38 protein-coding genes and 2 rRNA genes (1 of these 40 only partly in view) are annotated in these 46052 nt (G+C 55.7%); 20 read left to right on the top strand and 20 right to left on the bottom strand.

What is annotated here, in order from left to right:
* The 3 genes from RZ35_RS10655 to RZ35_RS10645 form a co-directional block, all read left to right on the top strand.
* Window positions 1-1615 (top strand): 23S ribosomal RNA (locus RZ35_RS10655); the annotation flags it as partial.
* A gap of 106 nt (window positions 1616-1721) precedes the next feature.
* A 5S ribosomal RNA gene (gene rrf / locus RZ35_RS10650) occupies window positions 1722-1837 on the top strand.
* Window positions 1838-2044: 207 nt separating this feature from the next.
* Window positions 2045-3343 carry an MFS family transporter gene (locus RZ35_RS10645; protein ID WP_051625553.1) on the top strand — a complete coding sequence of 433 codons (1299 nt, stop codon included), beginning with the start codon at window positions 2045-2047 and terminating at the stop codon, window positions 3341-3343.
* Window positions 3344-3748: 405 nt separating this feature from the next.
* Here the strand turns inward: RZ35_RS10645 and pssA are convergent, their stop codons facing one another.
* The 3 genes from pssA to trxC form a co-directional block, all read right to left on the bottom strand.
* Window positions 3749-5104 carry a CDP-diacylglycerol--serine O-phosphatidyltransferase gene (pssA, locus tag RZ35_RS10640; RefSeq protein ID WP_026743287.1) on the bottom strand — a complete coding sequence of 452 codons (1356 nt, stop codon included), beginning with the start codon at window positions 5102-5104 and terminating at the stop codon, window positions 3749-3751.
* A 354-nt stretch (window positions 5105-5458) separates the two neighbouring features.
* Complete coding sequence (locus RZ35_RS10635) at window positions 5459-6151, bottom strand: tRNA-uridine aminocarboxypropyltransferase (RefSeq protein ID WP_026743286.1); 693 nt, start codon at window positions 6149-6151, stop codon at window positions 5459-5461.
* Window positions 6152-6234: 83 nt separating this feature from the next.
* Window positions 6235-6654 (bottom strand): thioredoxin TrxC, encoded by a 420-nt coding sequence (gene trxC / locus RZ35_RS10630; protein ID WP_026743285.1) that lies wholly within the window; start codon window positions 6652-6654, stop codon window positions 6235-6237.
* 245 nt (window positions 6655-6899) lie between these two features.
* On the opposite strand from trxC, the gene RZ35_RS10625 reads away from it, so the two are divergent.
* Window positions 6900-7991 (top strand): tRNA/rRNA methyltransferase, encoded by a 1092-nt coding sequence (locus RZ35_RS10625; protein ID WP_026743284.1) that lies wholly within the window; start codon window positions 6900-6902, stop codon window positions 7989-7991.
* A gap of 148 nt (window positions 7992-8139) precedes the next feature.
* Here RZ35_RS10625 and RZ35_RS10620 read toward each other — a convergent pair whose 3' ends face one another.
* From RZ35_RS10620 to proV, 8 genes are all read right to left on the bottom strand, one after another.
* Window positions 8140-9420: a glycoside hydrolase family 68 protein gene (locus RZ35_RS10620; RefSeq protein ID WP_051625551.1), complete on the bottom strand. Its 1281-nt coding sequence runs from the start codon at window positions 9418-9420 to the stop codon at window positions 8140-8142.
* Between the two features lie 427 nt (window positions 9421-9847).
* Window positions 9848-11383, bottom strand: a complete 1536-nt coding sequence (emrB, locus tag RZ35_RS10615) for a multidrug efflux MFS transporter permease subunit EmrB (RefSeq protein ID WP_026743282.1) — start codon at window positions 11381-11383, stop codon at window positions 9848-9850.
* A 17-nt stretch (window positions 11384-11400) separates the two neighbouring features.
* A complete protein-coding gene (gene emrA / locus RZ35_RS10610; protein ID WP_026743281.1) occupies window positions 11401-12573 on the bottom strand; it encodes a multidrug efflux MFS transporter periplasmic adaptor subunit EmrA in 1173 nt (390 codons plus the stop codon).
* Window positions 12574-12803: 230 nt separating this feature from the next.
* Window positions 12804-13319 (bottom strand): transcriptional repressor MprA, encoded by a 516-nt coding sequence (mprA, locus tag RZ35_RS10605; RefSeq protein WP_026743280.1) that lies wholly within the window; start codon window positions 13317-13319, stop codon window positions 12804-12806.
* Between the two features lie 246 nt (window positions 13320-13565).
* Window positions 13566-14750, bottom strand: a complete 1185-nt coding sequence (locus RZ35_RS10600; RefSeq protein ID WP_026743279.1) for an MFS transporter — start codon at window positions 14748-14750, stop codon at window positions 13566-13568.
* A 242-nt stretch (window positions 14751-14992) separates the two neighbouring features.
* Window positions 14993-15988, bottom strand: coding sequence for a glycine betaine/L-proline ABC transporter substrate-binding protein ProX (gene proX, locus RZ35_RS10595; protein WP_026743278.1), 996 nt, complete (start codon window positions 15986-15988; stop codon window positions 14993-14995).
* 93 nt (window positions 15989-16081) lie between these two features.
* The gene (gene proW, locus RZ35_RS10590) at window positions 16082-17224 is read right to left on the bottom strand and encodes a glycine betaine/L-proline ABC transporter permease ProW (RefSeq protein WP_026743277.1); all 1143 of its coding nucleotides are present in this window, start codon (window positions 17222-17224) and stop codon (window positions 16082-16084) included.
* Complete coding sequence (proV, locus tag RZ35_RS10585) at window positions 17217-18419, bottom strand: glycine betaine/L-proline ABC transporter ATP-binding protein ProV (protein WP_026743276.1); 1203 nt, start codon at window positions 18417-18419, stop codon at window positions 17217-17219. The genes proW and proV overlap by 8 nt, the downstream gene beginning before the upstream one ends.
* A 1271-nt stretch (window positions 18420-19690) precedes the next feature.
* Here proV and RZ35_RS10580 point away from each other — a divergent pair.
* Together RZ35_RS10580 and RZ35_RS10575 are read left to right on the top strand one after the other, a co-directional pair.
* Entirely contained in the window at window positions 19691-21487 is a 1797-nt protein-coding gene (locus tag RZ35_RS10580) for a glycoside hydrolase family 13 protein (RefSeq protein WP_026743275.1), read from the top strand.
* Between the two features lie 858 nt (window positions 21488-22345).
* On the top strand, window positions 22346-24154 hold the full coding sequence (locus RZ35_RS10575) for a glycoside hydrolase family 13 protein (protein ID WP_026743274.1): 1809 nt from the start codon (window positions 22346-22348) through the stop codon (window positions 24152-24154).
* A 117-nt stretch (window positions 24155-24271) separates the two neighbouring features.
* Here the strand turns inward: RZ35_RS10575 and RZ35_RS10570 are convergent, their stop codons facing one another.
* Window positions 24272-25750 (bottom strand): NCS1 family nucleobase:cation symporter-1, encoded by a 1479-nt coding sequence (locus tag RZ35_RS10570; protein ID WP_026743273.1) that lies wholly within the window; start codon window positions 25748-25750, stop codon window positions 24272-24274.
* Window positions 25751-25904: 154 nt separating this feature from the next.
* On the opposite strand from RZ35_RS10570, the gene RZ35_RS10565 reads away from it, so the two are divergent.
* From RZ35_RS10565 to puuE, 3 genes are all read left to right on the top strand, one after another.
* The gene (locus RZ35_RS10565) at window positions 25905-26630 is read left to right on the top strand and encodes a GntR family transcriptional regulator (RefSeq protein WP_026743272.1); all 726 of its coding nucleotides are present in this window, start codon (window positions 25905-25907) and stop codon (window positions 26628-26630) included.
* On the top strand, window positions 26627-27364 hold the full coding sequence (locus RZ35_RS10560) for an aspartate/glutamate racemase family protein (protein WP_026743271.1): 738 nt from the start codon (window positions 26627-26629) through the stop codon (window positions 27362-27364). Before RZ35_RS10565 ends, RZ35_RS10560 begins: the two co-directional genes overlap by 4 nt.
* Before the next feature lie 41 nt (window positions 27365-27405).
* A complete protein-coding gene (puuE, locus tag RZ35_RS10555) occupies window positions 27406-28356 on the top strand; it encodes an allantoinase PuuE (RefSeq protein ID WP_051625550.1) in 951 nt (316 codons plus the stop codon).
* A 77-nt stretch (window positions 28357-28433) separates the two neighbouring features.
* On the opposite strand, the gene hpxZ is transcribed toward puuE, so the two are convergent.
* The 4 genes from hpxZ to RZ35_RS10535 form a co-directional block, all read right to left on the bottom strand.
* Window positions 28434-28820 carry an oxalurate catabolism protein HpxZ gene (hpxZ, locus tag RZ35_RS10550; RefSeq protein WP_036153194.1) on the bottom strand — a complete coding sequence of 129 codons (387 nt, stop codon included), beginning with the start codon at window positions 28818-28820 and terminating at the stop codon, window positions 28434-28436.
* Between the two features lie 17 nt (window positions 28821-28837).
* Window positions 28838-30244 carry an AtzE family amidohydrolase gene (locus RZ35_RS10545; protein WP_036153191.1) on the bottom strand — a complete coding sequence of 469 codons (1407 nt, stop codon included), beginning with the start codon at window positions 30242-30244 and terminating at the stop codon, window positions 28838-28840.
* Entirely contained in the window at window positions 30241-30438 is a 198-nt protein-coding gene (gene hpxX / locus RZ35_RS10540) for an oxalurate catabolism protein HpxX (RefSeq protein WP_099049265.1), read from the bottom strand. Before hpxX ends, RZ35_RS10545 begins: the two co-directional genes overlap by 4 nt.
* Window positions 30439-30480: 42 nt before the next feature.
* Entirely contained in the window at window positions 30481-32067 is a 1587-nt protein-coding gene (locus tag RZ35_RS10535; protein WP_026743266.1) for a gamma-glutamyltransferase family protein, read from the bottom strand.
* Window positions 32068-32287: 220 nt separating this feature from the next.
* Between RZ35_RS10535 and RZ35_RS10530 the strand changes: the two genes are divergently transcribed.
* The 7 genes from RZ35_RS10530 (at window position 32288) to hpxK (ending at window position 39057) form a co-directional block, all read left to right on the top strand.
* The gene (locus tag RZ35_RS10530) at window positions 32288-33127 is read left to right on the top strand and encodes a MurR/RpiR family transcriptional regulator (protein WP_026743265.1); all 840 of its coding nucleotides are present in this window, start codon (window positions 32288-32290) and stop codon (window positions 33125-33127) included.
* A 500-nt stretch (window positions 33128-33627) separates the two neighbouring features.
* Window positions 33628-34419, top strand: a complete 792-nt coding sequence (locus RZ35_RS10525) for a transporter substrate-binding domain-containing protein (protein ID WP_099049264.1) — start codon at window positions 33628-33630, stop codon at window positions 34417-34419.
* Window position 34420: 1 nt separating this feature from the next.
* Window positions 34421-35089, top strand: coding sequence for an amino acid ABC transporter permease (locus tag RZ35_RS10520; protein ID WP_026743263.1), 669 nt, complete (start codon window positions 34421-34423; stop codon window positions 35087-35089).
* A complete protein-coding gene (locus RZ35_RS10515; RefSeq protein WP_327062231.1) occupies window positions 35089-35742 on the top strand; it encodes an amino acid ABC transporter permease in 654 nt (217 codons plus the stop codon). The genes RZ35_RS10520 and RZ35_RS10515 overlap by 1 nt, the downstream gene beginning before the upstream one ends.
* Entirely contained in the window at window positions 35723-36466 is a 744-nt protein-coding gene (locus RZ35_RS10510; protein ID WP_026743261.1) for an amino acid ABC transporter ATP-binding protein, read from the top strand. Before RZ35_RS10515 ends, RZ35_RS10510 begins: the two co-directional genes overlap by 20 nt.
* Window positions 36467-36547: 81 nt before the next feature.
* Entirely contained in the window at window positions 36548-37792 is a 1245-nt protein-coding gene (locus RZ35_RS10505) for a pyridoxal-phosphate-dependent aminotransferase family protein (protein WP_026743260.1), read from the top strand.
* Complete coding sequence (hpxK, locus tag RZ35_RS10500) at window positions 37789-39057, top strand: allantoate amidohydrolase (RefSeq protein WP_026743259.1); 1269 nt, start codon at window positions 37789-37791, stop codon at window positions 39055-39057. Before RZ35_RS10505 ends, hpxK begins: the two co-directional genes overlap by 4 nt.
* Before the next feature lie 261 nt (window positions 39058-39318).
* Here the strand turns inward: hpxK and RZ35_RS10495 are convergent, their stop codons facing one another.
* Window positions 39319-40086: an amidohydrolase gene (locus tag RZ35_RS10495; RefSeq protein WP_026743258.1), complete on the bottom strand. Its 768-nt coding sequence runs from the start codon at window positions 40084-40086 to the stop codon at window positions 39319-39321.
* Complete coding sequence (locus RZ35_RS10490; RefSeq protein ID WP_026743257.1) at window positions 40074-41231, bottom strand: pyridoxal phosphate-dependent aminotransferase; 1158 nt, start codon at window positions 41229-41231, stop codon at window positions 40074-40076. The genes RZ35_RS10495 and RZ35_RS10490 overlap by 13 nt, the downstream gene beginning before the upstream one ends.
* Before the next feature lie 287 nt (window positions 41232-41518).
* Between RZ35_RS10490 and RZ35_RS16955 the strand changes: the two genes are divergently transcribed.
* Window positions 41519-42595: a glycoside hydrolase family 19 protein gene (locus RZ35_RS16955; RefSeq protein ID WP_051625549.1), complete on the top strand. Its 1077-nt coding sequence runs from the start codon at window positions 41519-41521 to the stop codon at window positions 42593-42595.
* A gap of 100 nt (window positions 42596-42695) precedes the next feature.
* Here RZ35_RS16955 and RZ35_RS10480 read toward each other — a convergent pair whose 3' ends face one another.
* A complete protein-coding gene (locus tag RZ35_RS10480; RefSeq protein ID WP_139171522.1) occupies window positions 42696-43127 on the bottom strand; it encodes a hypothetical protein in 432 nt (143 codons plus the stop codon).
* Between the two features lie 465 nt (window positions 43128-43592).
* Between RZ35_RS10480 and RZ35_RS10475 the strand changes: the two genes are divergently transcribed.
* The 3 genes from RZ35_RS10475 (at window position 43593) to RZ35_RS10465 (ending at window position 45432) form a co-directional block, all read left to right on the top strand.
* A complete protein-coding gene (locus RZ35_RS10475) occupies window positions 43593-44207 on the top strand; it encodes a methylthioribulose 1-phosphate dehydratase (RefSeq protein WP_026743255.1) in 615 nt (204 codons plus the stop codon).
* Entirely contained in the window at window positions 44204-44893 is a 690-nt protein-coding gene (gene mtnC, locus RZ35_RS10470) for an acireductone synthase (RefSeq protein ID WP_026743254.1), read from the top strand. The genes RZ35_RS10475 and mtnC overlap by 4 nt, the downstream gene beginning before the upstream one ends.
* Complete coding sequence (locus RZ35_RS10465) at window positions 44890-45432, top strand: 1,2-dihydroxy-3-keto-5-methylthiopentene dioxygenase (protein ID WP_026743253.1); 543 nt, start codon at window positions 44890-44892, stop codon at window positions 45430-45432. Before mtnC ends, RZ35_RS10465 begins: the two co-directional genes overlap by 4 nt.
* 56 nt (window positions 45433-45488) lie before the next feature.
* On the opposite strand, the gene mtnA is transcribed toward RZ35_RS10465, so the two are convergent.
* Window positions 45489-46052: the 3' portion of an S-methyl-5-thioribose-1-phosphate isomerase gene (gene mtnA / locus RZ35_RS10460; protein WP_026743252.1), read on the bottom strand. The gene runs 468 nt beyond the window's last position; the window shows 564 of its 1032 coding nt (coding positions 469-1032); its start codon lies beyond the right edge, outside the window; the stop codon is at window positions 45489-45491.

The following is a 46052-nucleotide window of genomic DNA, read 5'->3' as shown; positions in this document are numbered from 1 at the left end:
CACGCCGGAAGACCAAGGGTTCCTGTCCAACGTTAATCGGGGCAGGGNGAGNCGACCCCTAAGGCGAGGCCGAAAGGCGTAGTCGATGGGAAACAGGTTAATATTCCTGTACTTGGTGNTACTGCGAAGGGGGGACGGAGAAGGCTAGGTTATCCGGGNGACGGTTGTCCCGGTTTAAGCGTGNAGGTGGATGTTTTTGGTAAATCCGGAACATCATTAACACTGAGGCGTGATGACGAGTCACTACGGTGATGAAGTGACCGATGCCAAGCTTCCAGGAAAAGCCTCTAAGCTCCAGGTAACACGAAATCGTACCCCAAACCGACACAGGTGGTCAGGTAGAGAATACCAAGGCGCTTGAGAGAACTCGGGTGAAGGAACTAGGCAAAATGGTGCCGTAACTTCGGGAGAAGGCACGCTGGCGTTGGTGAAGGGACTTGCTCCCGGAGCTGATACCAGTCGCAGATACCAGCTGGCTGCAACTGTTTAATAAAAACACAGCACTGTGCAAACACGAAAGTGGACGTATACGGTGTGACGCCTGCCCGGTGCCGGAAGGTTAATTGATGGGGTCAGCCGCAAGGCGAAGCTCTTGATCGAAGCCCCGGTAAACGGCGGCCGTAACTATAACGGTCCTAAGGTAGCGAAATTCCTTGTCGGGTAAGTTCCGACCTGCACGAATGGCGTAATGATGGCCAGGCTGTCTCCACCCGAGACTCAGTGAAATTGAACTCGCTGTGAAGATGCAGTGTACCCGCGGCAAGACGGAAAGACCCCGTGAACCTTTACTATAGCTTGACACTGAACCTTGAGCCTTGATGTGTAGGATAGGTGGGAGGCTTTGAAGTGTGGACGCCAGTCTGCATGGAGCCAACCTTGAAATACCACCCTTTAATGTTTGATGTTCTAACGTGGGCCCCTGACCGGGGTTGCGGACAGTGTCTGGTGGGTAGTTTGACTGGGGCGGTCTCCTCCCAAAGAGTAACGGAGGAGCACGAAGGTTAGCTAATCCTGGTCGGACATCAGGAGGTTAGTGCAAAGGCATAAGCTAGCTTGACTGCGAGAGTGACGGCTCGAGCAGGTGCGAAAGCAGGTCTTAGTGATCCGGTGGTTCTGAATGGAAGGGCCATCGCTCAACGGATAAAAGGTACTCCGGGGATAACAGGCTGATACCGCCCAAGAGTTCATATCGACGGCGGTGTTTGGCACCTCGATGTCGGCTCATCACATCCTGGGGCTGAAGNAGGTCCCAAGGGTACGGCTGTTCGCCGTTTAAAGTGGTACGCGAGCTGGGTTTAGAACGTCGTGAGACAGTTCGGTCCCTATCTGCCGTGGGCGTTGGAAGATTGAGGGGGGTTGCTCCTAGTACGAGAGGACCGGAGTGAACGCACCACTGGTGTTCGGGTTGTCATGCCAATGGCATTGCCCGGTAGCTAAGTGCGGAAGAGATAACCGCTGAAAGCATCTAAGCGGGAAACTTGCCCCAAGATGAGTCTTCCCTGGGACTTTAAGTCCCCTGAAGGGCCGTTGAAGACGACGACGTAGATAGGCTGGATGTGTAAGCGTAGCGATACGTTGAGCTAACCAGTACTAATGACCCGAGAGGCTTAACCTTACAACACCGAAGGNGTTTTTAGAGAGACGAGATTCAGCTTGTTCAAAGATTGGTTCTGGTGGTTGCACGGGAAGAGAGTGTAACGGCTGGAATGAAACAGAATTTGCCTGGCGGCGATAGCGCGGTGGTCCCACCTGACCCCATGCCGAACTCAGCAGTGAAACGCCGTAGCGCCGATGGTAGTGTGGGGTCTCCCCATGCGAGAGTAGGGAACTGCCAGGCATCAAATAAACGGAAAGCCTCTGGATAATACCAGAGGCTTTTTCGTATCTGAATNCCTCAAATCACCCATAATTTTAACTTATTTGACCATCGTAATTAACGATAAATCATTAAGTGTATACATTATTCTTTGCCTGCAAACAGGATCCTGTTTTACTGTATATATGTTGGATAGTTATGTCCTACGAACAGGAGAGAAAAAAACGTATGACGGGAAATATAAATTTAAAAACATTAACGCCCGGAGAAAATGATTCTCGACAGAGGATCAAGGCAATTGTGGGAGCATCATCGGGAAACTTGGTAGAGTGGTTTGATTTCTACGTATATTCGTTCTGCTCTTTATATTTTGCTCACATCTTTTTCCCTTCTGAAAATCCGACTACACAGCTTCTACATACCGCGGGTGTATTCGCTGCGGGCTTCCTGATGCGTCCAATCGGGGGATGGTTGTTTGGATTCATAGCCGACAAGTACGGACGCAAAACGTCAATGCTTATCTCCGTCTGCATGATGTGCTTCGGGTCTTTGGTTATCGCCTGTCTGCCCGGTTATGACACTATCGGCACCTGGGCACCTATACTGCTCCTGTTTGCTCGTCTCTTTCAGGGATTGTCTGTTGGCGGGGAATATGGCACTAGCGCCACCTATATGAGCGAAGTTGCAATTGAAGGACGGAAGGGGTTTTTCGCGTCGTTCCAATACGTCACGTTGATCGGCGGTCAGCTACTGGCCCTGTTAGTGGTTGTCATATTGCAACACACAATGCCTTCTGAGAGCTTGTATGCTTGGGGATGGCGTATTCCATTCTTCATTGGTGCAATTCTGGCTGTTGTTGCCTTATTTTTACGCCGCTCGCTTAATGAAACCTCGGATAAAGCGTCGCGCTCACATAAGGACGCAGGCTCTTTGCGTGGACTATGGAATAATCGCAAAGCGTTCTTGATGGTCTTGGGATTTACGGCGGGCGGGTCTCTGGGGTTCTATACATTTACCACCTACATGCAGAAGTATCTCGTCAATACTTCTGGTATGGCACCTGAACTGGCGAGCGGTCTGATGACGGTGGCGCTTTTTGTATTCATGCTGTTGCAGCCTCTGTTCGGACATTTGTCCGACAAGATTGGACGTCGCAACTCCATGCTGTGCTTTGGTGCATTAATGGCGTTGTTGACGGTGCCTATTCTGACCCTTCTGCAGAGCGTGACCAACCCGATAATTGCCTTTGTGTTAGTTCTTCTTTCGCTGATTATCGTCAGTTTTTATACGGCAATCAGCGGGATTTTGAAGGCAGAAATGTTTCCTCCAGAAGTCAGAGCAATGGGCGTAGGGTTGTCCTATGCGGTAGCTAACGCACTGTTTGGAGGTTCCGCTGAATATGTGGCGCTTTCACTGAAATCATTGGGATCGGAAAACGCCTTTTTCTGGTATGTTTCGGCCATGGGCGCGATCTCATTCCTGGTCTCTCTGGGACTGCATCGCAAAGGGCAAGGCAAGACACTTTAACGCAGCGCGAGCCAAATGCGTCATAAGGCCTATAAACGAACATATAGGCCCTGTGTCCTGCGTCTTTCGGGCGCGGGACTTACCTACTCCTATTCAAGGTAGATAGATCTGCGAGCGATATCCTTGTCGATTTTAGGTGACAGGCATACCTATATTTGGGGCGCTGTAGCTGAATACTCTCTATTTATAAGGTAGCTAGCTGCGAAATAATAAAGCAGACGTTTCCTGAAAACAGGATTAATTAATGGGTTGCGTCAAAGTTTGTTAGCCGAGTTAATACATTCACATTACTCCGCTTGGAAACTTTGGCGCAACGGCTAAAAGTAAAGTACTTAATCAGATCAGTGAGAGAGATGAATAAAATTGATCGCTCATCGGCTGTCATCGAATATTTCATAAAAGACATCACAGAATACGGCTAATGAGCTTATCTATTCTCNCCCTGCGTACACGGCGAATGAGCTTGCGAACTTTGACCGGATATTGTGCGATACTTTCCAGCTGCTGATAGCTGCTCAAAATATGTGTGTTTTCACGAATACAAGTCAGTTCTTTAATTCGCTGTTCCAACAACTGTTTTTGAGGATCGTGGATCAAAATAGCATTCTCGAGATCCAGTCGCCAGGCGCGAGGATTAAGATTATTGCCGGTCAATAGCTGCCATTTATTGTCTACCCACAGTCCTTTTAAGTGGAAACTATTATCGCCATCTTTCCATAGACGTACGACTAATTGCCCATTGTCGATATATTTTTGCAATCGACTGAGGAAACGGCGGAGGTTGATTTCATACAGGTAGGGAAGCGCGCCTATAATTTTGAATGGCTCTGTTTCCGGGATATAAAAATCATTAGCTGTCTTATCGCCAATAATAATTTCGATCTTTTTTCCATTACGCAGTAGGCTGACAACGTTTCTGACCAGCGGTGCAGGTAGATTAAAATAAGGTGTGCACATCACCAAATGTTGTTCAGTACAGCACATCAAATGATGAATGGTTTTATTTAATGGACTCTGTTTCCCTAATCCCACCAACGGCGTTATGGCTAGCTGATTATTATTACTTGGTACGTTTGGTAGGCGATAATTGAGGGTGCGTAGCATCTGACGGAATCGACGAATCGCATTTTTGATTTCAGCGGTCTTAGGTCTGTCTTTCATATCAAGACGCTGTATCGCCGATGCCGCCAGTAGCCTCTGTATGTAACCCGCCATCGAATCTGCCAGCGTCTTATTATCAATCAGCTGATATCGGTCATAACGGTATTTATCGTGTTGCTGTAAATAGACGTCATTCAGGCTGGCGCCGCTGTACAAGACGACATCATCGATAATAAAGCCTTTCAGATGGAGTACGCCCAGGGCTTCGCGTGTATTAACCGGAACCCCATAAACGGGAAACTCGATACCTTCACAACGCTCCTTCATTGCGTGATACCAGTCTGCATTGGTATTCGCTGCCGCAGCGCCAATACGACCGCGCTGTGCGCGGTGCCAGTCCACTAATACGCGAATATCCAACTCAGGGCGCTGGCGTTTCGCTTGGTAAAGTGCGGATAAAATCGTCTCACCGCCGTCATCGTGCTCTAGATACAGAGATACGATATAGATGCGTTGTTCTGCCTGGAGAATCCGTTCGACAAGCGTGCGACGGAATTCCTCTGGGCGATGGAGTGTTTGCACGGCGTCGGCTGACTGAGGAATTTTGGGCAGTTGTGCAAGGTGTTGTTGGTATTTAGTTCGCTTTAGTTTTGACAACATCACAGTGCGATTCTTCTCTTATCATGGTATGACCGGGCTGGTCATGGTGAACGTTAAATATGGCCGAATCGGGCAATAATAACATCACTTTCCCGCTGTTGTGAGCAGGTTTTGTCTTTTAGTCAGGACTCTTGACCTTAACGATGACTCGATTCGACATGGTACTCAAAAGGCTATTCGGTTCATATAATGTCTTTCCCCCGCCATACTGTCTAAGACATATTGGCTTAAAACGGATGCCGTTCTGCCTCGCCCGTGAATAAGTTCACGTCTGTTGCCTTAACCACTGAACACGTGAAAAATCAGCCTATTCCGATGCAAAAACATGTGACGTGTATATCCAAAGTGAGGGGATTAACGTGTGTTTTCGCTTCTGTCTGCTGGATGGTGAGGTTTTCCCGCGAGGTAACTTTTTCTGAAGTGTTCAAAGTGATGATTCAATGTTTGCGCCGCCACGTTATCCCCAGCCTGCTCCAAGAGCGCCACGGCGATCTCGGCAGTACACTGCTGACCCGCTAAACTCGCTTCACGCAATTGATAGCGAGATAAGGCCTCAATACTAAGCGACAAAATGGGCAGGCTATCCAGGTAGGGGCTTTTACGGAACATCTTGCGGGCTTCTGGCCAAGTGCCATCCAGCATAATAAAAAGTGGAGTTTTACCCGTATCAGGCAACTGGTGAAACACCTTTCGTTCCTTTTTTTCTTCTTCGGCCAGAAAAACCACATAAGGTTGATAGTGCGATGATTGAATAGCCGCTAAAAGCGCTGGATTGGGCATTGTGCGTGACCATTGAAAAGCTAATGTGTTCGGCAGAATATCCGCGATGAGGCGACCCGTATTGCTGGGTTTCATGGGTTCCGTATCGAACATGATCAGGCAAAAGCGGCTTCGTGCTTGCTGTGGAACGATGGTGTGACACAAGCAACGAATGGTGGGAAGCAGGCATCGTTGACACCGAACAACGCGACTTCCTCGAGCGTTAAACGGGCGAGNGGCGAGCGCTAAGCGCTGTTCGCGCAATTGAAGGACGGCGTTTTGTGTCATAGTGCCCCGCAAAAAGACGCCATTCTAATCGAGCCACGGCGGGACCAGAAGCCCCGCATAGTGAAATTGTCCTGCAAGCGGCGTCAGAGTGACTCTTCCAGCCAGCTTTCGAAAGGCGCTTTCGGCATGGCGCCATTGAGCATATCAACCATCTGCCCATTCTTGAAAATCATAATCGTCGGGATGGTGCGAATACGAAAACGCTCGCTCAGTTCGGGTTCGGCTTCTGTATTCACTTTCACAAAGCGAATTTTGCCGCCGTTTTCTTCTGCTACGCTGCTATAAACGGGCGCGAAATTAACGCACGGACCACACCATGGCGCCCAAAAATCAATGACGACGGGAAGATCGTCTTGAAGTATTTTATCGAGGGTTTTTGTCGTGGCGTTAATCACTTCTCCTTTGAATAGCGTCTCCCCGCAGCGTCCGCAGGTGGCGTTATCTTCAATGCGCGTTTCCGCTAGGCGGTTGGTAGTGTGGCATGATGCACAAACCGTATTCATAACAAGGCCTCAATAATCAAAGGACTAACATGGGTCAGTGAGATGTTGAAGGACACCGCCGCGAGTGCAACTGAAGACCAGCAAGCGGCGATTGTGAGTGTGACTTAAGTATCGTGACCGGAACCTTAAGGAACAACGTGGTTTACTCAATGGCTACAATAGTTCCTGACTTTTATGTGCCGGTCGGTAGCTAAGCGAGGGGACATAAGGTACTCTTCGCGGCGAGCGCGTAGGTGGAGAAAAAGATGAGCGATTCATTCAGTGGGAAAGGCGGCAAGGTCCGCGTTATGTACGTCCGCAGTAACGATGAGGACGATAAAAAGGATAAGAATTCACGTCCGTCGGACTCGCGACGCAATAATAGCAGCGACAATCGCGATAAAAAACCGCGCGATAAACGCGGCCCCGCGTCGCGGGATGGCGGCGGTCGTGACGAGGGTTCTAAGTGGCGTGGAGAGAAGCGTCAGGAAGAGCGCCCCGCTCGTCGAGAAACGACAGGTGATTACGACTCGCCCTGGAAAACGGTTTCACGTAGCCCAGATGCCGTTCCCGACCATGGCGGTATTGTCGGTAAAAGTCAGTTAGATCCTGCGCAGCTGCGCCGTCAGCGAGCTGAAGAAACTCGCGTATATGGTGAAAACGCCTGTCAGGCTCTCTTCAAGAGCCGTCCCGAATCGATCGTACGAGCCTGGTTTCTGCAAGAAGTCACTCCGCGTTTTCGCGATGCGCTGCGTTGGATGGCGGCAAACCGTAAGGCATACCACGTTGTCGATGATGAAGAGCTGACCAAAGCGTCCGGTACCGATCATCATGGCGGTGTCTGCTTCCTGATCAAGAAGCGCCGTGGCACCGAGGTAAAAGATTACCTGAGTGAAGCTGGCGAGAAAGACTGTGTTTTGGCGTTGGAAGAAGTGGGTAACCCGCATAACCTTGGTGGGATCATCCGTAGCTGCGCGCATTTCGGCGTGCGTGGCGTTCTAGTCCGTGACGCAGCGATACTGGAATCCGGCGCGGCAGTGCGTACGGCAGAAGGTGGCGCGGAACACGTAAAAGCCATCAGTACCGACCTGTTGACCGATGCGTTGGATGAGTTTCGACGTGCCGGCTACACCATCGTGACCACGTCCAGTCATAAAGGGACACCGCTTTCTGGCGCTAAATTACCTGCGAAATCGGTCATCGTTTTAGGTGAAGAGGGCGATGGTTTGACTGACGGAGCCTGGGAAAAAGGCGGCATGAAAGTTTCTATCGACGGGACTGGAAAGGTCGAAAGCCTGAATATTTCCGTAGCGACCGGTATTCTGCTGGCAGAATGGTGGCGCCAGAATCAAGGCTGACCGGTGACATCCGGTTTTTAAGCGTGATATAGTAAAGGCCAGTCAGTGTCAGCTGACTGGCCTTCTTCATTTGGCACCCTCGCCGGGCATGGCTAGGTGCCGGTCAACATTGAAGTGCTGAGTATGGCCCACATGAGTGGGTCATTCTTTACAGCGTTTTCACATCCAGTTCCGGCGGAATGTAGCCGTAATCCAGTTCTTCAACCACAAAGCTACGAGAACCAACGAATTTGATCTTCACGGTCGGCGCTTCAGTCCCACCGATACGGTACTCCATACCTGTTGTTTCAACGTCAGTAGGAATGCTATCGATGAAGGACGTTACCAGGCCGTTAGGCATGACATAGTGCGAGTATGTCTGGTAAGGCTGGCTGGACGGGTTACCTAACACCAGACCAGAACTGTTCATCGGCTGATATTGGCCGAACAGCTCGTTGCCCACAAAACCGTAAACACCATCCGGACCGGTCAAACCATCAGCATAGGTATACGTGTGGCTGATCGTCATCAGGTAGTACTTGTCGTCCTGGAATACGAAGTGAGGACGTTCAGTTTGATCGTTGACGCCAACAGCAGTAACCAGCGGCGGTAACAGTTCCCATTGATCGCCATCTTCATCCAGCGCAACAGCAATACCGATACAACCGGTCTGGTAGCGTGCGCCACCCACTTCTTCGTAACCTGGCGGTACATCGCCCAGTTCGTCATCACCGACGACATGAGAACCTCGTACACCCGCAACGTTACCTTCGAACAGCATGTACAGCTTGCCGTTTTTCGGGTCACGGAACGGCCATGGATCACGGAAGGCCCAGTACTGGTTTTGTTCTTCAGTCTGGTAAATCGCGCCATCGGCGTCGAACAGGCTGAACACTTTGTTGAAACCGACCATTTCTACACCGGTAGACGTCGTCACAACGCGGCCACGTACTTTGGAGACGGTCGAACCAGGGGTTACCGCAGTGTAGTAGAATGCGATATCGCCTTGTTCATTCAGCAGGATGGGCGAGCCGGCCCATTCGCGAGTGGTAGGTGAAACGCCTTCAGCCATCATGCGGCCACCGAAGGTCCAATCTTTGCTATTGCGAGAGAACCAGTAGCAGATCTTTGCACGACCATGACGGTCATTCCAGTCTAGAGTAATGTTGTAGTTGCCGTTTTCATCCAGGTAATCCGGGTTGTCTTCCTGACGATCCGCGGTAAGGGTGAAAATGACTGACCAACCATCGACTGACACAGTGTGACCGTTAATATCACGCAGCGGCATGGTATCCCAGATGAATACGTCTTCGCTCATGGTTTTAAAGTCGGCACTGACCACAGGCTGAGTCGTTGTGGGATCGTCAAACGTGACTTTCAACGCATCGGCACGAGTCCAGATTGTCGGTTTGTAAGCGGGGGTGGCTTTCAGCTCTTTACGAATGGCCATGAATGTATCTCCTATGAAAGTGATTTATTTAACTGTACATCTGTACAGTGCTGATACTATATACAGTATATTTATAGCATTCAATGGTGATTTGATAATTTTAACTAATTCGGGGTTATTGTTTTAATGTGGCAATTTTGTGGTTTATTATTTCAATTGTTGGTTTAAAAATGCGTTTTATTGTGGTTTTGTTCTGATGGTGTTTCGTTTTTGCGCATTTTGAAGTTTTAAGCCACGAAGGCGCGAAGTTGTTATAAAGAAGAAAATGCCGTAGGTGAAGGACATCTGAATGATGGCGTGACGTCAGAATTGAGGGTGAAAGCGTTCAGTAAAACCTGATGGAGAGCCTAGAACCGTATCCCCTTCGTCCATAGACAAAAAAGCCGTCCTCAAAGAGGACGGCACGGTGATAAGACGTCGCGGTGATTTAGTGGGCGCCGCCTCCGCTTCCAGAACTGGCAAAGGGCGGTCGAGCGAACCACACCAAAACAATCAGCGCTATAAATATTGCCGCCGCCGCCCAAAAAATTTCATTTGCAGCAATGATCAGCCCTTGCCCGGTGATCTGCTGGGCGAGATAAGAAGATACTTGCTGCTGGGTAAGCCCCAAGGCCTCCATTTGCTGATAGAACTGCTGTGCAATAGGGTTATAAGGTGAGATAGATTCCGTCAACTGTGCGTGATGCAGCGCTTCGCGTCGTTCCCAAAGCGTGGTTGTCAGCGATGTGCCTATGGAGCCAGCAAGGGTACGCGAGAAGTTGAACAAACTGGATGCCGCAGCCAGCCTCTCTGGTCCGAGTCCCGAAAGAGTAATCGTCGTCAGAGGCATGAAGAAGCATGCGACGGCAAATCCCTGCACGAACTGCGGCCACGCAGAGGCGGCGAAGTCCATTGAGGGTTCGAAGGTATAGGTCCGCCAATAGAAGCAGACGGCGTACATCACAAAACTGAAGCTGACCAGATAGCGCATGTCCAGGCGCGGCGCGAAGCGCCCAATAATAGGCGAAAGCAGCACTGGCATCAGTCCTACGGGGGCTGATGCCAATCCTGCCCAGGTGGCGGTGTAACCATAGACTTCCTGCAACAGCTGCGGCATAAGAACGATGGCGCCGAAATAGAACATAAACGCCAGGCTGGTGCACAGGCAGCCAATGGTGAAGTTGCGGGATTTGAATAAGGATAGGTCGACTACCGGATTATCGTCCGTCAGCTCCCATACGACCAGGAACACGAGTGCTATCACCGCGACGACGCAAAGCGTGATGATCTCTGTCGAGTTAAACCAGTCCAACTCCTTCCCGCGGTCGAGCATCATTTGCAGGCAACCCACTCCCAAGACCAGCAATACAAGTCCGATGGTATCGATTGGCCTGATCGTAACCGCAGTCTCACGTCCGCGCAGCAGCTGCAATGTCAGCAGGACCACCAGAGCGCCCAGCGGAATGTTGATGAAGAAAATCCATCCCCAATGATAGTTGTCGCTGATCCAGCCGCCGAGTATCGGACCGAAAATCGGTGCGACGACGACGGTCATCGACCATAGCGACAGTGCGATACTGCGTTTCGCTGGAGGATAGTTGTTCAACAGAAGGCTTTGCGAAAGCGGGATGATAGGGCCCGCGACCAGCCCTTGCAGGACGCGGAAGAAGATCAACATTTCAAGACTGTTGGAGATCCCGCACAGCCAGGACATAAGTGCAAACAGTCCCGTAGCCCAGACGAAAAGGCGCACTTCTCCAAAGCGTTTCGCCAGCCAGCCGGTAATTGGAATGGAAATGGCGTTCGCTACCCCGAAAGAGGTGATCACCCAGGTGCCCTGAGAGTTGGATGAACCCAGATTGCCGGCAATCGTCGGGATCGCCACATTGGCGATGGTGGAGTCCAGTACCTGCATGAAGGTGGCCAGCGCGAGCGCGATGGTCAACAAAGCCAGCTGTATTCCCTCTAGCGGTTTCTTCTGCACGTGTTTATCCCCCATAATCAGCCTGCGTTAGCATGGATAATCTCGTCGATGAGCTGATTGACCGGCGCCATGTCCAGTTCCAGCGCATTGCTTTGGTAGGCGGGTTCGCTACGCGGTATGTCAGATAAAACCTTGCCGTCCGCTTTGGCGGTATCGACATTGACCAGCATTGACAGACCGATGCGCAGGGGATGATCCGCCAATTCTTGCGGATCGAGCTCAATGCGAACGGGAAGGCGCTGGACGACTTTAATCCAGTTGCCGGTGGCATTCTGAGCGGGTAGGAGGGAAAAAGCGCTGCCGGTTCCCATATCAAGACCGACGACCTTGCCTTTATACACCACATCGTCTCCGTACAGATCGCTGACGATGGTGGCAGGCTGACCGATACGCATATTGGCCAGCTGCGTTTCCTTGAAATTGGCGTCTACCCACAGGCCTTTCGCGGGCACGACCACCATCAGAGCCGATGTCGAAGCAATACGGGCGCCGACTTGCACGCTGCGGCGCGACACATAACCGTCTACCGGGCTTACGATGTGCGTACGCTGCAAGGCCAGCCAGGCGTCACGTAAGTCGGCGGCACTCTGCTGTATCGCCGGCTGCTTTTCCAGAGGCGTGTTGAGAATGAGCGCCTGATTGGCGGCGAATTGCTGTTTAGCGGCGTCGAGCGACGCCTGAGCGCTGGCAACGGCATCGCGTGCGTGCTGCACGTCTTCGCGTCCGATGGCATTGACTTTGCCCAGAGCTTCTCGGCGGTTCAGATCGCTAACCGCCTGGTTTAGCGCCGTCTGCTGGAGTGCGATATTCGCCTGATACTGACGACCATTGATAATTAACTGATGAACCTGACGCACGCTATTCGCCAGCGCGGTTTGCGCGCGCTCGTAAGCCTGTTGGGCATCGGTCGGGTCGAGTTCGACCAGTACATCGCCTTTCCTGACGAAGTCCGTGCTGTCGACATTGACGCTGGTCACACTGCCGGCGACCTGCGACATAATCTGGATCTGATTACCCGCAACGTAAGCATCATCGGTCTCCTGATGATGACGTAAAACCAGGAACCAATAGGCGAGCCACAGGCAGCCTAGGAATAAAAAGAAAATAGTTAATAGCGTTAAGATGCGTTTCCTACGGGTTTTGTTTTTTTTGGCAGGTTGCGGTGCAGATGTTTCCACAGTGGAGCTCATGGTTTCCCCTAATGTACTTCTCATTATTGAATGGGTAATTGCCATACGGCGATGTAAGGATGGTGTCGCTAACGCTCTGGCTGCGATAAACAGACAGCTCGTGCCGGAGCCACACTGAGAACAACCCGTCATTCCTGGCACATAGGGGTGTGCAAGTCACAACAATGTCCGCCTGGTGTCGGTAAACGTCAGTGTGGTGCGGCATGGAGCTGACTGATGATGGTGAAACGCTATGACGTCATGTCTTTCTCAATTTCGTCAAGGCGGCCTAATAGCTTACGCATCAGTGTTTCCAACTCGAGCTGTTCTTCGTCATCCAAGACAGAGCATAGCCGATGCAGGCTGTAATGTTGCGGAGGAAGTAGCTCATTCAAAAAAGCCTTCCCTTTTTCTGTCATAAACAAATGCAGACACCGCCGGTCGCTTTCACTCTCTCTGCGCTCAATCCAGCCGCGTTTTTCGAGTTCATCCGCAATACGCGTGGCGTTGGTGCGTGATGAACCGAGCGCGGCGCTGAGCTCAGAAGGCTGAATGCTGTAAGACTCTTGAGATTCAAGCGTCAGCAATGCCATGAACAGCGTCTCATTGATGTTCTGCTCCTTCAGCATTCGGTTACGGTGTTCAAGTATTTTTGTCTGTAAATGTAGAAACAGACGGAGCATCGTCACTTCCTTATAAGGGAAGTCTGGATGACGAGTTGCGCGCATGCGCAGCATACTTTCAATTGGTGCAAACGAACTTTCCATTTATGTCAACCTCATTAATCACTTTCTGTATAGTAACGCAGGTTATTACTTAGGTAAATGACGGAAAGTACTAAAAGAGGAAAAAAACTGAGGCATGAAAGCACATAACTTAATATTTTGTTGATTTTTATGTGTTTTATTTTATTTCTCCCTGTTTTGTTTTGATAAAAAAAACAAAATTTCCGGAAGAAGAGATTTGAGGAAATCCTCTTTCGGGTCAAATGATTCGAAAGAGGGGGCTTGGAATTAGGAAACGTCGTTTCTATTGCACCACCAAACGACCAGGGCCGAGAGGCTGATTAGAAAACCCGCAATGGAAACGCCCAGCCAGCCAAAGTACTGAAACATCATGGCGGAGACCATCGAGCCTAGCGCCCCGCCGATGAAATAGGCGGTCATATATCCCGAAGTGATACGGTTGCGGGCTTCAGGCATATCGCGATAAATAATACTCTGATTCGTGACATGAACGCCCTGAACCGTGAGATCCAGCGCCAGAATCCCCAGCAGCAGCAGCAGGATCGAATGCATGCCAGCCGCGATAGGCAGCCACGACAGCGCTAGTACGATAAGGCCGGCGGTCGTGACCGTTTTAGCATGGCCGCGGTCCGCCAGGCGTCCAGCACGCGTGGCCGCCAGCGCGCCTGCCGCGCCGGCTAACCCAAACAGGCCGATAACCCCCTCGGAGTAACGATAGGGCGGTGAGGAGAGCAGAAACGCCATGGAGGTCCACAGGATGCTGAAGTTCGCGAACGTCAGCCCACCCAAAATGGAACGTATACGCAGCGGCTTGTACGTCATCATCAGATGGAAAATCGATGCCAGAAGCTGCGGATAGTTTAGCTGATTGTCTTGTTTGTAACGCGGCAGCGCCCGCCACAGCAGCAGGGACAGGACGATCATCAGAACGCTCGCGACCCAGAAAACCAGCCGCCATCCGCCCAGCGACGCCAGCGCGCCCGCCAGCGTTCGCGCCAGCAATATTCCCAGCAGCAGACCGCTCATGACGGTGCCTAGCACTTTACCGCGGGTTTCCGGCGAGGCCAGCGTCGCGGCCAGCGGCACCAGTACCTGTGCGGCGACGGAGAACATCCCGGTCAATGCGGTGCCGAATATCATCATCCACAGCGACGATGACGACGCGGTGATCAGCATGCCGGCGGCGGACAGCAGGCTCATGACCACAATCAGTCCTCGGCGCTCCAGCATATCTCCCAGTGGGACCAGCAAGAGCAGGCCCACGGCATAGCTGAGCTGGGCTGTGGTGACGATAAAGCCCGCCTGATTGGGAGAGAGCATGAACGCATTGGCGATGGCGTCCAGCAGGGGTTGTGCGTAGTAATTGCTGGCGACCATCAGGCCGGTTGCGGCCGACATTAAAAGGGTGAGCGCCGGGCTTAACGTTTGGGGGCGTGGTATGGCGGTATTCATGGCAGGGTTAACTATCTGTTAAGGCTACAGATAAATAGTATCGGACAGATCCCTCATTGATACCACCTTTTGAGTCAATTCAATGCGTCATAATTCCAGACTGAATTATCGTCGTCACTGTGACGTCAAGGGAAAGCAAGATAAGAGGGGCCAGTCAAAAGGATGGGGCGTCGTCGCGAAAAAGCGGGTAGGCGTATGGCGGAGGAAAGAGCGCCTGATGGCCAGGCGCTCCAAATAACGATTTACTTAGCCGCGTCGCGCGCGCTGTTGACCCATGCGTCAAACTGCTGCTGGTGGGCCTTAATCCAGCCGTCAACGTGACGTTCGATCGCGTCTTCAGACGACTCGCCTGCATGCATGCGCTGGTTCTGCGCATTCACATCGGCAACCGGCAGCCACATGCTGGAGAACAGTTTGGCTGCCGCCGGGTTTTTCTCTGCCCATGCCTTGTTGGCGGCGATACGAACGTTGTTCNCCGGGAAACCATAGTCGGCGCCGTTAGGCAGCTTGGTGCTGACGCCTTTCATATCCCCAGGCTGGGAAGAGAAAGGAACCTGCAGCCAGACGACATCGCGTCCTGGCACCAGGACGTTGCTGACCCAGTATGGCGTCCAGGTGTAGTACAGGATCGGCTTGCCTTCGTGGAAACGAGTAATGGTATCGGCGATCATCGCCGCGTAGTTACCCTGATTATGCTCCACCGTCGGGGTCAGGCCGTAGGCTTTCATATGGTTGTTGATGGCCGCTTCGCAGCCCCAACCCGGGTTACAACCGGTCAGATCGGCTTTGCCGTCATCGTTGGTATCAAACAACTTGGCGATTTTAGGATCTTTCAACTGGGCGATGTTGGTGATCTTGTATTGTTCCGCTGTTTTCTTATCGATCAGGTAACCCTGTGCCGCACCCGAGATGTAGATGCCTTGACGAAAGAATTTAGCGTCGCCGCCTGCGGATTTATACTGGTCGTTCTGCAGCGGATCCCAGTTGACCGCCATGAAGGTCGCGTCGCCGGCTGCGATAGAGGTATAAGCGACGTTGTAGTCCACTTCACGTGTCGGTTGTACGGTGTAGCCCAGTTTTTCCAACGCTTTGTTCACCAGCTCCGTCTGGAACGTTTCTTCCGTCAGCGTACTCTGAATCGGCTGTACGGTAATGCCTTTGCCCGGAAGTTCGGCAGCCGCGAGAGAGGTACTAAGTACGGCGGTCAGGGCAAACGAAATTATGCCTGTTTTACGCATAACAATTCCTCTTGTTGATATCGGGGACACGTTGCTTCCCCTGTCATTATGATGATTTATCTTGATGTGACCGGCCGGAGCCGGTNACGAGAGTCAGGACTTGATGAAAGGACGGGCCAGTAGACCGATAGGACCGCTGTTGAACCAGCGCTGATTGTTACGGCTGCGTTTGTCGCGGCCCAGAGACTGAGTCAGTCGGTCAAGAATGATGGCCAGAATGACGATCCCGACCCCACCGATCGCAGCCTGTCCCATATCGAGCCGGCCGATGCCGCGCAGCACCATTTGTCCCAGACCACCGACGGCGATCATAGAGGCGATGACCACCATCGACAGAGCCAGCATCAGCGTTTGGTTGACCCCGGCCATAATGGTCGGCATCGCCAGCGGCAGCTGAACTTTGAACAGCAGCTGACGCGGGCTGGCACCGAAGGACTCTGCGGCTTCCAGCAGGTCGTCAGGGACCTGACGTATGCCCAGTATGGTCAGACGGACCATTGGCGGCAGCGCAAAGATAATGGTCACCACTACGCCCGGCACGTTGCCGATCCCGAACAGCATAACGATCGGCACCAGGTAGACGAACGCAGGCGTCGTTTGCATAGCATCCAGCAGGGGGCGGATAATCTTTGCAGCCCGCTCGCTGCGCGCCAGCCAAATTCCCATGGGGAGGCCGATGAGGACACAGAAGAACAAGGCGGTCAGCACCAGAGACAGCGTGACCATCGCCTGAGACCATGCGCCGATAGCGCCGATCACGATTAAGGAGATAAACGCCGCCATCCCCATGCCGAAGCTGGAGACCTGCCAGGCCAGCAGGGAGAACACGATGATGGCCACCGGTGCCGGCATTCCCATCAGCAGTTGCTGAAAGGCATTCAGGATAATATCGACCGGCNCGCGCACGCCTTGGAATACTGGGCGGAAGNGCATGACTAGCCAGTCGATGCCGCGGGTCACCCAGCTATCCAGCGGGATTAGCGTATGTTTGAACGGATCGAGCAGGCTAAAATGCTCGGGTTCCGGCGCTGGCGCGCTGCTCAGCCAGTCGGTGCTCCCGGCGGGAACATCGGTGCCGCCGGCGGGNGGAGCGGCGTTGCCCCAGGCATCAGCTCCGCCGCCATCGGTCGGGGCGGGAGCTGCGCTCCAGGGATCGGCCTGCGGCGCGGCGGTCGGTTGCTGGGCGGCTTGTTCAGCGGTCGTGGTTGACTCCCACGGGTTAGTCGCATCAGTCATTCAGAGAGCCCTCTTTATCCAGTGCCTGCAGCAGCATCCCTTTGGAGATGATGCCCATGTACTCGTTGTTTTCGCCGACGACAGGTATAGCGCAGGGAGCCTGCGCCACGAGGGAAATCAGCTCGTTGAGCGGCATGTCGGCGGGAACCGGAGATGGTTCGGACAGTAACGCTTGGTCTAGCGGCAGTTGCGCCTTGTGGGCCGCTTTCAGTGATTCAATCGATACGATACCGATGAATTTCTGGCCTCGTTCCAGCACATAGCCGAACTCTCGGTCCTCTTCCTGCAAAATAGCCAGCGCGGAACGCGGGCCCACGCCGGCTGTTTTGCGGATGATGGCGACCGGACGGCGGCGCGCGATATCTTTGGCGCTGAACACCTGACTGATGTCGACGCCGCGGAAGAAGGTGCGCACATAGTCGTTGGCCGGGTTGTTCAGAATCTCATCCGGCGTTCCGACCTGAATGACTTCGCCGCTGCGCATGATAGCGATACGGTCGCCGATACGCATGGCCTCGTCGAGGTCATGGGAAATGAACACAATGGTACGCTGTTGACGAGATTGCAGCTTGACCAGCTCATCTTGCATTTCAGTACGAATAAGGGGGTCGAGCGCCGAAAACGCTTCATCCATCAGAAGGATGTCTGGGTCGTTCGCCAGTGCGCGAGCCAGGCCCACGCGCTGACGCATCCCGCCGGACAGCTCGTCAGGGTAGGATGCCGCGTAGGCTTCCAGCCCAACCTGTTGCAGGGCGTCGCGCGCTTTCTGCTCTCGTTCCGCTCTGGGGATGCCCGCCAGATCCATACCGAATGCGGTGTTGTCCAGGATGTTCAGATGGGGCATCAGCGCGAATGACTGAAACACCATACTGATTTTTTTGCGGCGAACTTCGCGCAGGGCGCTATCTGAGATTCGGGCGATATCCTCGCCGTCGATCAGCACCTGACCGCGCGTGGGTTCTATCAGACGATTGAGAAGGCGTACTAGCGTGGATTTTCCCGAGCCGGATAATCCCATGATGACAAATATCTCGCCTTCTTCAATGGCCAGATTGGCGTTTTCCACACCGACCGTAAGTCCGGTCTTTTCAAACACCTGATCTTTATTTAAGCCCTTGTCCATCAGCTTGAATGCACGGTCAGGATGTTCGCCGAATATTTTGTAGAGATTTTTTACTTCAAGTTTAATTGCCATGAAATTGGTTAGTTCCTATAGTGACGATATTGCTTTGATGTTATGCGCTATAGATCTGCCCTGTTAACTATAAAACAGCCGTACACCCTACCATAATAATCATTTGAGACAACCCCTAAAGCCGGATTGAGTAATTTCTCTCCCTTCTTATTTTCGGTTTTTTTACGTGTTTCTATACCTCAAATTTACAGGGCTAAATATCTAAATTCGAAAACCATTAATAATATTAAACAAATATAAAATGCATTAAAATCATTGTCTTGTGTTGTTTTTGGTCGTTTCTGTGTTGATTAATCGAAATATGTTTTCACTTCCCTGATTTTGTGGTTTTGCAATATTTAGATCGGCATGAATAAATAGGGTATTGGCAAGCAGCTTTCGGTGAAAAAAAAGGCCGGTCGCTGAAGGTGTTAGCCTAGTTTTGCTAAAATAACAACAGCGTATGGGTGGTTTTTCGCACGGGACGTTACCGGAACTCAGCGAACAGTAAATGTCGTTATCTTTCCGCGATGGATAATATCCCTTCGATACAACGGATATATTCCGCGTCCTTTACCGAATACAAGGCATTATTTTGCTCAGCGCCACACCTCCACACGTGAGGTCATCATCAAAAAGCGGACCTCATGAGCAGCGGATTCAGCGTTTTGCGAGAGGCGCGATGTTACCTCCGGTCTTCCAATCCGTGTTGACGCCCACTGTCGACTCGCGGCTTGTCCGTTGTGATGGGATTGAGCGGCGACGCCTCTTTGGAAAGAACGAACAAATAGGTGATTTTCGGCGTGCGGGAATGCGTTCTGCGTTGTGAATGCCCCCTCTGCCGCCAGTAACCGCATTTCGCCCAATATCCCCACTCCGTCGTGCTATGGCGGAGATATATCCCCCATCTTTGTCATCCTCCTCGCTGTTTTGTGCGACCTGACCTGTTGCGTGTCTGCAATATCGATACCCAGGCCGATATATCAAAACGAAAAAAAGTACTGAATTGAATATAAAGGAATTATGCACTCGAAGTGCGAAAAATAAATTAAATGCACTCAATTAAATTTACCTGAAAATAAAAATAAATTATGGATAACACTAAAAGTTTCAAATTTTATTGAATGCAAATTTAAAAACTTAAATAGAAATTACTTGGTGGGTATTTATTAATAAATAAAGTGATGTATGCATATTTTCATAATGCTACTCTCGGTCTTGCTTTTAATTTAAGCGAGGAAATATAAGTATTATGTATGGAAGTAACTCATTGGATATTAGAGGAAAAGGATATGACCATGTTGAAACTAACATCGCTTATGGCTATGAGCCTGAGTATTATTATTTCAAACGGCGTTGAGCCAGCGAAAGCCGAGAGTGCTCCAGCACCAGCTTCAATACAGCAATCCAATGATTATCCTTCATGGTGGAAGGAAGCTATTTTCTATCAGATATATCCACGTTCCTTTAAGGACACGAATGGAGATGGTATTGGGGATATCCCAGGTATTATTGAGAAACTGGACTATCTAAAAGGATTGGGTATCAATGCTATTTGGATGACGCCACATTATGATTCGCCGAATACCGATAGCGGTTATGACATTCGTGATTATAGAAAAATCATGAGTGAATATGGAACGATGGACGATTTTAACCGTTTGATGGCTGAAATGAAAAANCGCGACATGCGTTTGATGATTGACGTGGTGATTAACCACACCAGCGATCAAAATGAGTGGTTCAAGGAAAGTCGGTCGTCAAAAAGTAATCCTTATCGAGACTTTTATTTCTGGCAGGAAGGCAAGAATGGGGGGCCGCCAAACAACTATCACTCGTTCTTTGGCGGTTCAGCCTGGGAAAAAGATGCCAAGACCGGTCAATATTATCTCCATTACTTCAGCAAACATCAGCCGGACCTGAACTGGGACAACCCGAAAGTCCGGCACGATCTCTATGATATCGTCCGTTTCTGGCTCGACAAAGGGGTCTCCGGTCTACGCTTCGACACGGTCGGCACCTACTCCAAGTTCCCCGGTTTTCCCGATCTGACGCCTGAGGAACTCACCAACTATGCAGTAACCTACACGCAGGGGCCGAACCTGCATAAGTACATCCATGAGATCTACACTCAGGTCTTGTCTCAGTACCCCAACATCGTGACGGCGGGTGAAGTCTTCGGCGTACCGTTCAAACAGGTTCCTCTGTACGTCGATCAGCGTCGGGAAGAGCTGGATATGGTCTTCACATTCGATCTGATCCTGCTGTATCGCCACATGACTGAAAAATGGCACTACCGCGACTGGACGCTGAGCGAGTTCAAACAGGTGGTGCAGAAGATGAATGATGTCGTGGGAGATTATGGCTGGAACGCGTTCTTCCTAGGAAATCATGATAATCCACGCGCGGTTTCGGCTTTCGGCGACGATCGCGAGGAGTGGCGAAGCCTGTCCGCTCGGGCGTTGGCGACGCTTCAGATGACGCAGCGTGCGACGCCCTTCATCTATCAAGGGGAAGAGCTGGGCATGACCAACTATCCCTTCAAATCTATCTCGGAGTTTGATGACCTCGAAACCAAGGGCTCCTGGCAAGACGTGGTGGAGACCGGCAAGGTCAAGGCCACCTGGTTCTTGGAAAACGCTAAAAAAACGACCCGAGATAATGCTCGCACGCCGTTCCAATGGGATGCGCAGAAAAATGGCGGCTTCACCACGGGTACGCCGTGGATCAACGTGAATCCAAACTACAAAGTGATCAACGCCGCGAATGAGGTCGCACATGATGATTCCATTTACCACTACTACCGACAGCTGATCGCGCTGCGCCATCGAACGCCTGCGCTCACTTACGGTAAATACACCGATCTGGCGCCGAAGAGTGAGGACATCTATGCCTACACCCGGACCACCCAAGACGCTAAATATCTGGTCGTGATCAACTTCAAAGAAAAGGTGGTCAATTACTCGTTGCCGCAGGCGCTCACGATTGATAAAGCGCTCATCGAAAGCGGCGCGAAAGCCGCCCCGGCGCATAATGCGTCTTCGCTTACTCTCCAGCCCTGGCAGTCTGGCATCTACCAGTTGAACTGATTTGTTGATACAGGAGTACTGAACGCGTCTTCGCCACGGGCACAGCCTTTCGCTCACGTCGAGCCGGGCTGTGCCGCGNGGCGAAACGTATGGACGCATTGACGCAGTTGTCCCTCATGAAGCCGTTTATTCAGGCAGTTCCACCCGCCGTGTTTCTTTATATTCATTTCTTTCTGACGTCGCTCAGGTCATTAACTTATTGGAAGTGAGGAATAAGTTTTTTTGTTTAAATATGGTGGTGTGAATTATCGGTAAATAAGTGTAACGAAATGAATGGCTTTTCAACGCGTTATTCGCTTTGAGGCGCTGATGGCGAATAAATAAGATTAACGGAATGCGCTTTTTGTCGGTGATATTACAATGTTATTTGAAAAATAAAACATCTCGTTATCGATATGAATTTGTGAAAATCGAGGATGAAATAATTTTGGGCGTTATCCAATGGTGGTGATGAAGTTGCCGTGATGAGGTCAGGTTCTCTCAGTGTCGACGCTTTCAAAACGGGAGTGGTGGTTCTATTTGTTGATTTTTATTGGTTTTTGTCCCCCTCCGCCAAATGTGAATTCTCAATAATCACGCGAAGAGACGTTTTATTATCCAATCATAATAAGCTCAATGATTTTTAATGGTGAATATAAAAAAGAGGCTATTACTCTTCCAGTAATGTTTTTTTAGGTATTCTTTGTGTTTTTACTAATTCATGGGTATAGGGTTTTAAGGTATTAATTCAATATTAAAGTGATGTGTGCTTATTTTCATGGTGCTATTCTCGACCTCGCTGTATTTACATGCCTTCGCCATAACATCAGAAATAAAAACTGTATTTTTCTTATTGTTTCAAACAAGGAAAAAAAGGATATGAATAAACTGAGATTGGCATCGCTGATTGCGATAAGTCTAGGTATTGCCCTGTGCGGGAATGTCCCTCAGGTTCAGGCGGAGCCTGGGGAAGCCGCTTCTCCTCATGGCGCCGTTATTCAGCGTTCTGACGACTACCCGACCTGGTGGAAGCAGGCCGTCTTCTATGAGGTTTATCTCCGCTCCTTCAAGGATGGTAACGGAGATGGTATTGGTGATTTGAACGGCTTAATTGAGAAGCTGGATTATTTACATAATCTGGGCATCGACGCCATCTGGATCACGCCGCACTACGATTCCCCAAATCAGGACAGCGGATACGATGTGCGTGATTATAAAAAGGTCATGAAAGACTTCGGCACAATGGAAGATTTCAATCGGCTCGTCTCTGAAATGAAAAAACGCAATATGCGTCTGATGATCGACATCGTGTTTAACCACACGAGTGATCAACACCCGTGGTTTCTGAAAAGCAAAGAGTCTACCGATAACCCTTACCGCAGCTACTACTTTTGGCGTGATGGCAAAAACGGCGGCGAGCCTAACAACTATCCGTCCATCTTCAGCGGTCCGGCGTGGGAGAAAGATGCCAAGACCGATCAATACTATCTTCACTACTTCAGCGTACATCAGCCGGATCTCGATTGGGGAAACCCGAAAGTCAGAGCCGCGCTCTACGACATCATGGAGTTCTGGCTGTCTAAAGGGGTATCCGGCCTGCGATTCGACTCCATCAATACCATCTCCAAGCAGCCGGGATTCCCGGATCTGAATCAGCAGCAATTGGGACACGCCGCGGCCACTTATGGCACCGGTCCAGACGTGCACCGCTATATCAACGATATGAATCAGCACGTGATGTCACATCACAAGGATATGGCGTTTGCCGCTGAAGCCTTCGGTGTGCCGCAAGAGTCGCTGAAAGATTATGTCGACCAGCGTCGTCATGAAATGGACATGGCCTTTACCTTCGAGTCGGTGCTGTTCTACCGCTATCCGGGCGAAAAGTGGCATTACAAAGGCTGGGTGCTGCCGCAGTTGAAAGAGGTGGTGCAACACGCGAACGAATCCGGCGGCGAATATGGCTGGCTTNCGTTCTTCCTCGGCAATCACGATAACCCGCGCGTGGTCTCCACCCTCGGCGACGACCGCCCGGAATGGCGTGAACGCTCCGCGAAAGCGCTGGGCACGCTGCTGCTGACGCAGCACGCCACGCCGTTCATCTACCAGGGCGACGAACTGGGGATGGTCAATGCGCCGTTCAAGTCCATCGACGACTACAACGATATTCAAACCAAAGCGTTCTATAAAAACCTGGTGCTCAGCGGCAAAGTGAAGGAGGACGACTTCCTGAACAACATTCGCATCACCTCGCGCGAGCAGAGCAGAACGCCGCTGCAGTGGAACGCTGAAAAAAATGCGGGCTTCACCACCGGTACGCCTTGGTACACGGTCAACCCGACCTACAAAGAGATCAATGCGGCGAGCGAAGTGTCCAATCCGAATTCCGTCTACAACTACTATCGTGAACTGATCGCCCTGCGTCACCGCATCCCGGCGCTGGTTTACGGTAAATATGCCGATCTGGACGCGCAAAACCCCGACGTTTTCGCCTATACCCGCAGCTTGAAGGGCGAACGCTACCTGATGGGGATCAACTTCAAGGAAAAAGCGATCGACTACACGCTGCCGGATCATCTGGCGATAGGCGAAACGCTGCTGGAAAGCGGTGAAAAGGCAAAACCTGAAGCTAATGCGACGGTGCTTAATCTGCAACCGTGGCAGGCGGGGATCTACAAACTGAAATAACGCGCTACACGGGCATGGCCTTCATGCCCTGTATGACGTCGCCCTTACATCCCGGCTCAGGCCGGGATGTTTTTGTAGAGCGGGCGCGGTATTTCGGGTTACCCGGCAGCAAAACGTCTATTCCACACCGGACATAGACAGGCGGCGAAGCCGATAGCCTGGGCTGCGTTCATGGCGGGCCAGAAAGCGATAACCGCCCGCGCCCAGCGCCGCGCCGATAAACCAGTTGAAATTGGCGATCGCATGCCACGACGGCATAAAGCCGATAAAGAGACAAATGCCGACGGCGGGGAGCAGCGCCAGAACGGCGTTGGGATTAAAACCGCGGCGATACCAGTAACGCCCCTGTGGCGTCGCGTTAAACAGATCGTCGACGCACACGCGTCCGCCTTTGATCAGATAAAAGTCGGTCAGCAGGATCCCGAAGAGCGGGCCAATGAAAGCGGCCAGCACGTCCAGCGTGTAGTGGATCAGTTCGGGCGACTGGAAGAGGTTCCAAGGGGTTAGCAGGATCGACCCCACGGCGGCGATCATTCCGCCCGCGCGAAAACTGATCCGCTGTGGCGAACAGTTGGAGAAGTCGAAGGCCGGCGACACAAAGTTCGCCACGATATTGATGCCGATGGTCGCGATGATCATGGTCAGCAGGCCCAGCGCGACGGCAACGCCGCTGCCGATGTGACTCACGGTTTCGATCGGATCGGTGATCATCTTGCCGAACAGCGACTGCGTACCGGAAACGATCACCACCGTTACGATGGAGAACAGCAGGAAGTTGACCGGCAGCCCCCAGAAATTGCCGCGGCGCACGTCGCGCATCGTCTTGCCGTACCGGGAAAAGTCGCCGAAGTTCAGCAACGGCCCGGAGAAATAGGACACCACCAGCGCGATGGCGGTGATCATCTGCCACAACTGCTCGCCCGCGCTCAGGGAGTGACTGGACAGCGTGAAGGAGATGCCCTCCCAGCCGGTCTGGTAAACAATCCAACCGGCCAGCCCCAGCATCACTATATAGACCGCCGGACCGGCGAAATCGATAAAACGTTTGATGGCCGCCATGCCGTGCCAGAACACCATAGCCTGTAGCAGCNAGAGTATGCCGAAGCATATCCAGCCCAGCGCGGACAGGCCCAGCCAGTGAGGCTCGGTCAGCGGGATCAGTGAGGGGTAGAACTTCAGCAGCGCCAGCATCAGCGCGTTGGCGGCCAGATAGGTTTGTATGCCGTACCAGGCGAAGGCGATCAATCCGCGGATCACCGCCGGGATATTGGCGCCGAAAACCCCGAAGGCCTGACGACAAATCACGGCATAGGGAACGCCGCTCATCTGGCTGGGTCTGGCGATCAGATTGGCGCACAGTTGAACGATGCCAATACCGGCCAGCAGACAGACCAGCACCTGCCAGCTGGCCAGCCCCAGCGTAAAGAAACTGGCCGCGACGACGTAGCCGCCCATACTGTGCACGTCGGACATCCAGAAAGAAAAAATGTTATACCAGGACCAGTTCTGCGACCGCACCGGCGCGAGGTCCTCATTGCATAACCTGGGGCTGTAGTCTGTCCGCATGGCGCGGTTCGATGAGGTATTTTCTGGCATGGAATCTGCTCCTTTGGATAACCGAACGTCTTCTTCATACGATGGTGTATACAAAGGGTGTTTTGCAGGATTCGGGCCATAATCTATTTTTTGTATACAAAGCTTGAGGTTTGAAGTGTACGATTTAGCCATGAAATGGTGATGGAATAACGTGATGAACTATACCTATGGTCTTGAAGACGAAACGCTTTCTCAGCAAAAGGACGAAGTGATTTATCACGCTTTGCTGAATGCGATTGTGGAACACCAGCTGCTGCCGGGCACCAAATTGCCGGAAGAGGCGCTGGCGGAGGTCTTTGGCGTGAGCCGAACCGGCATCCGCAAAGTGCTGCAGCGTCTTGCCGCAGTGCAAATGATCAACCTGGCGCCCAAGCGTGGTGCACAGGTCGCCACCCCCTCGGTGGATGAAGCGCGGCAGATCTTTCATACCCGCAGTCTGTTGGAGTGCGCCAACCTCCCTCAGGNGGTGGCGCATTGCCGGGCAAGCCACTGTCAGGCGCTGGAAAAAGTGGTGCAGGCGGAAGACAACGCCCATCAGGATCAGAATGGCGCAGAGGCGATTCGCCTGTCCGCCGCGTTTCACATTCAACTGCAGGCCATCTCCGGTAATGCCGTATTGACCGGCATGGTGTCTCAGCTCACGCTGCGTTCTTCGCTGGTGATTGCCGCCTATGGCGCACCGTGGCCACAGGGGTGTCGTTATCACGATCATCAGCGGTTGGTCGCCCTGCTGAGAGACAAAAAGACGGCGGCGCTCACGTCGGAAATGCAGCGGCATTTCGACGACATCACCGCCCATCTGCGATTTGATCGCGACGACAGCGTCGCGCCGGATTTCTCCCGCCTGTTCGGTCATCTCAACAGGGAAGTGAAGGCATGAGCGGCTGTGTGATTCAGGTCATCAACCCGAACACCAGTCGGGAAATGACGGAGACCATCGGCTCCGCCGCCCGGCGAGCGGCCCACGCGGGCACCGAAATACGCGCCGTGTGCGCCTCTCNCGGCGCGCCGTCGATAGAAGGGCACGTCGATGAGGCCATCGCCGCCCTCGGCGTGCTGGAGCAAATCCGGCAGGGCAAGGCGCAGGGCGTGCACGGTCACGTTATCGCCTGCTTCGGCGATCCGGGTCTGCTGGCCGCGCGGGAGCTGGCGGCCGCGCCGGTCGTCGGCATCGCCGAAGCCGCGATGCATATGGCGACGCTGGTGGCGACGCGTTTTTCTATCGTCACCACGTTGCCGCGCACGCTGGTCATCGCGCGGCACCTATTGCATCAGTATGGCTTTGAGCGCCACTGCGCCGCGCTGCACGCCATCGACCTACCGGTGCTGGCGCTGGAAGACGGGCAGGGAGTGGCGCAACAGAAAGTGCGCGAACAGTGTATACAAGCAAAACAACAGGATGGATCCGGCGCTATCGTGCTGGGCTGCGGCGGCATGGCGGATCTGGCCGGCGAGCTGACGCGGGAGCTGGAGATCCCGGTGATCGACGGCGTCAGCGCTGCGGTCAAACTGGTTGAATCCTTGGTCGGGATGGGGTTGACCACCAGCAAGCACGGCGACCTCGACTATCCGCTGCCCAAACCGCTGACCGGTCCGTTCAGCCAACTGCGCTGACATCGGTTTTATCTCCTCAGCCACAGAAAAGAGAACACAGCATGAAGACAGTGACGCAGGCGTTGCGGGAAGGGCGGGACTACCCGCGCGATCTGATGGGTTATGCGGGCCAGCCGCCGCACGCCCGTTGGCCGGGAGGCGCGCGCATCGCGGTGCAGTTTGTCCTCAACTATGAGGAAGGCGCGGAAAATAACGTGCTGCACGGCGACGCGGGCTCCGAGCAGTTTCTGTCCGACATCATCGGCGCGGCCAGTTACCCGGACCGCCATATGTCGATGGACTCGTTGTATGAGTACGGGGCTCGCGCGGGTTTCTGGCGCATTCACGCGGAGTTTCAGCGTCGCGGTCTGCCGCTGACGGTGTTCGGCGTGGCGATGGCGTTGGCGCGCAATCCCGCCGTCGTGGCGGCGATCCAGGCGGCGGACTACGACGTGGTCTGCCACGGCTGGCGCTGGATCCACTACCAGGACACGCCTGTGGCGGTTGAACGCCAGCATATGGCCCAGGCCGTGGAGACGATGACGGAGCTGTTCGGCCGCCCGCCGCTGGGCTGGTACACCGGCCGCGATAGCCCAAACACGCGTCGGCTGGTGGTGGAACACGGCGGCTTCCAGTATGACAGCGACTATTATGGCGACGATCTGCCGTTCTGGATGCCTGTGGCGGGGAATGACGGCGCGGCGCGGCCCCACCTCATCATTCCTTATACGCTGGAGGCCAACGACATGCGTTTCGCCTCGCCGCAGGGGTTCAACTGCGGGGAGCAGTTCCTGACTTACCTGAAGGACAGCTTCGATGTGCTGTATGCCGAAGGGGAAACCGCGCCGAAGATGATGTCTGTCGGCATGCACTGTCGGCTGCTGGGGCGGCCGGGTCGCTTCCGCGCGCTACAGTGTTTCCTCGACTACATTCAGCAGCATGATCGGGTGTGGATTTGCCGTCGGCAGGATATCGCCGACCACTGGCGTCAGCACCATCCTTATCGCGGTTGATACCGCCCTCGCCATGAAGTCAAAAAGGCCGCGCAGATCATCGCGGCCTGTCGTCATCACGCGGCTGCCCGGCGCGTTTACGTCATCAGGCTGACGTGGGCGGCCACAATGCGCCACCCCTGCTCGGTGCGGATCCAGGTTTGCATCTGGCGACCCACCTTCTCTGAATGCGCCCGACGAAACTCGGTGCTGGCGACGGCCATATCCCGGCCGTAGCTGGTGATCACCGTATTGTGCAACTGACGGTCGAGTCCGGCTGAGGAACGGGCGGCGCGAAACGCCCGGATTTGCTCAATCCCGTAGAGGTTCTCGGAAGCGCCATAGCGCACGGTGCGCGCATCGTGCCAGAACAGGGCGTCGAGTTCATCGACGTCGTTGCCGGTCAGCGCTTTTTCGTAGCGGGAGAAGGCGGCGGTGACCTCTTCCAGCACGTCGGGCAGGTTGATGTCGTTGAGCTGCAACATGTCGGTTTCCTTGCGTTTCAGGGCTGTAAGGGGATGACGGAATGCGTGATGCCTTGCTGCTCCAGACGACGGGCCGCGCGCAGCGCAATGTCCTCGCGCCACGGCGCGGCAATCAGCTGAACGCCGATGGGCAGCCCGCAGTCGGTGAGCAGCGGCACGGTGACCACCGGCAAACCGACGAACGAAATCGGCTGAGTCAGCATGCCCATGCTGGCGCGAATGGGCAGATCCGCCCCGTTAATGCTCATGGTTTCCTGACCGATCGGCGTCGCCGAGCAGGGCGTCGCCGGGGCGATCAACAAATCGGTGTGTTCGAACAGCGACAGGACTTTCCGCCGGAAGTGGTCGCGAAAGCGCTGTGCCTGAACGTACCACGTCGCCGGGATCATCGCGCCGGCCAGCAGACGTTCGCGTGAATGCGGTTCGATCTGTTCCGGCACGCTTCGCAGCGCGGGCAGGTACTGATTCCCGCCTTCGCTGGCGGAGATCAGGAACGCGGCCGTACGAGCCAGCGCGGCATCGTCGAACACCACGTTATCATCGGCCCCCAGCGCCCGGGCGACCCGCAGCACGGCGGTTTTCGCGTGTTCGTCGCACCAGTCGGCGAAATAGCCCGCCAGAATTCTGGCGCGTATTGGCTGCGCGTCATCGTCCAGCGTGGCCGAGCAGTCCAGCGACGCATGCGGCGTTTGAAAACGATCGTGGGCGTCGACGCCTTGCAGCAGATCGAATACCTGCGCCAGATCCTCCGNGTTACGCGCCATCGGGCCGATGTGATCGAGGCTGGCGACGAAGGGCTGCGTGCCGCGGCGGGACAGNCGGCCAAAGGTCGGCTTAAGGCCGAAAATGCCGCATAGCGACGAAGGGACGCGAATGGAGCCGTTGGTGTCGCTGCCGAGCGCGAAAGTCACCAGCCCGGCCGCGACCGCCGCCGCCGAACCGCCAGAGGAGCCGCCCGCGATGCGCGTCAGGTCATGCGGGTTGCGGGTCGCGCCATAGTGGGTATTCTCCGTCGTGAAGCCATAGGCGTAGGCGTCCATGTTTAACAGCCCCGACAGCAGCGCGCCCTGAGCGCTCAGCCGACAGACGGCGTAGGCATCCTGCGTGGCGGGGGGACGCTGGCTGAACAGTTTGGCTCCCGCCAGCGTGGTTTCTCCCGCCACGTCGAACAGGTTTTTGACCGCATACGGCACGCCGGTCAGCACGGGCAGCGCGCAGCCGTCGCGGCGTTGTCGGTCGAGTTGCGCGGCCTCTGCCAGCATGCGCGTCTCGGTGACGCGGGTGTAAGCATTGAGCTGAGGATTGCGCTCGGCAATGTGCGCGAGCGTCTGTCGGGCGATATCCTGCGCGGACAACTCGCCGCGCTCTTGCAGCGCATGAAGCTCATCAATGGAATAGCTGCCGGGGTGGCGTGTCGCACTCATAACTGATAAACCCCCGCAATTTCTTCACGTTCGTCCAGCGGAAAGGCCATCAGCGGCAGCGCCATATCGGCGATGCGGCTGAACTGTCGCTGTAATTCCTGGCGGCGGGCCGGATCTAACTCCAGCGCCAGCAATGTTTCCATTTGCCGCAGATAGTCGGCCAGTGCGGCGTCATCAATTTTCATCTCACTCATGGTTCCCTCTGTGATCATCGTTGTTGTCGCGATCTTGCAGATTTAAAAGCCGAGGGCGCTGCCGTTGCTGCGTGGGTCGAACGCCCCTTCGAGCATACCGTTAGTATGGCGTACGATAGCCCCGGCGTGTCCGACGCTCTCGCTGAAATCGGGCAGCATCTCCACCTCATGGCCCAGCGTGCGCAGCGTATCGACGGTGGCGGCCGTGAAGCGGTCCTCCAGCTTGAGACTGTCGGAGGTTTGTCCCCAGGTGCGGCCCAGCAGCCAGCGGGGCGCGGCGATGGCCTGTTGAAGCGGCAGTCCCTGCACCACGTGGCGGATAAACAGCGCCGCCTGCGTTTGCGGCTGGCCGTCGCCNCCCATCGATCCATAGACCATCGTCCGTCCGTCGGACAGCCGTGCGGCGGCGGGATTCAGGGTGTGAAACGGCTGTTTGCCCGGTTCCAGCGCCAGCAGATGCTGCGGATCGAGGCTGAACGAGGCTCCCCGGTTCTGCCAGACGATGCCGGTCTTCGGCAGCACCACACCGCTGCCGAATTCGTGATAAATGCTCTGAATAAACGAAACCGACAGCCCGTCGCTGTCGCACACGCCCATCCACACGGTGTCGCCGGGGCCTTTGCCTTCCCCCCACGGCGCGGCGGCGTCAATATTCACGCGGGTGCTCAACGCCTCCAGCGCCTCGGCGCTGAGCAGGGCCGGGATATCTTGCGTGACGAGCCTGGGATCGGTGATGTAGGCATCGCGCAGTTCGAATGCCAGCTTGGTGGCTTCGACAACGCGGTGGATCGTTTGTGCCTCGTTGAGATCGGCCATGTCGAGCCGGTCGGCGATCCCGAGGATCGCTAACGACACCAGCCCTTGCGTCGGCGGCGCCAGGTTGAAGATCTCGCCCTGACTGTGGGCCAGCCTCAAGGGCGCGACGCGTTTGGCGCGATAGTTCGCCAGATCATTCCGGGTCACCGGCATACCCACCTGCGTCATGGCCGCCGCCAAGGTATCGGCCAGCGGGCCGCGATAAAAACTGTCGAGACCGTCTTGCGCCAGTTGCGTTAGCGTGCGGGCGAGATCGGGCTGAGTGAAGCGGCTGCCGGGGAGAGGGGGTGTACCGTCTGGCAAGAAGACGCGGCGAAATTCGGCATGGGCGCTGAGTGCCTCACCCTGTTGCGTCAGCGCGTCCGACTGCGAAGACGTGACGGGCATACCGTGTTCGGCGTAGCGGATCGCGTCGGCCAGCAGCCGCTTCAGCGGCAGCGATGTTCCGCGCAGTTCGGCGGCATAGCGCAGCGCTTCCTGCCATCCGCCGACGGTGCCTGCCACAGTGATGGCGGCTTTAGGGCCGCGATGCGGAATGCGGTCCAGACCGTCGTATATCGCGCGGTTGGCCAGCGAGCCTGCCGGTCCGCTCGCGTCGATGGCGATGGGATCGCCCTGCGGCGGCACGATAAGCCAGAAACCGTCTCCGCCCAGACTGTTCATGTGCGGATAGACGACGGCGATGGTGGATGCGGCGGCGACCATCGCTTCAATCGCATTCCCGCCCTCCCGCAACACCGCCTGAGCGGAGGCGCTGGCCAGGTGATGGGGCGTCACCACCATGCCGGCGGGCGCACNATTACTGTACATCATAAAAAAGATTCCCAACGCTAGGGGACAAGGCTCCGGCGCTCAACGCTGGCGAGCGATAAATCGGAGGTCATACGTCGCGCCGTGAGGGTGCCCATGGATAATCGACTCAAGACAAAAGCAAGAAGCATTCCACTCTTTTTCCTCTTACTGTCCCCGACGAGAGGTGTGCTAAGGTGCAGCGATACCGTGAAGGGATGAAACGAAAGTTACAGAGGCAGGCATGAAGCAGATTGATGAACGGCTACGCAGCCACTTTAATGCGCTCTCCCCCCAGGAGCGGCGAGTCGCGGAGTTTATTTTCGATCACCTCAACGACCTGATCAGCTACAACAGCGCGGAGCTGTCGCGACTGTGCGGCGTCTCCAAAGCGACCGTCAGCCGGTTGTTCCGCCGTCTCGGCTATCCCAGCTACCGGGAAATGCGCGACGAGCTGCGCACGCTGCGTCAAAGCGGCATGCCGCTGGCCGACAACCGCGACGCGGTGCAGGGCAATACGCTGCTGGCGCGACACTATAAGCAGGAGATGGCGAATCTGACCCAGTGGGTCAATCAGATCGACCCGGTGCAGTTCGGCGCGGTGATCGCCGCGCTACGGCAGGCCCGGCGCGTCTGCCTGATTGGGCTGCGCAACAGTTATCCGGTGGCGCTGCATCTGCGCCAGCAGCTATTGCAGGTGCGGCCGCAGGTCTGCCTTTTGGCGCAGCCGGGGCAGACGTTGGCGGAAGAGCTGGCCGACCTGAATCCGCAGGATGTCGTGATCGTAGCCGCGTTTCGCCGTCGTCCTCGACTGATCCCGTCTCTGCTCGCCCAACTGAAGGAGAAACAGGTCCCGGTGCTGTTGCTGTGCGAGCCGCAGGCCCACACTCTGCAACCGCTGGCGACCTGGACGCTGAGCGCGCCGCTGGACAGCGTCTCCGCCTTCGACAGCTACGCCTCTGCGATGGGGCTGGTCAACCTGCTGAGCAACGCGTTGCTGCATGAAATGTTGCAGGACGGGCGTCAGCGCATCCACCACATTGCCGATCTGTACCAACAGCTGGATGAGCTGGAGCAGCGTTAGGCGGAGTTTCGCCCGGCGTGTGAGCGCCGCATGACTGGCTCGACATCATGGGCAACCTACGTCGAAATGTCAGGTACTCGGTCCACAGGCGTCATTCCGCATGCCTATCGCCATAACGTCCCCTGACGTCAATGCCCTGGAACTTCGGTGATGCGTTGAATAACCCATGATGGCGGCCATGCCGTCATGCCAAAGGACGTGTCGATAGCGCTCAGCGATAAGCCGGTTTTCAGCACCAGAAGAGTGCCATTGCTCTTTTATGGTGCGTTATTTCAGGGCGAGCGTCGTCGTCTTTTCTTCGCCGTCCCCGCAATGCTACTTCCCGCTCACTCTGACAGAAAGCTTATCTACAGGAAGGCCTGCGCTTTTTTTTGCTGTTCATCTCACCCCGCCGACAACCTCATTATTGGCATATATCTTGCTCACTAGTTTGTAACGATAGTTTCATCATTGTTTATTGAGAATCTTTTGTTTCACATTGGCGAACCAGGAGCAGAGCGATGGATATCAGAAAAGGTTTCTTGGCCGTGGTCAGCGCGGCGCTGTTTTTTGTACAGTCTGGGCATGCTCTGGCAGATCAGCTGCAAGACATTGAAAAGCGCGGCGTACTGCGCGTCGCCGTGCCGCAGGACTTCCCGCCGTTCGGCTCGGTCGGCACGGACCTGCAGCCGCAGGGCTACGATATCGACATGGCCCGTTATCTGGCGAGTGAGATGAAACTAAAGTTGCAGCTGGTGCCCGTCACCAGCGCCAACCGGGTGCCTTACCTGCAAACCAACAAGGTGGATCTGGTGATCTCCAGCCTGGGTAAAAACGCCGAGCGCGAAAAGGTGATCGACTTTAGCCGCGCCTACGCGCCGTTCTTCCTGGGCGTGTTCGGACCGAAAGACGGCGATCTCGCCAATCCTCAAGCGCTGGCGGGCAAAAGCGTGGGCGTCACCCGCGGCGCGGTAGAGGATATGGTTCTGACCGACATCGCGCCGAAAGAGGCGCAGTTGAAGCGCTATGAGGACAACAACACGACGCTGTCCGCCTACTTGTCCGGACAGGTGCAGTACATCGCGACCGGCAACCTGGTGGTCGCGGCCATCGCCGCCCAGAACCCCACGAAAGCGCCGGTGGCGAAATTCATGCTGAAGGATTCGCCGTGCTTTATCGGCCTGAAAAAAGACGAGCCCGCTCTGAAGGCGAAGGTCGATGCGCTGATCGACAAGGCGGTGCAGGACAACACGCTGAACGGCCTGTCGCAGAAGTGGCTCAAGGCGCCGCTACCCGCCAATCTGGGCGCGTGACATGACCTATCAGCTTGATTTCGCGGCGCTGTGGCCTTACTGGCCTGAGATGCTGGCCGGTCTGTGGGTCACCCTGCAACTGACGGTGCTGGCCACGGTCGGCGGCATTGCCATCGGCATCGGCGGCGCCGCGCTGCGCAGCGGAAAGCCGAACGTGTTGAGCGGATTGTGGGGCGTTTACGTGGAGGTTATACGCAACACCCCCTTCGTCGTGCAGCTGTTCTTTATCGTGTTCGGACTGCCGAGTCTGGGGCTGAAGTTGACCGCGGGGGAGGCGGCGCTGATCGCCATGCTGGTGAACCTCGGGGCCTACAGCACCGAGATCATCCGCGCGGGCATTCAGGTGACGCCGAAAGGCCAATGGGAGGCCTGCCGGGTGCTGGGGCTGACGCGTACGCAGACGTTTCTGCGGGTGATCCTGCCGCCGGCGCTACAGCGAATTTATCCGGCGCTGGTCAGCCAGTGCATCATCGTGATGCTCGGCTCCTCGGTGGTGTCGCAGGTGTCGTACGAAGAGCTGACCTTCGCCGCCAATCTGATCCAATCGCGCACCTTCCTGAGCTTTGAGGTGTATCTGGTCACCACGCTTCTGTATCTGGCGTTGTCGCTGCTCATGCGCCAACTGCTGATGATGTTGGGGCGACGTTTTCTGGGAACGCAGGGCGCATGATGAACTTTACCGACTGGGATATCGTACGCAACCTGCTGCTGGCGGGACGCTGGACGGTGCTGCTGTCGCTGACCGCGTTCTTCGGCGGCGCGCTGGTGACGCTGCCTTTGCTGCTGCTGCGTTTGACCCGCCGTCCCTGGCCGCTGCGCCTGACCCGCGCTTACGCCAACCTGTTTCAGGGCACGCCGCTGCTGATGCAGCTGTTCCTCGCCTTCTTTGGTCTGGGCCTGTTCGGCATCGACGTCAGTCCGTGGGTGGCCGCCGCGCTGGCGCTGACGCTCTTCACCAGCGCGTTTCTGGTGGATATCTGGCACGGCAGCGTACTGGCGCTGCCGCGCGGTCAGTGGGAAGCCTCGCGCTGTCTGGGGCTGAGCTTCTGGCAGACCTTGAGCCGAGTCGTCGCGCCGCAGGCGATGCGCATCGCCATCGCCCCGACGGTGGGCTTCTCCGTGCAGGTGATCAAAGGCACGGCGCTGGCGTCCATCATCGGCTTCGTCGAACTGACCAAGGCCGGAACCATGCTGAACAATGTCACCTATCAGCCTTTCAAGGTGTTCGGGCTGGTGGCGCTCGGCTACTTCCTGCTGTGTTATCCGCTGTCTTACTACAGCCGCTATTTGGAGAAGAAATTCAATGCCGCTCATCACCCTTAATCAGGTGCATAAGTTTTACGGTCAAAACCACGTGTTAAAGGGCGTGGACCTGGACGTCGAGATGGGCGAGGTGATCTCCATCATCGGACGCAGCGGTTCGGGTAAAAGTACGCTGCTGCGTTGCATCAACGGACTGGAAGGCTATCAGGAAGGTAGCATCAAGCTGGGCGGAATCACCATCACCGACCGGGAGTCTCAGGCGCGTGAAATCAGCCGTTCCGTCGGGATGATCTTCCAAAATTTCAATTTGTTCCCGCATATGACCGCGCTGGAAAACGTGATGCTGGCGCCCCGGTTGGTGCTGGGCAAAAGCGCGACGGAGTGTCGCCGTCTCGGCGAACAGATGCTGGACAAAGTCGGGCTGGGCGAACGGCGGGACTACTATCCCGCCAATCTCTCCGGCGGACAGCAGCAGCGTGTGGCTATCGCCCGCGCATTGGCGATGAATCCGAAGGTGCTGTTGTGCGACGAAATCACCTCGGCGCTGGATCCGGAGCTGGTGGGTGAGGTGCTCAAAGTGCTGGAACAGCTGGCGGCGGAGGGCATGACGCTGATTCTGGTCACCCACGAAATGAATTTTGCCCGCGAGGTCGGCGACCGCGTGGTGTTTATGCATCAGGGCACCGTGTGGGAGCAGGGCGAAGGGAGCCGCCTGTTCGCCCAGCCGCAGACCCCGGAACTGAAACAGTTTATCGCCTCCGTGCGCGGGCTGACCGAAGCCTGACACGCGGCGCAACCGGTACGCCTTTCTGCGTCCGGCGCGGCTACGCACACCATGAATTAAGGACATCAGGAGTTCACCACTATGCAAAGCGAACTGTTCGCTCAAATTAATCCGCCTCATCGTCTGCTGATGGGGCCAGGTCCCATTAACGCCGATCCGCGCGTTCTCCGGGCGATGTCCAGTCAGTTGATTGGCCAGTACGACCCGGTGATGACCGGCTACATGAATCAGGTCATGGCGCTGTATCGCCAGCTGTTTCGTACCGAAAACCGTTGGACGATGCTGGTGGACGGCACCTCGCGATCGGGCATCGAAGCCGTGCTGGTTTCGGCCATCCGTCCCGGCGATCGGGTGCTGGTGCCGGTTTTTGGCCGCTTCGGCCATTTGTTGTGTGAGATTGCCCGTCGCTGCCGCGCCGAGGTGCATACGATTGAAGCGCCGTGGGGCGAAGTCTTTACGCCCGACCGCATTGAGGACGCCGTGAAACGCGTCAAACCGCGTCTGCTGCTGACTGTTCAGGGCGACACGTCGACGACGATGCTGCAACCGCTGGACCAGCTTGGCGACATCTGCCGCCGTCACGGCGCGCTGTTGTACACCGACGCCACCGCGTCCTTTGGCGGGAACCCGCTGGAAACCGATGCCTGGGGGCTGGATGCCGTATCCGCCGGTTTGCAGAAGTGCCTTGGCGGGCCGTCCGGCAGTTCGCCGGTGACGATCAGCGAACGGATGGCTGCGACGATCCGCCGGCGCCAATGCGTGGAGCAGGGGATCCGCACCGACGATCATCAGGATGGCGACGAGGAGAGGGTGTATTCCAACTACTTCGATCTGGGCATGATCATGGACTACTGGGGACCGGAGCGGCTAAACCNCCACACCGAAGCGACCAGTATGCTGTTCGCCGCCCGCGAGTGCGCCCGCATTATTCTGGAAGAGGGGCTGGACGCCTGCATCGCCCGCCATGCGTTGCACGGGCAGGCGCTGTTGGCCGGGATCGAAGGTATGGGCCTACAGGCTTATGGCGATCCGGCGCATCGCATGAACAACGTTTTAGGCGTGACGATCCCCGAGGGGATCCACGGGGAAGCCGTACGTAAGCTGCTGCTGGACGATTTCGCCATCGAGATCGGCACCTCTTTCGGCCCGTTGCAGGGCAAGATCTGGCGGATCGGCACGATGGGCTACAACGCGCGCAAAGACTGCGTCATGCAGACGCTGACCGCGTTGGAAGCCGTACTGAATCGGCTGGGCTTCCGCTCGGTGCAGGGCGCGGCGTTGCAGGCCGCGTGGGATGTCTACGCCAGTCAGCAGGCATCGGCATGAGCAACGTGGCGATGACGGCTGCCGAGGCGCTCGACGCCGCGCGGCAGGTCATGGATCGCTGCGATGCGCTGGCGCAGATTTCCGAAAGCGCAGGCCAACTGACGCGGGTCTACCTGTCACAAGAACATCTGCGCGCCAATCAGGTGGTCGGCGAGTGGATGCGTGCGGCGGGGATGCGCGTCTGGCAGGACAGCGTGGGCAATATCTGCGGCCGCTATGAGGGCGAAACGGCCCATGCCCCGGCGCTGCTACTCGGTTCGCATCTGGACACGGTGCGTAACGCCGGTCGTTACGACGGCATGTTGGGCGTACTTTGCGCGCTGGAAACCGTCCGCTACCTGCATCAGCGTCACATTCGGCTGCCGGTGGCGCTGGAGATCGTGGGTTTCGGCGATGAGGAGGGCACGCGGTTCGGCATCACCCTGCTGGGCAGCCGCGGACTGACCGGCACCTGGCCGGCGGAGTGGCTGGCGTGCCGGGATGCCGACGGCGTTTCCGTGGCGCAGGCGCTGACGCAGGCCAAATTGTCTAGCGACGCCATCGGGGAGGCGGCGCGCGCGCCGAGCGAGATTCTGGCCTATCTGGAACTGCATATCGAACAGGGGCCGTGTCTGGAGCAGGCCGGGCTGGCGCTGGGCGTGGTGACGGCGATCAACGGCGCACGGCGGTTGAACTGCGCTTTTTTGGGCCACGCCGGCCACGCGGGCACGGTGCCGATGGGCCAGCGACAGGATGCGCTGGCGGCGGCGGCGTCCTGGATGACGCAGATGGAAGCGCTGACGCAATCGGGCGATCCGCATCGGGTCGCGACCGTGGGAGCGTTGCAGTGTTTGCCGGGGGCGGCCAACGTTATCCCCGGCGAAGTCAGGCTGACGCTGGATATCCGCGGACCGGAAGACGCGGCGCTGGAGGCCTTGCTAAGCCAGTTGCTGCATGCGGCGGAGGAGACAGCGGCGCGGCGCGGATGTCACTTCAGCGCGGAGGAGTATTATCGGATTCCCGCCACGCGCTGCGACGCCAGGCTGCAGGCGATGTTGTCCGACGCCGTGACGACGGTGCAGGGAACGGGCCTGTCGCTGCCGAGCGGCGCGGGGCATGACGCGATAGCCATCGCCGAACGTTGGCCGGTAGGGATGCTGTTCGTGCGCTGTCGCGGCGGCATTAGCCATCATCCCGATGAGTCAGTGCTGACTAACGACGTGGCGCAGGCGGTGCAGGCGTTGCTGCTGACGGTGCAAAGCGTCGCACGCAACGGTCTGAGGTGAGTGTGGAGAATCTCGGGCGCGCCCGTGCGGTTGCGACAAAGGGGGCGAAATAGGGCAGGCTGTATCACCGTCGCTGGAACGATAAGGTGTAAATCGGTTCTGATTGTGGCGCGTGAGGTTTTCGTGAATGGCGGCTCGCGCCACACCGTCTATCCCACCGTCTCTTTATGGACGAAAGAGCATGGCGCATTCGACGCCACGCCTGATAGCCGAAAAGTTAGCGCTGACTCACTTTGTCGGGAACAAGGCGAGAGGCGCGTGCTACAGGTCGAACTTGTCCGCGTCGCGCCAGGCCGGGAAAGCTTCCCGATAGGCCTGTAACGCTTCCAGCGACAGCTCCGCATCCAGACGCGCGGGCTGATTTTCCGGGGCGCTGGCCAGCGTCTGACCCCGCGGGTCGAGGATCACGCTGTCACCCTGATAACGGTGGCCGTTGGCATCGGTGCCGACGCGGTTGCAGCCCGCCACATAGCTCTGATTTTCAATCGCACGGGCCGTGAGCAGCGTCTTCCAGTGATGCGCGCGCGGCGTCGGCCAGTTAGCGACGTACAGCAACAGGTCGTAATCTTGCTGGTTGCGCGCCCAGACTGGGAAGCGCAGGTCGTAGCAGATCAGCGGCATAATGCGCCAACCGCGCCACTCCACCACCAGCTTTTTCTCCCCCGCCTGATAAAACTGATGTTCGTCCGCCATGCGGAACAGATGCCGCTTGTCGTAGCGATACAGCGCGCCGTGCGGATCGGCGAACAGAAAACGGTTCGCCGCGCCTTTCGGCGTTTGCACCGCCACGCTGCCCCCGATGAGCGCGTTAGCGCGCTGCGCCCACTGGCAAAGCCATGCTTCCACCACCGACTGTTCCAGACTGTGTTCGGCGGCTTCCATCGCGAATCCGGTGGNGAACATTTCCGGCAGCAGAATCAGATCGCGCCCCGTGATGTTCTCCAGCAACGCGTCGAAGTGACTCAGGTTGGCTGGGCCATCCATCCATGCCAGGGGTTGCTGCAATAGGGTGATTTTCAAAGTCGACATAGGCGCTCCGCAGCGGCATCCAACGTGGATTCCTGTTTAGCAAAACATAACCGAATCAAAGTATGGGGGAAAGGGTCTGCGCAGAAAACCGACAGCGGAATGGCGGCGACGCCGACGTGTTCGGTCATCCAGCGGCAGAAACTCACGTCATCCTGCGTCGAAATCGCTTTGTAGTCCGCCAGCAGGAAGTAGGTGCCCTGACACGGCAGCAGTTCGAAGCGGCTGGCGGACAGGGCTTTGACGAAGCGGTCTCGCCGCGCTTGGTAAAAGTCAGGCAGTTCGCGCCAGTGTTCCGGATGTTCCCGCAGCATATCGGCAATCGCCAGCTGTGCGGGCGTGTTGACGGCGAACGTCAGGTACTGGTGGATTTTGCGCAGTTCGGCGCTGATAGGCGCGGGCGCCACGCAGTAACCTACTTTCCAGCCGGTCATATGAAACGTTTTGCCGAAGGACGAGACGGCGACCGCCCGCTGACGAAGCTCGGGATGCGCCAGGACGCTGGCATGGCCTTGCGGGTCGAAGCAGATATGCTCGTACACTTCATCGCTCAGCACGTAAATTTCGCGTTCTGCAATCGCCTGCCAAAGGGCATTAAAATCCGACGTTTGCCAGACGGTGGCGGATGGGTTGTGCGGCGTATTGAGGATCACCAGACGGGTTCTATCGCTCAGCAGTTCGGCGAACTTCGCCCAGTCCACCTGGAAGGCGGGCGGCTGTAGCGCCAGACGCTTCACCACGCCGCCGGCCAATTCGATGGCTGGCGCATAGCAGTCATAGCTGGGGTCGAAGCAAATCACCTCGTCGCCCTGGCGCACCAGCGCGCTAATGGCGGCGAACAGGGCTTCCGTCGCGCCAGCCGTGACCGTGATTTCATGATCGACATCCGGTTCCCAGCCATACAGCTGCCCGGTTTTTTCAGCGATGGCCTGTCTCAGCGGCGCGACGCCGGTCATCGGCGCGTATTGATTGGCTCCCTGACTGACGTGAAAGGCCAGACGTTCTTGCAGATAGGAGGGACCATCGAAATCAGGAAAGCCCTGCGACAGATTGATCGCCTGATGTTTCTGCGCCAGCGCGCTCATCTGACTGAAGATCGTCGTGCCGAGGGAAGGAAGNTTACTTTGGGGGATTAGCGCCGCGCTCATGACTGAAAACAACTCCTGCAAACTTGTATAGCTAGCCAATATATCACGCTGTCAACAATTGGCAATCAAGACGCTTGAACGTCTATATGGCTAAACAAATTGCCGCTTGAAAACAGCAAAGCAGACTTATCGTATTGATATGTGGCGCTAATACTGTTTGAAATCGTTTTTAAACTAGTGAGCGATAAAGGAGGGCAGCAACCAGGCATAAACAATCCTGAGGAACAGGAACGCCAGTGCGAACGCTGGCTATTTGGAAGTTAAACCACATAAGGACATATTTGTTTATGAATACCGTAATGAAGAATGTAGATACGATCGATTTTGGCAAGCGTCAATCCATTCGAAATCTCGACGTGTTATCTGGCCCATTGGTGCCGTATGGACCGGCCATTTTCAGGGTGAAACGATTACCCGAATATTTATTGGCTCATCTCCCTCTCCCTTTTGATTCGACGTCCTGTCGGGCCGTCAACGATTTATCTTCAGCGCTACAGGCGGGNCTGCGCGCGATGCTGGCCGCGACTCTTCCGCGCAATTTTCTCCAGTCCGTGTTGCCGATGACGGCGCAGGGGTATGGAACCTCGACGACGGAACCGACCACCTGCGCCTGCGGTCGTGATATTACGCTGGGCGAGCTGCGTAAAATCGCGCCAAAGGCCGATGAAGACAAACTGATGACCTACCTGAAGGCCTTCAATGATGGCTTCGCCAAATATGGGATGACGACATGCAGGGAGAAAGCGCATTTTCTCGCACAGTGTTGCCACGAAAGCCTTGGGTTGGTGTACACCTCGGAGATTAACGGGAGCCAAAAAAGTTATGCGCCGTGGTACGGACGCGGACTGATTCAATTGACCTTTGAAAAGAACTATCGCGCTTACGGCAGCGCCGTGGGGGAGGATGTTTATTCTAATGAAGACAACCGGAATAAACTGACCGTCTATCCGCACTGTGTGCAATCGGCTTTTTGGTTTTATATGGATTATGGCAACCAGAATCTGAATAGTTACGCCAAAAAAGATGATTTCAATATGATCACGGCTCGAATCAACGGCGGTTTCAATGGTTATGACGACCGCTTGCGCTATTTCGATAAGGCCACTGAAGTGCTGAAGTGTGCGCATCTCAACCAATTAAGAAAGTCGAACGGATTCACTTTCGAGGAGAGCGGCATTTATAACAACAAGGTGTATGCGTACAGCTGGGCGCGTTATCACGATCCTCTGAGTAAGGAACAGGGAACGCGTAAAGACAAGGCCGAAGCGCTGGTGGCTTATAAAAGGGCGTTGGCGTTATACCAGGCCGCGAAGGACGCCACCAAGGTCAGCGCGATTCAAACGCGAATAGATAATTTGAGTTAACAGGCAGGGGCTGATTCAGCCCCTTTTTTTATGCCCGGCTCTTCCGAACGCAACAGGCGAATNCCGTGACGTCTGCGATGTTGTCAGGAAGCGCGACGGGTTATTTCGCCAGCCTGGAGAGATTATTGATGTCTTCACCAAACGAGCAGAGTTGGTCGGGCATTCGATTTTTATCGGAAGAGTAAGAGAAAAACTGACCGGCAGGTTCAGCTTGAGTCGCGAGATTCTTGAACGAACCCATGCTGTATTCGACACCGTTGATATGGAAGCTGACCACATTGTATTCGGGCGATCTTTCGATGTTTCGACGATAGGTTTGGCTAATTTCCTGCACGGTTTCATCCGCAACATGGCTTTCCCCGTTGAGGATTAATACCAATTTCCCTGCCTGATTTTCCAGCGAGATGCGATCGCCCTTGTCCGTCGGACAATAAAACAGCAGCGTGTCGTCAGGCGACGGCGCGGACTGAGCGGGCGGACAGAAAACGATAAAACAGCACAAAGAAAGAGGGATTTTAACCATCCTTTTCACGGTTTTCTCCTTGGCGGGAAGGGCTGATGATCTTCTTGAGATNCCCGTTTTCTCCGGGTAATCTCTCGCTTTAACGTCCTGCCTGTCATCAGGCGAAGGCGCAGCGGTCAGAGGGCCGACACGGTGAACGTGAAGGGCCGCGAGGCAGACACATCACTGATGTACCAGTGTAGACGCTGTCGGGCGCGGACCTCAACACCGGCCGAACGCCTCCTCATCGAACCCGCGGATTTCTCGCTGCCGGTCAGGCGTGCGGCGCGAGCCAGGCACTTCGCCGTCAGCGCTAAAAGCCTACATCAGCGCTTGAGTCAGAGGTTGTCGTCGCGGGCAGGGTGAGACCGGCACGTTGACCTGTATTCTCTCTGATCTTTATAAAAAATCATGCTCACTGAGCGGCAATAACAACACTGAACGCCGACGGTTGCGTCGGAACGTTTGGGGATTCACCTGCACTGGGAATAGACAATGAGCGATAACGTATATTTGGCCGACCTGCTGGCGGCCTGCCACTGGATCGGCGAAAAAGGCTGGTGTCCCGCCACCGGCGGCAATATGTCCGTCCGTCTTGATGGGGCGCGCAGCCTGATCACGGCATCGGGCAAAGACAAGGGCAACCTGAAACCTGAAGACTTTTTGCAGGTCGACATTGCCACCAACCATGTTCCCTGCGGCCGCACGCCGTCTGCGGAAACCGGTTTGCACACCCTGCTGTATCGTCTCGACGCGCGCATCGGCGCCGTGCTGCATACGCACTCGGTAAACGCCACGGTGTTGTCCCGTGCGGAGAAAAACGACGCCCTGTTGCTGGAAGGCTACGAGATGCAGAAGTCGCTGGCCGGCCAGCGTTCGCATCTGGACCGCGTCACCATCCCCATTTTCGATAACGATCAGGACATTCCTGCGCTGGCCGAACGTGTCGCGGCTCGCCATCGGTCTTCGCCGCTGCGCTATGGTTTTCTGGTGCGGGGCCACGGCCTTTACTGTTGGGGGGAGAGCGTACAAGAGGCGCGCCGCCATCTCGAAGGGCTGGAGTTTCTGTTCCAGTGCGAACTGCAACGACGTGTGCTGGAGGCGCAATGATCAAGGCCATCGTGACTGATATTGAAGGCACCACCAGCGACATTCGCTTTGTCCACAACGTGCTGTTTCCCTATGCCCGCGCTCGACTGGCGCAGGTGGTGGCTCAGGCGGAAGAACGGCCGGATGTCGCCGAGGCGCTGGACGCGCTGCGTATCGAATTAGGGCAGCCAAAAGCCAGCCAAACTGAGCTGGTGGACGCATTGGCGCAATTTATGGATCAGGATCGCAAGTCGACGGCGCTGAAAGCATTACAGGGCATTATCTGGCGCACGGGCTATCAGCAGGGCGATTTTCACGGCCATATTTACGACGACGTGACGCCGCAGCTGCATGCGTGGTTAGAGCAGGGCATTAAGCTGTATGTCTACTCTTCCGGCTCGGTCGAGGCGCAGCAGTTGCTCTTCGGCTACAGCGAGGNGGGCGATTTACGGCCGCTGTTCAGCGGGTATTTCGACACGCGCGTCGGCGCCAAGCGTGAAGTCACGTCCTACCGGAATATCGCCGACGCTATCGCGTTGCCGGCGGCGGAGATCCTGTTCCTCTCCGATATTCATCAGGAGCTGGACGCGGCGCGAAGCGCCGGATGGCAGACCTGTCAGCTGGTGCGCGCCGAGGCAGACCCCCACAGCGATCACCCGCAGGTGAGCCGCTTCGATCACATCGACGTACAGGAGATTTCCTTATGAGCGCACTCACTATTTTCAGCGATCAAGACGCATCCCAGCCGGTCTGGGAGAGCCGGGACGCGGAGGCCATCCGTCAGCGTCTGAACGCCATCGGCGTTCGCTTCGAGCGCTGGCAGGCGGACCGTGCATTAAGCGCCGAGCCTGATGCGGAAGAAGTGCTGGCGGCCTATCAGCACGAAATCGACAAGCTGGTGGCGGAAAAAGGCTATCAGAGTTGGGATGTGATCAGCATGCGCGCCGACAATCCGCAGAAGGAGGCGTTGCGCGGTAAGTTTCTGTCTGAGCATACCCACGGGGAAGATGAAGTGCGTTTCTTCGTAGAGGGCGCAGGGCTGTTCTGCCTGCATGTCGAGGGGCAGATTTTCCAGATCCTGTGTGAGAAGAACGATTTGCTGTCCGTACCGGCGGGAACGCCGCACTGGTTCGATATGGGATCGTCACCGAACTTCACGGCGATCCGGCTGTTCGACAACCCGGAAGGGTGGATCGCGCACTTCACCGGCGACGACATTGCCACGGCCTATCCGAAGCTGGCCTGATTGACTGACTTCAAGCGTCTCCCCACCCGAGCGGCGGGGAGGCGTCTCCTACCGCATTAACGCGACAGCGTCTGCTGAAAAATGCCTTCCCGTACCTGCTCGGGCGTCACCACACCACAATCCAGCACCCAACCGCTAATCAAGGCGGCCGGGGTGACATCAAAGGCCGGGTTATACACCGGCGCATCCTGCGGCGCCCACTGAGTGTGGCCGAAGCTTCCTGACACGCCGGTGACCTCGGCGGTGGCGCGCTGTTCGATGGGGATCGCGCGGCCCTCCGGACAGTGGGGATCGAGCGTGGTGTGAGGCGCGGCGACGTAGAAAGGAATGCGGTGATAATGCGCCAGCACCGCCAGGCTATAGGTGCCGATCTTGTTGGCGACATCGCCGTTGGCGGCGATGCGGTCCGCGCCGACCCACACGGCATCGACTTGGCCCTGCGCCATCAGCGACGCCGCCATCGAGTCGCAAATCAGGCGATAGGGAATACCCAATTCGCCCAGTTCCCAGGCGGTAAGGCGTCCGCCTTGCAGCAACGGCCGGGTTTCATCCACCCATACGTTTTCAATCTNGCCCTGCTGATGAGCGCGCAGCAGTATCCCGATCGCCGTGCCCACGCC

Source organism: Lonsdalea quercina subsp. quercina, assembly GCF_000688655.1.
GTDB classification, from domain to species: domain Bacteria; phylum Pseudomonadota; class Gammaproteobacteria; order Enterobacterales; family Enterobacteriaceae; genus Lonsdalea; species Lonsdalea quercina.
This window is presented reverse-complemented; position numbering and strand designations above follow the sequence as displayed.

What these genes read in the sequence shown, in the direction of transcription:
- RZ35_RS10625 (WP_026743284.1), top strand. Translation starts at nt 6,900, where the DNA reads ATGAGCGATTCATTCAGTGGGAAAGGCGGCAAGGTCCGCGTTATGTAC.
- puuE (WP_051625550.1), top strand. Translation starts at nt 27,406, where the DNA reads ATGAAGACAGTGACGCAGGCGTTGCGGGAAGGGCGGGACTACCCGCGC.
- RZ35_RS10515 (WP_327062231.1), top strand. Translation starts at nt 35,089, where the DNA reads ATGAACTTTACCGACTGGGATATCGTACGCAACCTGCTGCTGGCGGGA.
- hpxK (WP_026743259.1), top strand. Translation starts at nt 37,789, where the DNA reads ATGAGCAACGTGGCGATGACGGCTGCCGAGGCGCTCGACGCCGCGCGG.
- RZ35_RS10525 (WP_099049264.1), top strand. Translation starts at nt 33,628, where the DNA reads ATGGATATCAGAAAAGGTTTCTTGGCCGTGGTCAGCGCGGCGCTGTTT.
- RZ35_RS10620 (WP_051625551.1), bottom strand. Translation starts at nt 9,420, where the DNA reads ATGGCCATTCGTAAAGAGCTGAAAGCCACCCCCGCTTACAAACCGACA.
- RZ35_RS10475 (WP_026743255.1), top strand. Translation starts at nt 43,593, where the DNA reads ATGAGCGATAACGTATATTTGGCCGACCTGCTGGCGGCCTGCCACTGG.
- trxC (WP_026743285.1), bottom strand. Translation starts at nt 6,654, where the DNA reads ATGAATACGGTTTGTGCATCATGCCACACTACCAACCGCCTAGCGGAA.
- hpxZ (WP_036153194.1), bottom strand. Translation starts at nt 28,820, where the DNA reads ATGTTGCAGCTCAACGACATCAACCTGCCCGACGTGCTGGAAGAGGTC.
- RZ35_RS10600 (WP_026743279.1), bottom strand. Translation starts at nt 14,750, where the DNA reads ATGAATACCGCCATACCACGCCCCCAAACGTTAAGCCCGGCGCTCACC.
- emrA (WP_026743281.1), bottom strand. Translation starts at nt 12,573, where the DNA reads ATGAGCTCCACTGTGGAAACATCTGCACCGCAACCTGCCAAAAAAAAC.
- proV (WP_026743276.1), bottom strand. Translation starts at nt 18,419, where the DNA reads ATGGCAATTAAACTTGAAGTAAAAAATCTCTACAAAATATTCGGCGAA.
- RZ35_RS10645 (WP_051625553.1), top strand. Translation starts at nt 2,045, where the DNA reads ATGACGGGAAATATAAATTTAAAAACATTAACGCCCGGAGAAAATGAT.
- mprA (WP_026743280.1), bottom strand. Translation starts at nt 13,319, where the DNA reads ATGGAAAGTTCGTTTGCACCAATTGAAAGTATGCTGCGCATGCGCGCA.
- RZ35_RS10520 (WP_026743263.1), top strand. Translation starts at nt 34,421, where the DNA reads ATGACCTATCAGCTTGATTTCGCGGCGCTGTGGCCTTACTGGCCTGAG.
- RZ35_RS10465 (WP_026743253.1), top strand. Translation starts at nt 44,890, where the DNA reads ATGAGCGCACTCACTATTTTCAGCGATCAAGACGCATCCCAGCCGGTC.
- RZ35_RS10510 (WP_026743261.1), top strand. Translation starts at nt 35,723, where the DNA reads ATGCCGCTCATCACCCTTAATCAGGTGCATAAGTTTTACGGTCAAAAC.
- hpxX (WP_099049265.1), bottom strand. Translation starts at nt 30,438, where the DNA reads ATGAGTGAGATGAAAATTGATGACGCCGCACTGGCCGACTATCTGCGG.
- RZ35_RS10530 (WP_026743265.1), top strand. Translation starts at nt 32,288, where the DNA reads ATGAAGCAGATTGATGAACGGCTACGCAGCCACTTTAATGCGCTCTCC.